Consider the following 56,733-nt stretch of genomic DNA (forward strand, 5'->3'; position numbering starts at 1 on the left):
CTTTCAAGCCTCGATAGAGGCAAACAACCATCAGCTACACCCCACCGCCCTGGGCATCCAGGGCACCAACCCCAGACACCTACAAACTTAGGGATATCGACCATGGACGACGCGAGACTGACACGGCTGGAACAACGAGTGCTCCGCCTGGAGGACGAGCTCGAGGTGACCCGGTTGATCGCCTCCTACGGCCCCTTCGCGGACACCGGCGCCGCCGACGCGGTGGCCGCCTTGTGGACCGAGGACGGCGAATACGACGTCGAAGGATGGCATATGCGCTCTCGCGCCGACGTGCACGCGATGGTCAGCTCCGATGCCCACCGGTCCCTGATCGCCGCCGGGTGCTCGCACTTCCTCGGCCCCGCGCACGTCGTCATCGACGGCGACAGTGCCGTCGCCGTGTGCGAATCCCTGCTGGTCCGCCATCAGGACGGCGTCTTTCGGGTTTGGCGTGCCGGAGCGAACCGCTTCGAACTGAGCCGCACGCCGCACGGCTGGCAGATCGTCCGCCGTACCACCCGAGCCCTCGACGGCACACCCGAGGCGCACCGGCTACTGCGCGCGACCATTCCGACCGGGGTTCCACATGATTGAGTTTTGAACAGCGCCCGGTTCGATCGCACTGTCCGCCGTCCGGCGGCTGATCAGGTGTGCTGGAATTGCCACTGCTGGGTGCGGCTGATCGGCGCGGATCGGGCGAGCCCGATCTCCTCAGTGCCGATGTCACCGTCGTGACCGGGCAGGTCGAGGACGAACTCGCAGGCGGCCCAGACAGCGATGCGGTAGCAGTCGGGGTGGGCTTCCTCGGCGGTGATCTGCCACCCCATCGGCGTCCCACTGCACTCGAGGTGGGCTCCCCCGCTCACCACGCCGTCGCCGAGTCCGAGCCTGGTGCCGGTGCGTCCGCTGCCGATGTACCAAATTCCTTCGCCGAATTCCGGCGCTCTGGACAACAGCCAATGCTGCCAGCCGTCCTCGACACCTGCCTCCGCCACCACCGTCACCTGATCAGCGCTATCGAGCGCCAGCACACAACCGGCGCCGACATTGACGATCCGATAGACACCTTCGCTCAAACCGGTCATGATCCGTCGTCCTCACCATCCGCTAGATCCCGAGGCCACGGCATTCCCACGAGCCTCGCATCAGAAGATCCCGTGCCTTTGGGCTACCCCGCCCATCGACCGAAGAATCACGTCGGTACGGGCGCGATCACAGCCGCCTGGATCCTCCGAACGAGACGGAGCCCCCTACTGCTCACCGCGAGCCGCGGTGGACGGTAATGGCTGACTACGATCGAGTCGTTTCGCTGTCCCGCGAGAAATTCGAACAATTGGGAGAGACGAAACGAAGTCGACCAAATCAGATTACGTCGACATCGCACGGATGGAGCGTGTCCCTCGATCTGAGAGAGGGCATACTCGCCGGCGACGAGTACCACCTCCAAAAAAGCGTCTGCGAATGCGGAAGACGCCTCACCATGTACGATTTCGTCTTGACGCCGGCCAATCGAAGTCTCTTATCGTGCCCACATTCGTCTGCAATAAGCCGGTGGTCAACGTAGCTCGGCCTATCCGGTGTTCCGCGTGCGCCAGGGTCTGCCCGCGCCCGTGGTATCGAATGCCGCAAAGTTACGGGTTGCCGACCACCTGCGTGATTGTTCAGCCGAAGGCGACACCCTCTCGTATATCGCGCCCGCTCGTCAGGTAGACGGCTGCTCGGTGTGCTCGATCCCGGCCATCAGTTCGGGCCCGACGCGGTTGCGTGCTGATTCGGGGGCGCCGCCGGACAACGACTCACCCTCACATCTACCGCTTGTGTCCGCTGTTCGCTGCAGCGGTGTAGCGGCGGGCCAGGTGGGCGAAAGCGGCGGTGAGTTCGCGCGGGCCGATGACCTCGATGTCAGCGTCGAACCCGCCGAGAGAGCTTGCGAGCGCGGGCCATGACCACGAGCCCAGGACGATTCGGCAGCGGTCGGGACCGAGCGCCTCGACCACTCCGTCGTGGAGGAACGGGGCGACCTCGGTGGCGGGCAGGTGCAGGATGACCGCGCCGCGGCAGGGCCATCCGCCGTTCGCGTCCGAACCGCGAAACCTGCTGCTCACGAAGGTGGCCACATCTTCCGCAGGGAGTTCGCGCGGAACGAAGCGGGGGCCGGTGGGGATGCGCGGGGTGATCCGGTCGGCTCGGAACGTCCGCCAGTCGTCACGGTCGAGGTCCCACGCCACGAGGTACCAGCGCCCTCCCCACGTGACGAGATGGTGGGGCTGCACTCGACGCGGCGGGTGCGCGGCGGCCTGCGGTGCGGACGCGCCGGTGTAGTCGAAACGCAGCACTTCGCGGGCCTTGATGGCGGCGCCGATCGCCGTGAGAACCTCTGTGCCGACCTCGCGTGCGGACCGGTCGGCGGGCGGTGCGACAGCGGTGATCCGAAGAGTGTCCATGCGGTGGCGTAGCCGCGCGGGCATGACCTGACGGATGGAGTTCAGCGCTCGCGCTGCGGATTCTTCGATACCGGCGCCGGCGGTGGTGGCGATCTGCAGTGCGACGGCCAGGGCGACGGCCTGCTCGTCGTCGAACAGCAGCGGCGGCAGTCGCGTACCCGCGCCGAGCCGGTATCCCCCGTCCGGGCCTTTGCTGGTGACGATCGGATAGCCGAGTTCGCGCAGCCGGTCCACGTCACGACGCACCGTGCGCGGGCTGACTTCCAGCCGCTGGGCCAGCAGCATTCCCGGCCAGTCCCGGCGCGCCTGAAGCAGGGACAGCAGTGCCAGCAGTCGCGCGGAAGTTTTCGGCATGTTTGTCATCCTGCCCGAAGTAGAGGACACAACCTGGCCACTACCCTTGCGAGGGTTGCTCACGTCAGCCATCGAGCCGAATCAGGAGCAACCATGTCCCTCACAACCACCACCCACCTGAACTTCCGCGGTGACGCCCGCGCCGCGCTGGCGTTCTACCAGTCCGTTTTCGGCGGCCACCTCGCCGTCGTCACCTACGAAGACGCCGGAGCCGTCCGTGACGAGTCCGAGGCCGACCAGATCATGTGGGGCCAGGTCCAGGCCGCCAACGGGTTCCACGTCATGGCCTACGACGTGCCCTCGTCGATGGACTACCACCCTGGAGAGAACGGGTTCTTCGTCTCCGTGCGCGGAGAGACCGTCGAGGAGGTGTCGGTCTACTGGGAGAAACTCACCGCGGGCGCGACCGTGGTGATTCCGATGGGCCCGGCGAGCTGGGCGCCCGCCTACGGGATGCTGCGGGACCGTTTCGGTGTGGTGTGGGTCATCGACGTCGTCAGCGAATACAACGGATAACTCGTTGCGTCATCGGGGCGCTCCCGCCCCGATGTCCATCCCCTTCCCGCCGGGCCACCTGGGCAATTCGCGTCGACGAATCTGCTTCTGCCACAGTATCGCCGCCGCATTCCACCAACTCATATAGAATTCCGACGTCTGGACGACAATATTCTCCGCGAGACGAAATTCTTCGCACTCTGACGAAGTAACGCTTTTCGGCGCGGATGAGCAGGGCTCCTGCGGCATGGTCCTCGGCAGTCGCGAGAGGAGTAAAATCGATTCGTTCGATGTCGATAAATCAAATATCGACGACAAATTATAGCCCGACGATGCGACCGGATGCCGAGTCGACCGACCGTCCCACGCCGACGAAGTGTCGACAGAACAGAGCAATCGAGGAGCCATCATGACAGTGGTCCAGAACTTCATCGACGGCAAGCTCGTCGACTCGGTCGGTGGTGCGACGATGGCACTGGTCGACCCCGCTACCGGCGATCGGTACGGTACCGCCCCGGTGTCGGACGAACAGGACATCGACAACGCGTACGCAGCGGCCGCCAGAGCGTTCCGCGACTGGAAGCGGACGACGCCGTCGCACCGCCAGAAGGCGCTGTTGGATTTCGCCGACGAGTTGGAGAATGCCGCCGACGCGCTTGTCGAGGCCGAGGGCCGCGACACCGGCAAGCCGAACCACATCACCTCGGCCGCGGAGATCCCCCCGATGCTGGACCAGACCCGATTCTTCGCGGGAGCGGCACGGGTACTCGAGGGCAAGTCGGCCTGCGAGTACCTGGCGGGCCATACATCCTGGATCCGCCGCGAGCCGATCGGCGTCATCGGACAGGTGACGCCGTGGAATTACCCGATGATGATGGCCATCTGGAAGTTCGTTCCCGCGATAGCGGCAGGCAATACCGTGGTGATCAAGCCGAGCGAAACCACTCCGGTGACGACGGTGATGCTGGCCGAATTGGCCTCTGCACACCTGCCGCCAGGTGTGCTCAACGTGGTAACCGGTGACCGGGCGACCGGTGCGGCGGTGGTCGCGCATCCGACTCCGAAGATGGTATCGATCACCGGTTCGGTGGCCGCGGGCCGTGCGGTCGCGGCGTCGGCCGGGGGCCACCTGAAGCGCACGCATTTGGAGTTGGGCGGCAAAGCGCCGGTCATCGTGTTCCCCGACGCCGATATCGCTGCTGCGGCCCAAGGTATCGCGGCCGCTGGCTATTTCAACGCCGGGCAGGATTGCACGGCGGCCACCCGTGTGCTCGGTCACGGGTCTGTGGCCGACGATCTGACCGCCGCGCTGGCCGAGCAGGCCCGCGGCGCGACAACCACTTTCGGCAAAGCCGCCGATGACGAGGATGCCTGGGTACCACCGGTCAACAATGCCGACCAACTACAGCGGGTACTCGGCTTCCTCGACGAGGTGCCCGATCACGCTTCGGTCGTGGCCGGTGGGCACCGGCAGGGCGACCACGGGTATTACGTCGAGCCGACGGTCGTCGGGGGGCTGTTGCAGGATGACCGGATGAGCCAGAACGAGATCTTCGGCCCGGTGATCACCGTGCAGTCGTTCACCGACGAAGACGAGGCGATCCGGTGGGCCAACGGCGTCGAATACGGGCTGGCCTCCTCGGTGTGGACCAAGGATGTGTCGAGGGCGCTCCGCGTGTCGGCCGCGCTGGACTTCGGCTCCGTGTGGATCAACACCCACACCGCGCTGATCGCCGAGATGCCGCACGGCGGGTTCAAGTCATCCGGACACGGCAAGGATCTGTCGATGTACGGGCTGGAAGACTACACCCGCGTCAAGCATGTGATGGCCAAGATCGACTGAAGCCCGACAACGATGACAGCACAGCCCCTCGCCGCCACCGGCAGCACCATGCACCAATTGCCGCGCGGCCATCACCTCCTCGTGTCGTCCAGGCCGGTCGGCGGCACAATCGCAACAGTGTAGGCAACGAATCCGGTGTGGTGAGCGAAGACGAAAGGGGCGCGGGTGCGCGCGACCGTAGAGCCCGGCGTCGAACTGGCGGTGCTGTGCGTGGTGATGGTGGCTCTGACTGCCGCCTGGTATCGGGTGGCGCGATTGGGACCGACTCCCGTGGCTCCGCGCGCCGCGATCCGCGGCGCCGCACAACTCGGCGTCGTCGCGCTGGTACTGGCCGCGGCACTGGCACATCTCTGGTCCGCGGTGCTCGTGCTGGCCGTCATGTTCGCCGCCGCGGTGGCGACCGCCGCGCAGCGGTCCTCGGCCGGCTGGTCGGGAATGTGGCTCACCGTCGCACTCGGGGCGGGCATCGGGGTGGTGGTGCCGCTGATGCTGATCAGCGGCGTAGTCCCACTCACCGGTGTGGCGTTGGTCCCGATCGGCGGAATCGTGCTGGGCGGGACGATGACCGCGACATCGCTCGCCGCCCGTCGAGCCCTCGACACGGTCGAACAACGGTGGGGTGAAGTGGAGGCGGCGATGAGTCTGGGCTTCACCGAACGCGAAGCACGACTCGAGGTCGTCCGCCCGAGCGCCGGTGATGCGCTGCTACCGGGCGTCGACCAGACCCGCACAGTCGGATTGGTCACTCTGCCCGGCGCGTTCATCGGTGTGCTGCTCGCCAGCGGCTCAGCCCTTCAGGCCGCCGCGGTACAGATGCTGGTTCTCACCGGCCTGCTGCTGGCCCAAGCATCCGCGGTCGCGGTGACCACCGAACTGGTCGCACGATCGAAGGTTCGCCGCACACGACGGTAACGACACGAAGGATCCGTACCAGCCGAAGGTGCCGCACCGACCCGCGCCGGTCACCCCCTGAGCGCTTTGCGCATCCGCTTGACCATCCGGACGGTGACGACCACCAGCACCGTCAACGTGGCGGTGAGCAGCACCGTGGACAACCACGCCATGGTGGGCACCGACAGCCGGTAGACCAACACGATCCGGGTCGCGGCCTCGACGACCAGTCCCACGCCCCACAATGCCGAGATGCGGACGTGGGTCCGGCGGGCGAGCGCATCGGTGCGGTAGGTGTGCTCGACGGCGGCCAGGTCGCCGGTCGCCATGACGCGGCGGGCGGCGTAGTAGGTCAGCGGCTTGCCGAAGAACAGGCCGACCAGGATTATGACGCCGATACCGGCGGTCACCCCAGATTGTTGCACCATGAGCGTGCGGGCGTCGCCACTGAGCAGCGACCCGATCAGTCCGATCACGAAGCCGCCCAGCACCATTCCGGCGAACAGGTCGATCCGGCGATTCCGCGCCACCTCGACGAGCACGGTCGCCGCAGAGGCCAGCGCACCGGCCAGCAGCGCCATGAAGTCGGAGTAGCCGAGCGCGTGCAGCACGAAGTAGGCCGCCATCGGCACCAGGATGTCGCGCGCCACGGGGGCGAACAGTTTTCGCAGGTCCGGACGCCCAGTGGCAGCCTGCGCGGCGGGGGAAACGGTCTCGTCGACGATCATGGTGGGCAACTCCTGTAAGAACGGGCCGGACAGGAATCGAATCTACGAACGCGAGAGCCGTGCGGGATCTGTCAACCGTCATCTCTCGGGCATGACAACTGTCATGCCGCTGTAGCCGCCCGAACGGCACACGACTCGGGCCCGCAGCCGTTCGACGTGGTCGACGTGGCGGAGTCGGCGTTCGGCGAGGACACTGAGGACGTAGCACCCAACTCGTCCCCAGGAGCACATGAGATGCCAACCAACGGGCCTTTCGGCATCGATCCGGAAGATTTCGAACGCGCACTGCGTGGGGCGGGCACCGAGCTCCGCGACCTGCTCGGGAAAGCAGGCGTATACCTGGATCGCGTAGATCACGCGACCGTCGGTTCACTGGCGTCGCTGCTCGGTCAGTTCGTCCAACCACAACAGCCACGTCCACCGCAACCCGAGGGCGAGACCACCGGTGAGACCGGCAGCGGGGTGTGGGTGATCTACAGAGTCGACGATATCGGCGAGGCCAAGGTCGAGCAGGTCTTTCCGAACGAACTCGAGGCCTTGCGCGCACATCGCGACAACATCGATGATCGCCGTCGGGTGCGGTTCCTGCCCTACGGGGTTCCGGCAAGTGTGTTGGATGCGCCCTGACGGCTGTGCAACCACCGGCTACCCCGATGCGATGGACGGTCGAGACATCCGGCTGGGGTGAAGCCCGGCGATTTCAACCGATGCTTTGACGGGTTGGCTCGATGAGCGCGATGAATCGCTGCTCTTGCCGCGGGTAGGGGTTGCCGGTGTATTTCGTCGAGATTTGGTCGACGATCTCCCAAGCGGCGGCGCCTTCGAGCCATGCGACGACCCTGCCGCGGATGACGACCGGCCGGAGCGGGTTGTCGACCGGTGTGAGGGAGAGTGCGATCCGGGGGTCGCGGCGCATGTTGCGAGTCTTGCGATAACCGGGGCCGGTGATGATCGCGATATGGTCGCCGTGGGTGCCGGTCCAGACGGGGACGGAGTGTGGTGCACCGTCGGGCAGGATGCTGGCGAGGTGTGCGATCGAGGTGCCTTCGAGCACGCGGCGCACTTCGGGGTCGAGCATGCTTGTCAACTCCTGGGCGTGACCAGCGGCCACGCTACGAGTACCACCTCACGAAGAAGGGACTCGAGCTGGTGGACCTGCTCATGGTCATGACCCGCTGGGGTGACAGATGGCTCTCGGGCCAGGAAGGCCCGCCCGTGCTCTACCGCCACCACGCGTGCGGCCGGATCAGCGACGTCGACCTGCGCTGCGCCCACTGCGGCGAGCCGATGCACGCCGAGGACATCGACACACTGCCGGGCCCCGGCGCAGCCGGATGACCCCGCCCGCTTGCGTTGCGTCCGGATACAACGGCGCCGGTACCGGTATTCCGGGCCTGGATCAATTGCCGGCCGAACACGCTTCCGATCATTCGGTCTACTCCGCCGTCCAGCGCATATACCGGCATCGAATGTGACGAAGACATATCACAGAACGTGATGCAGGTCATTGCGCCAGAAGGTGCGGTTGGGCATCGTCGTCCATTCGTTTCGGAAAGAACCTGGTTGGAGATGCCGAATGGCCGACCATAATTTTGCTTACGACCTCACGCTGGACGAGGCACGACGGCGCAGCGCCGTCTTGGCGGCGCTCGGAGACGACTGGGATCCGGTCGCGGTGCTCGCCGAGGAAGACCTCGCGTACACCATGCTGTACTCGAATCTCGACGATGAGCAGCAGCGAATCTACGAGGAACTCGTCCAAGCCGGGATCCTGCCGGATCGGGCGACACGCGATACTGCCCACTGATCCCACCGGCGAGCACGAACCGTGACCGGTGTTCGGCGTGTGCGACAGCCCGGCCGCCGGACGGATCGTCCCCGAGCCGGCATCCGGAACTGATCCAGAGCTGTCGCGCGGGACCAGGGACACGGCCGAGTGGTCGGAGTGCACCCGGATCGTAGGCGCCGGTCGTCCGCACCGTTATCGTTTCCTGAGGAGATCTTCGCCCGCCGGAATCCACGCCCGCGTGGGCCGGGACGCGAAACGGTATACCTTCAGCGGCGGGTCGCTGACCAGCGGAGGCAACAGGAAGGTTCGGACGTTTATGGCGATCGACGGTCTCGGACGGTACGGAGTATGGCGCGGCTACCAGGGATTCGCTCCCGCGGACGCCGCCGAACTCGAGGGACTCGGTTACAGCGCGCTGTGGCTCGGTGGGTCGCCGCCCGCCGACTTGCCGGTGGTCGAGTCGTTGCTCGAGGCGACGGAGACGCTGATCGTCGCCACCAGCATCGTGAATATCTGGACGGCACCGGCGAACACGGTCGCCGAATCGTTCCACCGGATCGAACAACGATTCCCCGGCCGCTTCCTGCTCGGTATCGGTGTGGGGCACCCGGAGGCCAACAAGCCGTATCAGAAACCGTACGACGCGCTGGTGGAGTACCTCGACGAGCTCGACAAGGCCGGGGTGCCGAAGGAGCGGATCGCACTGGCGGCCCTCGGGCCGAAGGTGCTCGAACTCTCGCGTGAGCGCACCGCCGGCGCGCTGCCGTATCTGGCTCCGCCAGAGCACACCGCGCGGGCGCGCCGGATCCTCGGCTCCGCACTACTGGTCGCGGAGCAGAAGCTCGTGCTCGACGACGATCCGCAGCGGGCGCGTGAAGTCGGCAGGCAGAGGGTGGACATGTATCTCGGCCTGCGCAATTACGTCTCGAACCTGCGGCGTCTCGGCTTCTCCGAGGACGATGTTGCCAAACCGGGCAGTGACCGTCTCATCGATGTGCTCACGGTGCACGGCACGCCCGTCGAGGTCACCGGGCAACTGGTCGAGCATCTGAAGGCTGGTGCCGATCACGTTGCGCTGCAAGCATTGGATGCGGACTATCTCGGCTCGCTACGCCAACTCGCGCCGCTGCTGACCGCGGCCGACTGAATCACCGTGCCGCGCCGCGGTCTCGTGAGGCGGCCATTCGCTGATCCACGTCGATCGACGGTTCGATGGGTGCGCACAGCGGTGTCGAGCACTGGCGGCCGATAGTATTCCGGCGTCGTCGTCCACCATCCTCCTGCCGGGGAGCCCACCGTGTCCCAACCGCCGAATCCCGCCCAGCACCCGGTCGTGGTGGACTTCCACACCCGCCGCCGCGACAACTGGCAACTACGCATCGCCGACTGGATCACCCGCTTTGCCGGATCGATGCCGTTCGTCTACCTCCACGCGGCCGGATTCGCCGCCTGGATGCTCCTCTGCGAGGAAAGCCCCTGGCCGACACTGACTCTCGTGGTATCCCTCGAAGCGATCTTCCTCTCGACGTTCGTGATGATCGGACAGAACCGGGCGGCCGAATTCCAGCAGCTCAAAGCCGATCACGACTTCGCCGAGGAAGAGCTCGAACTCAAGACCAACACCGAACTCACCCGCGCCATCCACGCCATGACCACCGAACTGCACCGACGCATCATCGAGGAAACACCCGACCAGGGAGAGCGATTGTGATCGCGGTCAACCGACCGGCTCGGCAGCGCGCTGCCACCGTCCCGCGATGCGAGGAGTCGCGTTGCGGCGGAAAGCGACTCCTACCGCGCACGCGGCATTTCCGACAGCGGACCGTTCTCGGGCGAGGCGCGGAATGCCTGGATCATGAGCGCGGCGAAGCGCCGCGAGGCCGCCACACGGGTCTGCGAGCCGGCCCGGATTCCTCGGTGTGCCATGAGCATGAGGCTCAGGTCGGCGACTGCGAAGTCGGGTCGCAGCTGCCCGGTCTTCTCGGCGCGGCGGGCCAGTTCCCCGACCGCCCGTAGCGCAGCGGCACGTTCGGCGGCGAAGTCGAATGCGTCGGGAAAGGTCGAGGTGAACGCCTCGGTGAAGCCGCGATTGTCGGCGTGCAGCGCACAGATGTTCTCGATGAACAAGCAGAAACCATGCCAGGGATCCGGGTCGGACAGCCCTTGCTCGACGAGGGCGCGGCAGGCGCGCATCTCACCGGCGAACGCGGCGGTGGCCAGGATCTCCTTGGTCGGAAAATGCCGGTACAGCGTCGCGGGCCCGACCCGGGCACGGCGGGCGATATCGCGCATCGGCACGGTCATTCCCTCGGCGGCGAACAGAGCGCGCGCGGCGTCGAGAATGCGTTCTCGGTTGTCCCTGGCATCCGAACGCAGAGTGTGAGGCAAACGGTCGGCCACCGCTCTCACTTTAGCTAAGCGGACGCCCGCGTCCGTTAGCGTCGGCTCCGGGGAGTGACGGGAGACGAGGAGAGCCAGTGAAAGCCATCGAGATCCGGACCTTCGGAAGCCCTGACGGATTGGCAGTGGCCGACATTCGCATCCCGTCGCCCGCCGCGGGACAGGTGCTCGTCACCACGGAGGCGATCGGCGTCGGTGGAGTGGACGCGGTGATCCGGCGCGGCACCCTCGGCAGTTACGGCTTCCGGGAAGGGCACATCCCCGGCAGTGAGGTCGCCGGCGTCGTGACCGGGGTCGGCGCGGGTGTCGACCGCTCATGGGTGGGGCGGCGGGTGTGGGCGTTCACCGGGGTCGGCGGCGGATATGTCGAACATGCCGTCGCAGCCGCCGAGCAGATCGTCGCGCTGCCCGAGCACCTGTCTCCGGCCGCGGCGGTCACCCTGGGCAGTTCTGGAGTCGTTGCGCACTTCGGTCTCGCTCACGCCCGCTTCGCCCCAGGCGAGTCGGTGCTGGTGCGCGGAGCGGCCGGGAGTATCGGAATCTCGGCCGTGCAGCTCGCCGCTCGCGCCGGCGCCGCCGCGGTCGCGGTCACGACCTCCTCGCAGGAGCGAGGCGATCGGCTCCGCGCCCTCGGCGCCACCCAGGTGTTGGACCGCGCCGGGACCGGTGGCGCGGACTACGACGTCATCATCGACATCGTCGCCGGCGCCGCCGTCCCGTCGTTCCTCGGCAAACTGGCGCCGAACGGCCGCATGGTGGTCGTGGGGATCGTCGCGGGTTATCCACCGGCCGATTTCGGTATGACGATGATGACGGCGTTCCAGAAGTCGCTCTCCTTCGCAACCTTCAGCGCCGACACCATCGACCACGCCGCCCAGCGAGCGATCCGCGCCGAGCAGTTCGCCGCCGCGGCTCGCGGGGAACTGGATGCGGTAGTGCACGACATGCTGCCGCTCGAGCAGGCCGCGCTGGCGCATCGGAAGATGGACGCCGGAGAGGTTTTCGGTCGCATCGTCCTGACGCCGTGAGCGGTCGCGTCGCCGGCGCCCGCGCTCGCCAGCCGTCTCGGGCCTCCGGTGGCAAGACGTCGACTGTCCGGGCACCATGCCACCGACAGCGCGGCGTTAGGGATCGGAATTCCACCCGACCGCGGGATGGGCGGCTCGACGCGTTCCGTCGGATTCACGGGCCGTATCGGTTCCAGAGGCGGCGTCGGTACTGCCATGGCCCCCTCATCCCCTGCCTTCCGCAGCGGACCCCTACGTTCGACAGCCGGAAGTGCCCGCGATCGCAATAACATCGTGCCGGTGGCAATTCGAGTTCGAGGGTGCGAGCGGTGAGGTAGCTTCTGTTCGACCTGCTGGGTCGAGCACAGGCGTGTCGACACGAGAAAAGTGCTCCTGAACTGGGAGTATCGGAGTTGCGCAGCACACTCGACACCGCATTCAGCCGACCGTGTGGATGTCGACCGCTCGACGTCCCGACGAACTCGCCCCGACCCACCGAAGGAAATCAGAGCGCCGTGACAGACATCAGCATCCAGACGCTCGACGAAACCATCGACGCGGTGCTCGAAATTCCGTCCGGCGAGGGACCTTGGCCTGGCGTGGTCGTCATCCACGACGCCCTCGGGCTTCGCGACCCGCACCGGAAGATCGCCCGTCGCATCGCCGACAACGGCTACCTGGCGATCGTGCCCAACCTGTACTCCCGCGGCGGGATGATCCGCTGTATGCGATCGATGTTCAACGATCTCATGGCCTATGAAGGCCGCACCTTCGACGACATCGCGGCGGCACGAAAATTCTTGGCAGAACGGTCCGACTGCACCGGGGCGCTCGGCATCGCCGGATTCTGCTCGGGCGGCGGGTTCGCCCTCGTAGCCTCTACGAAGGGCTTCGGCGCATCAGCGCCGTTCTATCCACCGCCCCTGCAGAGCAAGTACGCCGAAATCGTCGAGGGCGCGTGCCCCATAGTCGCCAGCTTCGGCCGACGCGATCCGATGAACCGGGGTAGCGGCCCGCGCCTCGAAGAAGTGTTGACCCAAAAGAAGATTCCACACGACATCAAGACCTACCCCGACGCGGGGCACAGCTTCGCCGACCGCACTCCCGTGCAGGCGGTGGCGCGCATCTTCGGGTTCGGCGAGAACGAGAAAGCCGCCGCGGATGCGTGGCAGAGGGTATTCACGTTCTTCGGCCAGCACCTGCGGTGACCGCGACGCTGCAAGCACACCTGCCCGCCGCGCTGTGTCGGCACACGGATTGGAGGAGACCGCGCGGGCGGTCGGCGCACAGAGTCAAAAGGGGATCCAACTGCCGTGGAAGCCGGTGGGGATTCGGACGGGCAGGTGGACTTCGGCGATGGGAGGGCTGTCGAGGTCGGCGGCGTCGAGAATCAGAAGGTAGCCGTTTCCGCGAATACGGTCGTGGGCGAAACTCATCAGGTATCCGTCGTTTTCGTCCGTCGCCTGGGGGCGCGGGACGAACACGGCCTCACCACAGGTATGGCCTTCCGGCAGTCGGTGGGTGCGCCGTGAGGCGCCGTCGGCGAAGTCGTAGCGGTAGATGCGGGAGTGGCTCGGTTCGGCTTCGAGCGAGAAGCTGACCAGGTAGCCGAAGCGGTGGTGGAGCCCGACCGTGCTGTCGGCGACGCGCGGATACTCGGCCACCGCGTCGTCCACCGGCTGTTCGGTGACGGTGCCCTCGGCAAGCCGCAGGCGCCACTGGTGCAGACGGGGCAGCCCGCCGCCGATATCGTCGCTGCCGGCCCGCCACAGTTCGGCCACCCGCGTGCCGGTGAGGGTGATGGCGCCGTCGTCCTCGAAGGCGTTGAGGGTGTGCCATACATAGCAGGGTTCGATGTCGAACCAGCGAACCGGGCCACCGGCGCGGGCCATCACCCCGAACCGGGCGTGATGTCCGTCGTCCCAGCGCCACGCTGCGGTGGCCTGGTCGAACACGACCGGCAGGTCCATGAAGACCACGTGGTGCCGGGTCACGGCGAAGTCGTGCATCATCGTGGCTTGCGGAAGTTCGATCGGCTGGGTCCGGAGCAGCTCGCCGGAGGGTGACACACGGTGGTAGGTCAGATACGGCGGCCGCAGTCGGTAACCGAAGAACAGCAACTCGCCGGATTCCGGACAGATCTTGGGGTGCGCGGTCATCGGCGTTCGCAGCGCGCCGTCGAAGGTGAACGGTCCGACGGTCTCCAGTTCCGGCGTGAGCTGGTAGGGGAAGCCGCCTTCCTCGAGCGCCAGCAGTCGGCCGGCGTGGCTGACGACGTGGGTGTTGGCCGTGGTGACCCGGTAATCCATCGTCGCGGTCGCCGGGTCGAAGCCGAGTTCGAAGCGCGATCGGCCCGGGTGGCGGTAGAGCGGGGTGCGCACGTAGCGGTTGCGATACCAGCGCGCGCGTCCTTCCGTCAAGGCGACCGCGTGGACCATGCCGTCGCCAGCGAAATAGTGCGGTGACCAACCGGTCCGCGGGTTGGGACCATTACGCACGAACATTCCGTTCAAGTCTGCGGGTATTTCTCCGATCACCTCCGCTGGTTCCACGGTGCATTCCTCGGTGACCGGCGCGTTGTTCCCGGCCAGATGCAGTGGCACCGCTGCGTGCGACGGCATTGTCATCGTCGGATCTCCCTTCCCTGGATCACCGTGCCAGGATGCCGAGACAATTCCCGAACAAACAGACTTGTTCTCGGCGGAGTCCTGAGCCGCTCACCGAACTCCCAGCTCAGCGCCGCGCAAAAAAATGCGCGACCCGATCACCGCCATCCGCGCCAGCAGCGGCCGTCGCGGACGGCGGCGGCCGACTCGTCGCTGGAATGACGAGCGGGACAGGCGCGGCGACCTGGGTTCCGTGTGAGAATCGGCTGGAGAACGGCCGGTCTCTTTCGGGACTCAGCGGCCGAACCCGCGGTGTCGCCGACACCGCTGCGCAGCGACACAGGTAGTCCGATGACCGAAACACATTCCGAGTGCACCCGCAGAGAGTCCTGGGAGCGGACGACCGGCATCCCCTTGATGGTGCTGGCCGTCGCGTTCCTCTGCGTCTATGCCTGGCAGGTACTCGATACCGGGGCATCGCCTCGTCTGGACGCCTGGCTTACCCGGGTCGACGTGCTGATCTGGGCGGCGTTCGCGCTGGATTTCGCCGTGCGGTTGGGGCTGTCCGGCAACCGGTTGCGGTTCCTGCGTACCCACCCGGTCGACCTGTTGATCGTGGTGTTGCCGCCGCTTCGCCCCCTGCGGCTGTTGCGGGCGGCCATGCTCGTGATCGGCACCCTGAACCGGAACACGACGACCAGAGCCAGGCTCGCGGTATTCGTCGGAACTAGTTCGCTACTGCTTCTGCTGCTGTGCAGTCTGGCTTTCTTCGACGCCGAGTACGGGGCGGCCGACAGCAAGATCCACAATTTCGGTGACGCGCTGTGGTGGTCGATGGTGTCGGTCACCACCGTCGGCTACGGCGATGTGTATCCGGTGACCACCGAAGGCCGTTTGATCTCGCTGATCCTGATGACCTTGGGCATCGGCCTGATCAGTTTCGCGATCGGCACCACCACCAGCTGGGTGATGGATCAGCTGAAGAGCGTCGAGGCGAATGTGGAGAGTACCGATCGGGAGATCACCGAACTCGTCGCAGAGATCAAAGCATTACGCGCCGAAGTGGCCGCTCTGCGCTCCACTGTGATCGAGCCGGATACCGTGCCGGCCGAATGACCGACGCACCACCAGCGGATGCGGGCCGGTGCGGGGCGGCCCCTACAAGTAGGGGCGCTCAGGGTCGTAACCGGGGGTGAGGTGGGGGCGATGAGCCAGGTGGAGTTCGTCGAGAGTGGAGGCCGGCGTGGGTCGAGCTATGAGAAGTGTTGCGGTGGCTGCCATTACGGCGGCAACGTGGATGTTCGGAATCGGTGCACCGGTAATGGCGCATGCCGAGCCGGACGGGGTGAGGCATTGCGCGGTCAGCAGTGGACGGTTACCCGAGACGGCGACCCCGGAGGAGGTCGGACTCGATTCGACCGCGCTGCGCCAGGCGGTGGCGCTCGCGTCGGATTCGACCCGCACGACGCTGCAGATCTTTCGGAACAATTGCCTGATCGCGACCGGACCGAACACCGTGCGGGCCGCCGGTGTGCCGTGGAATCTCTGGAGCAGCACCAAGAGTGTGGTTTCGATGGTAGCCGGGATCGCGGTCGACGAGCAGCGGCTGCGGCTCGATGACCCGATCGGCGCCTATCTGCCACCCGAACTCGGTGATGCCGGACATCGCGCGATCACGGTGCGGAATCTGCTCATCGAATCCAGCGGCATGCGGGTAGCGGTGGCCTCGGAGGGCATCACCGGGTTGGCGCAAATCGACCCGAATGTGGTGGCGCAGGCGCTGGCGATGCCGATCGATCAACAGCAGGGCACCGAGTGGCGCTACAGTCAGCGCGCTGTCGATCTGCTCGTGTACGTCATCCAGCGTGCGGTCGACGAGGACTTTCAGACGTACGCGCAACGAAAGCTCTTCGATCCGTTGGGAATTCCGCCGACCGACTACTTCTGGGGACGGGACCGCAGCGGAAACACCTACGGTTACGCGCATCTACTGCTGCCACCGGACGACTTCGCCAAGCTCGGACTACTGCTCACCAATCGCGGCCGGTGGGGCGGCCAGCAGATAATCTCCACGGATTATCTCGCGCAGGCAGGGCGGCCCGCACCGACGAACCCATGCTATGGCTTCCTGTTCGTGGTGAACGGGCCGGACTGTGGCAACTATTTTCCTGGACTGCCGCCGGATGCGATGCAGATGTCGGGAATGATGCGCCAGGACAATTTCGTGGTGCCGAGCCTCGGATTGGTGGTCAGTTGGACCGGTGTCACGGTTCCGGGCAGCGCGTTGAGCTTCCCGCACGATGTCCTGCGCGCGGTCGGCGCTGCCTTCCGGGAACCTCGCATACCCGCCGCGGCACCCTACGAACAGCAATCCGATGTCCAACTGTCCGATCCGATGATCTCGAACCCGGACGCGACACTCGCCGCACTCGGCATCGGCCCGATGGCCTACCCAGGTTGCAACCCGCTGTCCTGCCTGGGTAAACCCATGTCCGCGCCGTTCGCGAATTGGCCACCGGGTTGTTTCATACTCGGCTGCGTCGGCCCGCACCCGGCGACTCCTGGAATTCCGTAGCGGCACAACACGTCCCGGAGTCAGGTAGGACGAGGGATTCGACAATACATTCACCCTGCGTTTCCGCCACGACGAGACGCCCGACCAGCCGGGCGACGTCCCCGATGTGGTGAGACCGCCGGTAGTCCGTCTCCATGGCGATCATCCCGCCTCGGGCGCCGACCGCCGGCTGACGCGCTCGCCTCGAGCTGATATTTCCCGGCGGCCGATCCAGGGAGCCGAGCCGCCGCGACGCTGTCGCGCACCCTCCCCGGAAATTCATCAGCTACGCCCGGAAACGAGTAGTCGACTACTGGTGTCCGCCATCCAGCGTCCTGAAATTATCGCCAGGAGTTCGGCCGAGCGGCCGAAATGTCGGGGACGACAGCAGTATCAGCGCGGGCGGTGCGACCGGAGTCGTCGGCGCTTATCGGCCTGCGACCGACGCAGGTGAGTCCGCTCGGGTGACGAGCCGGGAGACGAAAACCCGTTCCAGCAGTTCGTACAGACAGTCGCGGTCCTGGTCACTGAGCCTGTTCAGGCCGTCCTGGGTGGCGCGCATTTTCGCGCGGATCGTGTCGGTTATCTGTTCGCCCTCGGGTGTGATGACGAGATTGGTGACGCGCCGGTCGGCTTCGCTGGCCTCTCGTCGCACGAGGCCACGCTTCTCCAGCCGGTTGATGATCCCGGTCACGTTGGAGGCGTCGCAGGCCAAGGTTTCGGCCAACGCGCGCATCGCGACGGGCCCTCGGCGCAGCACGGTCAGCGCCTTGCCCTGGCTCGCCGTCAGGTTCTCGCTCGCCGCCGCGACGGTGAAGTCGCCGTAGTAGACGCCGAGCGACACCGAGAGCAGCTCCATCAACTGGGCCGTGTCGACGCGGGGAGCTTCTGCCATGGCAACCAGCCTATCCGCAGAAACTTGACTATCTCAAATATTTACCCTTAGCGTGTGGCCATTGCTTGAAGTTCTCAACCATCGAAACCGTACCAACGAGGAGTACCCAGTGATCGTCACCGCGTCCGACGCCTCGCGCACAGCCGAGATCCTGTCCCGGCCCGTCGCGCTGAACGGCCTGACCGTCCCGAACCGCATCGTGATGGCGCCGATGACGCGCATGTTCTCCCCCGGCGGCGTGCCCGGTGACGATGTGCGGTCGTACTACGCCCGCCGTGCCGCCGCCGGCGTGGGCCTGATCATCACCGAGGGCACCTACGTCGGCCACGAGTCCGCCGGGCAGAGTGACCGTGTGCCGCGCTTCCACGGTGAAGAGCAGTTGGCGGGATGGGCGAAGGTCGCCGAGGACGTACACGCGGCAGGCGGCACGATCGTGCCGCAGCTGTGGCACATCGGCATGGTCCGCAACCAGGGGGACGCACCCTACCCCGATGCGCCCGCCGTCGGCCCCTCCGGTATTCGCGTCGACGGCACCGAGGGTCTCGGTAAGGCGATGACCCAGGGTGACCTGGACGACGTCATCGGCGCCTTCGCCGAGGCCGCGGCGGACGCCGAGCGCATCGGCTTCGACGGCGTCGAACTGCACGGCGCTCACGGCTATCTCCTCGACCAGTTCCTGTGGGCGCGAACGAACCGCCGTGACGATGCCTACGGCGGCGGCACCGTGGCCCGTACAAAGTTCGCCGCCGAGATCGTGGCCGCTGTTCGCGCGGCCGTCTCGCCCGGCTTCCCGGTGATCTTCCGTTACTCGCAGTGGAAGCAGGAGGCCTACGATGCACGGCTCGCCGAGACGCCGCAGGAGTTGGAAGCGATCCTGGCTCCGCTCGCCGCAGCCGGCGTAGACGCCTTCCACGCCTCCACCCGTCGCTACTGGCTCCCGGAGTTCGACGGCTCTGACCTGAACCTGGCAGGCTGGACCAAGAAGCTCACCGGCAAGCCCACCATCACCGTCGGCTCGGTCGGCCTCGACGGCGACTTCCTCCGTGCCTTCACCGGCGAGGGCGCCGAACTCGGTAGCCTCGACAACCTCCTCGATCGCCTGGAGCGCGAAGAATTCGACTTGGTCGCCGTCGGTCGCGCCCTGCTCCAGGACCCGGAGTGGGCGTCCAAGGTCCTGGCGGGGCGGATCGACGAGCTGAAGCCGTACGACGCGGCGGCACTGAAGACGCTGCGGTAAGCGAGTTCCCCTTTGTGGTAAGGATTCTCGCTGGCGCGAGCCGCAGCAGCATCGTTCGGGATACCGGATCGACGACGACGGCCCGCACTGGGACGACCGCGGTTGTACCTGGTGGGCGCTGAAGTGGTTCGGCGACGGCCGGGCAGTGCTGGTCGGAGAGGACGAATCGAGCGAGGTCAGGGGTACGAGCCGCGATCGATCTGCTGGCCGGAGCGCCGGAATGGTTGCCGCGGCACTACCTGCGGGACCTGGTCGCCGACTACGTGATCGGCTGTATCTACCTGCCGGGAGACCGTCACCACCGTAATCGTATCTGATGCAGTCATCAGATACGATTACGATGACAGTCGCCAACGGAAGAGGGATCCATGTCCGCCGAGCCCGTGGTGCGCAATCGCATCGACCGCCGCCGGCAACGTACCCGCAACGCACTGCTGGGCGCAGCACGGAAGTTCCTGGCGGAAGGACGTTCGGCGGTGAGCATCCAAGAGATCACCGACGCCGCCGACGTGGGATTCGGCTCGTTCTACAACCACTTCACCTCCAAGGAAGAGCTGTTCGACGAAGCCGTCCGCTCGGTGTTGCAGGTCTACAGCGAGATGCGCGACGAGATCGTGAAGCTGTACGACGATCCGGCCGAGGTATTCGCGGTGAGTTTCCGGATGACCGGCCGTCTCCAGCGGCAGGCGCCGGAGATAGTGCGGGTGCTGCTGAATTCCGGCATGCCGGTGCTGCTTCGGGACGAGGGCCTGGCCCCGCGTGCCCGCCGCGACATCATCGCCGCCCAGGAGGCGGGCCGGTTCGAGCCGATGGACCCGGACATGGCCGTCATGGCCGCGGGCGGCGCACTGCTGGGCCTGCTGCAACTCCTGGACGCCCAACCCGGGGCCGATGCGGGCGCGCTGACCGACGAGATGACCTTCCATGTGCTGCGCATGTTCGGCATGAACAAACGTTCGGCACAAAAGCTCGTCTCCCACCCCCTGCCCCCGCAGCCGCAGCTGGAGCTAGTTCCTGACCCATAGTTGCCGGTGGCATCGCCATGCTCGGAGGGGCGCACGTCTACCCGATCGACCGGTCGGTCGTGGTGAGAAGCGCCCGAGGGACGAAACCGCTGCCCCCGATGGTCGCCTGCTTCAGTTGCCGAGAGAGTCACCGGCCGCGTCGAGGCGTCCACCCCGTGCGGCCAACACGGCCGCGGGAATAATGGCGATCAGCGCGGCTCCCAGCACCCAGGTGAAAGTGGTCGCGAAGGCCTCCGCCTGCTCCGAGTGCTGGATCCCGCTGTCTCTCAGCCCCTGCTGCAGGATCACCACGAACACGGCCGTGCCGATGGACCCGCCGATGCGCTGCATGATGTTGAGTTGGGGTGTGGCGTCCGCCATCTGAGCCGGGCCGAGGTTGCGCAGCGCCACCGTCATGGCGGGTGTCGCGGCCAGTCCGATGCCGAGCCCACGCACGATCATCGCGGCGGCCAGCAGCCAGTACGGCGTGTCGCCGGTAACGAACAGGAACGGCACCGTGGCGACGACACCGATCACCGCGCCGATCACGCTGGTGAGCCCGCCGAGCCGCTCGACCATGGGTGCCGACAGCCCCATGGCTACGGCCGCGCCCAGCCCTTGCGGGGCCAGCAACATTCCGGTGTGCGCGGCATCCTGATCTCGGATCACTTGAAAATACAGAGGAAGCAGCACCATCGCCCCAAAGGTCACCGCGCCCAGCACCAGCGTCGTGACCGCACCCGCACCGAACAGCGGATCCCGCCACAGCCGCAGATCGAGAACAGGATGCGCGGATCGCATCGCGTGCACGACGAAAAGGCCGATGACGGCGACCCCGGCCAGGACCGGAACCAGCACCTGCGGATCGGTGACACTCCGGACTCCGGCGCGAGCCAGTCCGAAAGTGACGCCCACTGTCCCGAGTGAAATCATCATCAGTCCAACGACATCCAACGGACCTGCGGCTTCGGCCGGCTCGTCGGGCTGGAGCAGTCGCCACGCCAGCACCAGACCCAGCACGCCGAATGGCACGTTGATCAGGAAGATCCACTGCCAGCCCGCGTATTGCAACAACAGCCCGCCGAGGGTCGGCCCGATGACGGGTGTGAGCACCATCGGCAGTCCCGCCGCCACCATGGCTCGCGCCATGCCGCGCTGCCCAGCGCTGGTGATCAGGATCAACTGCCCGACGGGAATCATCAGTCCCGCGCCGAATCCCTGCGCGACGCGGGCGACGATCAGGGCACCCACGGAGTCCGCGAGTCCGCAGGCGATCGAGGCGACGGTGAACAGGCCGAGCGTGCTCATATAGAGCCGCTTGGGCCCGACCTTGCGGGCAGCCCAGCCGCTGGCGGGCAGCACCGCCACCTGCACAAGGAGATAGGCCGTGACGACCCACTGGATGGCGTCCAGCGACGCATCCAGGGCCGTAGCCAGGGAGTGCAGAGCGACATTGACGATCGTGGCGTCGAGGAAGGCGAGCACCGCGCCGACCAATACGACGACCACGGCCCGACGTGCCTGCGGGCTCAGCCCGGTGGTCACGCTGTCGGAAATGTTGAAAGCAGTCACCTTCGCAGTGTCATCCATACGGCTAACTCTGTCAACCAGTTGGATGATAATCCATCCGACTGGTTGAACCAGTCACCCGAACCGGTAACCTGATCGCATGGCCAAAGCCCGCGGCACGGATCCGACGTCCGAAGTCCCGCCCCGCCGTCCGCGCCGCGCCCCCAGCGCCGACGAACGCCGCCGCGACGCGGAGCGCTCCCGTCAGGCTCTGCTGGATGCGGCCCTGGATGAGTTCTCCGCAAAGGGCTTCGACGGTGCGCGGATCCAAGACATCGCCGCTCGCGCGGGGGTGAACAAACAGCTCATCGCCTACTACTTCGGCGGCAAGGAAAACCTTTATCAAGAGATTCAACGGAACTGGCCGGAGGCCGAGGCCGAGCGTGCCGATCCGGCACTTCCCCTCGACGAGACCGCCGCCCGCTACCTCACCGCCGCGCTGGCGGACCCACGCCCGGCCCGCCTGGTTATCTGGCGCGGGTTGACCGGGGGCGGCACCGAATCCGACTACATCGACGACGCCACGGTCATCGACACAGATCTGGCCAACCTCCGCCGAGCAAAGGAGCGCGGCCAGATAGCCCCCGAGCTGGATCCCGCGTTCGTCCGCATGGCCGTCATGAGCATGGTCCTGGCGCCCCTGATGCTTCCCGAGGCCGCCCTGCGAGCCACCGGAAAGACTCCCGGCTCACCGGAATTCGAGGAGTACTACCGCACCCAACTCCGCGCCCTTATCCGCCGCCTCGGCACTGCCGAATCACCGGAAGGGGCCTGATCCGGACTCTTCCCAGGGGCGGCGACGCTCGGGTCGGCGAAAGTGATTACGAACGCGCTGACCGCACGGAGAACACAGACGAGCATTGAGACATACATCCCGTTGCCCGGCACGGCATTCTTATGCCCTGCGCTCATGGAGTCGACCCGCTGCCGGCGCTGTGACCTGCGTCGGAATGTCCTGCGATGGCAGAACGAGCGCGTGACTTCACCGGTGCAGGTAGTCCGCTCGACTTTCCATTGCGCGAAGCGGCATTTTATGTCCTCTCCGGCAGGCCAATAGCGTCGGATTCATGGATTGGAATTTTCAGTCGGCGGAAGAACTCGCGGCCGCCTTGCATGCTGGTGAAGTGACCTCGGTGGAACTGACCGACGAGGCGATCGCCCGTATCGAGCGCGACGACAAGGCGATCAACGCGATCTGCGTACCGGATTTCGATAATGCGCGGGCCGCCGCATGCGCTGCCGACCAGGCGCGCGCCCGGGGCGAGGACCGGCCGCTGCTCGGTATTCCGGTGACGGTCAAGGAGTGCTACAACATCGCCGGGCTGCCCACGACCTGGGGCATGCCGCAGTACAAGGATCATGTGCCTGCCGAGGACGCGGTACAGGTGTCGCGGCTGAGGGCCGCCGGCGCGGTGCTGCTCGGAAAGACCAATGTGCCGTTGATGCTGCGAGATATCCAAAGCTTCAACGAGATCTATGGAACCACCAACAACCCGTGGGACCACAGCCGCACGTCGGGTGGGTCGTCCGGCGGTTCGGCGGCGGCCCTGGCGTCCGGATTCGGCGCGCTGTCCATCGGCTCCGATCTCGCAGGCTCGCTGCGCACCCCCGCGCATTTCTGCGGCATCTACGCGCACAAGCCGACACTCGGACTGGTGGCGTCCCGCGGTATGGTCGCGCCGCCCGCGCCGGCATTGCCGGTCGATCTCGATCTCGCTGTTGTCGGTCCGATGGCGCGCACCGCCCGCGACCTCACGCTGCTGCTCGACGTGATGGCCGGACCGGACCCGCTGACCCACGGCGTCGCCTACGACGTCGCACTGCCGCCCGCGCGCCACGAACGGCTGGCCGACTTCCGTATCCTGATCATCGAGGACCATCCGCTCATTCCGACCGGCTCGGCGGTGCGGGCGGGCGTGAACCGGGTCGCCGAGGCGCTCGTCGAGGAGGGCGCCCGCGTCGAACGGCACAGCCCGCTGCTGCCTGATCCGACCGAAGCCGCGACGCTTTATATGCAGCTGATGCTGTCGAACGCCGCCGCGGGTCTTCCCCTCCACGTGTACCAACAGCTGCAGGCCCAAGCCGCCGCGCTGAGCGCGGACGACCGGAGTCTCGACGCGGCGCGGCTGCGCGGCATGGTGCTCAGCCACCGCGACTGGGTCGAGGCGAACAACCGTCGCGAACTCCACCGCCACGGCTGGCGGCAGCTCTTCGCCGAGTTCGATGCCGTAGTGTGCCCCGTCACGCCCACTCCCGCCTTCCCGCACGACCACAACGGAGGCCTGGAGAACCGGCACATCGACATCGACGGCGTCGGATACCCGTACTTCGACCAGCTCGTCTGGGCCGGTATGGCCACCATGCCCGGCCTGCCCGCCACCGCCATCCCCGCGGGCCGGTCGCCCGAGGGGCTGCCGGTGGGAGTGCAGCTCATCGGTCCGCTGTTCGAGGACCGCACCCCGCTGCGGCTGGCCGAACTGCTCGAGCAGAAGATCGGCGGCTTCCAGTCGCCGAACTAGGGTGCACCACCGGGTGCCGGTCGAGCGGAGGACGAAAATCCCGCGAGATCACACCCAGATGGTTGCGAGCCAAACGGTCACGACTGCCATGAGAAGAAGGGTGATGTTGAGGGCGACTTTGTGGTCTGCGCCGGTCAGATGGACCGGGATCGCACCGAGTTGCAGGAGTACGAACCCGATGGCCGCGGCAACGGCGAGCCCGGGCGTCAGTCCGGTCAGAGGTGGAAGGATCAGCCCGAGTGCGCCGAGTACTTCGAGTGCGCCGACGGTCCGGATCACGCATAGTGGTATGCGGTCCACCCAGGACATCATGGGCCGGAGTTGATCCCGGCTTCGGACGATCTTCAGTCCGCCTGCGTAGAGGTAGAAGAGGGCGAGCAGGCCGGCAGTGATCCAGAACGCGATGTTCACGATTCCATCCAAAGGTGGCATGTGCGGGCCGAGGCGAAAACACCCCGGCCCACTTGGGGTTCAGGCGAAGTCGGTGGCAGGCTCGGTGGCGTAGTGGCTCATCACCTCGATGTTCACCTGCGGTGTCAGTTCCCGGCTGTCGGCGACCATGGCCTGGAGGTCGCGGAAGTACTGCACGTACAGGTCGGGGGTGAAGGTGCTGAGCATGACGGCTGGTCGATCGGTGATGTTGGCGAAGGTGTGCGGGGCGCCGGGCGGGACCATCACCAGCGTGCCCGCTGTCACGTCATGGTCGGTGTCGCCGACGGTGAACCGCAGCGTGCCGGAGATGATGTAGAACCCTTCGTCGTGCTGGGCGTGCCGATGCTGCGGTGGTCCGGGAGTGTGTGGGGGAATGACGGATTCGGCCAGCCCGAGGCGGTGCCCGGTGTTGCTGCCATCCTCGAGGACACGCATTCGCGTGGCGCCCAGGACGATCAGCTCTCCCTCGCCGGGGCCCACCACTGAAACAATTGTGCCGGGGTTGTTCTCGTTGTCGGACATGTTCCGATTGCACCGCCGAGATGTCGCGGGTGTCCAAGACCTGTTCTGCGCTGCCGATACCGGACGGGTATCGTGCCAGCGTGGAGCTGCGTACGCTGCGCTACTTCGTAGCTGTTGCCGAGGAACGCCATTTCGGTCGCGCCGCCGCCCGTCTGCACATGAGCCAGCCGCCGCTGAGCCGCGCCATCCGGCAACTGGAGTCGGAAGTCGGTGCGGCCCTGTTCGACAGGTCGCCCACCGGTGTAGGTCTGACCCGGGTCGGGGTGGTGCTGCTCGACGAGGCGCGCGCTCTGCTCGATCAGGCCGAGCGCGCCACCGTGCGGCTCGCCGCCGCGGCCGGAACCGCGAACCTCACCGTCGGCATCCTGGGGGATGGCACCGACCCCGGCGTCACCAAACTCGCCGCGGCCTACCGCCACAAGCATCCCGAGGTCGACATCCGCATCCGCGACACCGATCTCACCGACCCCACCTGCGGACTGCGGGCGGGCCTGGTCGACGTCGCCGTGACCCGCGCCCCCTTCGACGACACCGCCCTGACCGTGCGTGAACTGCGTGCCGACCCGGTCGGGGCGGTCTTGCGCGCCGACGATCCACTGGCCCGCCGCGACCACCTGACGCTGGCCGACCTGGCCGGCCGCCGCTGGTTCCAGTTCCCCGACGGCACCGACCCCACCTGGCAGACCTATTGGAACGGAGGACAGACACGCGAAGGTCCGGTAGTGCGGGTCGTTCAGGAATGTGTACAGGCCGTGCTCTGGAACGGCACCGTCGGCATCACCCCGCTCGGGCACAAAGTGCCCGAGGGACTGGGCGCCGTCCCCCTGATCGACATGGCACCGAGCAGGGTGGTGGTTGCCTGGAACGAGGCCGACACCAACCCCCTGATCCGATCGTTCGTGCAGATAGCCACGCTCGCATACCTCGATCCCCCACCTCGGCCGTGAAGGCGACTCGGTCCACGAGCCCGCCGACCAGGTCGTTCCACTGTATTTCAGCCGCCACCCCGACGCTCTGGCAGCGTGGCATCCGGCGGGTGATCTACTCCACCAACGCGTCAACTCGTTCGATGCCCGCTTCCGGCGCACGATCCGTGTTACGGCAGTCAGGCGGTTCGGCTCGGTCAGGGATGGACCTTCGGCCCTGCCGCCAGGTGGTCCCGAAGACGATGATGTGGAGAAAAGAGGGGGTCCGGCTATGAGCCGGACATCGAGCTGAGCCGCGGGAACGGAGCGGAACCGCAGTAGCTGTCCAGGCCACGAGTAAGGGAGGTGAGGTCATGGCCGAGACCCCTCTGTTGGAACGGGTGACCGCTTCGGACCTGTTCCTGCTGCTCTGGGACGACTACGGCTGGTGCACCGACATCGGCGGGCTCGCCATCCTCGACGGCACAAGCCTGCTCGACGTGGACGGCAGCGTCCGACTCGACGCGGTCCGGCGATACCTCGAGCCGAGAATGCACTCGGTGCCTCGCTTCAGGCAGCTGCTGTGCCGGCCTCGGCTCGGGCTGGGCTGGCCGCTGTGGATCGACGCGCCCTATTTCGACCTCGCTGAGCACCTCCACGTCCGTGCGCTTGCCGCGCCTGGCGACCAGGACCAGTTGCTCCAGATATGCCAGCAACTGGCCCGGCGACCGTTCGATCCCACCCGGCCGCTGTGGGAGCTGTGGCTGCTGCCCGGCCTGCCGGACCAACGAGTCGGCGCGTTCTTGAAGCTGCATCACGTCCTCGCCGATGGCCCGGCCGCGATGGCCGCCTTCGGGGCGCTGCTCGACCGGACCGCCGACGCGCCCGTCGAGGGTGCACCGCCGTGGACGCCTACACCCACCCCGTCCACCGGTGAACTGCTCCGCGACAACCTGCGACGCCGCCGACACGAGCTACGGCTCGGGTGGTCGGCCCTCGCCCATCCGAGCAGAACATTGCGCCTTGCGCGCCGTGCGTTGCCGGCCTGGCGGGAGGTGCTTACAGAAAGGCCTGCCCCACGAACCAGCCTCAACCACCCCGTAGGCCCCGAGCGCCGACTGGCCATCGTCCGCGGCCGCCTCGACGCCATCAAACTTGTCGCCCACGCCCAGCACGCCACAGTCAACGACGTAGTGCTCACCGCGGTTGCCGGTGGCCTGCGCCAGCTGCTGACAAGCCGCGGCGAGGATGTCCACGGGCTCGTCCAGCGCGCGATGGTGACCATCTCCCACCACGAAGCGCGGCCCGGGGAAGCGCAAGGCAACACGCCCGGATGGATGATGGTGCCGCTGCCGGTCGGTGAGCCGGACTCGTTGTGCCGGCTCACGTCGATCGCCGCGCAGACAAGCGCACGGAGGGACAAGCCTCGCCCCGAGGCGGGCAGCGGGATCTTCAGATTCGTTGCCGGTCAGCGCATCTGGTACCGGCTGTTTCCGCGGCAGCGGTCAGTGAACCTGGTCGTGAGCAACGTCCCGGGTCCGCCGATGCGGCTGTACCTCGCCGGCGCACCGCTGCTGGAGGTGTTTCCCGTGCTGCCGCCCATGGGCAACCTGACACTTGTCGTCGCCGCCCTGTCGTACGCCGGTCAGCTCAACTTCACAGCCGCCGCGGACCGGGACAGCTGCCCGGACGTGGAGGTGTTCGCCCGCGGGGTGCGCGGTGCACTCGATGACCTCGTGCAACCGATCCTGGGGTCTGAGACGGCTGGTGGGGCCGGTGCAAGGGAGTCGGTACCGACGCCTGAGGCACCGGTTACGCCGCGTCGGTCACCGCGGTGATAGATCCCGGCGCCAGCGGCGGGAAGCAGGCGCGGTGCAGAACGCCCCTTCTGGCCGTGGCAGAACTCTAAACACTGGATCTATTGTCGGACGATCCAATGGACGGTCGGTGCTCAGCGCACGAATTGTCGACGCATGCGGGTCGCGGCCATCGACCCGCCCGACTGGTCAGAGACCGAGACCTGCACGGGTCCGCATACGGAGAAGGCCGGGGCGAGCGATGCTCGACCGATCCGAGTGTCACCCCGGCGACGATGATGACGCCGCCGAAGACTTGCGCCAGCCGGACCGTCTCCGCATTGATCACCACGGCACCGAGCACACCGAACACCGGCACCAGGTTGAGGATGTTCACCGCGACGCTCGAGGCCATCCGGCGTAGGCCGTAGTTGTAGAGCAGGAATGCGCCGACGGAACATGCCACGGCCAGATATGCGAGCAGCGCCGAGGCCGTGGCGTCGGGTACCCGCCAATGCTTCGACTCCGGTAGCGAGGCGAACAGGAAGCCGGCGGCGCCGGCCATGGTCTGGTAGTAGGTGAGGGTCACCGCGTCCTGCCCGTGCCCCGCATACTTGCCCAGCATGTTGTACCCGGCCCACACCAGTCCGCCGAGCAACAGCAGAATGTCGCCGGACCAGCGACCGCCGCCTCCCACGTCCGCCCCGTTGTGAACGACGAGGAAAGCCCCCAGGGCAGCCAGCAGCACACCGCCGACCCGGAGCGGCGGCATTCTGCTCCGAAAGACCACCAGCTCCAAAAGCATGGCCATCAATGGGTAGGTGGCCACGATCAAAGAGGCGTCGGAGGCCGTCGACAGCTCGACGCCGATGTTCTCCAGCACGAAGTAGGCCGTAATTCCAAGCAGCCCACTGAGGTAGATCAACCGCCGCCGACGGGCATCCGGCCTGACAGTCGGGTTGCGGCGCAGGAGCATGATGATCCTGAGCAGTACCGCGGCGAGCGTGAAACGGATGGCCCCGATGCTCAGCGGGCCGACGTCCGCCAGCACCAGCTTGGTTACCGCGTACGAGCTGCTCCACAACAGCGCGGCCATTACGACCGAACAGATCGCCAAGACTTCGGCCTGTCGCTCAGCCACTTCCCATGCCCCTTACCGTCCGAAAACTCGTGACCTCTGTTCGGCCGCTTCATCAGAGGCGAACCATGAACGGAGATATGGCGATCAAGGTAGCAATCAGCAGGGCATCCTGGCAGGATGTCCGAATTAGATTCGGAGTTTCAGCAGAGAGACAGAATATGGATGAACTAGATTCGGCATTACTTCGGCTTCTGCAGTTGGACGGTCGGCGCACCAACCGGGACATGGCCCAGGAGTTGGGCATCGCACCCTCGACCTGCTTGGAGCGGATTCGCTCCCTCCGTGAGCGCGGCGTGCTGCTGGGATACCACGCCGAGGTAGACCTCCCCTCGCTCGGCCGGGGGCTGCAGGCGATCATCGCCGTACGGATACGACCGCCGACGCGTGCGGTCATCGAACAGTTCCAAGCCTTCGTAACGCGAATGCCCGAGGTGATCGAAATCTTCACGCTCACAGGCACCGACGACTTCCTCCTTCATGTGGCCGTTCGCGACACCGACCATCTCCACTCGGTGGTCCTGGACAAGCTGACCGAGCGAAAGGAACTCGCAGACGTACGCACCTCAGTGGTCTACGGACACCTACGGAAGAACGTCGTCGAGCCGATTTGAAGCCTCCCGCTCGACGAGCAGGCTCGCGCCTCAGGAATCGGATGATGTCAGTGCAAGCGGTAGATCGCGAGAGCGGGTGGTGTGAGTACTTGCGTATGCGGCGAGTGTGAACATGGCCGCGAGTGCTGACCATCGCGTGGCGACGGCGCCCACTGTGGACAACAGATAGCCCGCCCCCAGCGCGCCGAGCGCGACCGCGCCGCCGCAGAACAGTGCCATCGTCGCGACCGCGCGACCGAGCGTCTGTTCGGGGATCACATCGAGCCGGGATACCGTCAACGCGACGTTGCTGACGACCCCCACGCCGCCGATGCCACACCAACACGCGGCCAGCACAAACGGATCGGCGCTGAGCGCCATTGGAACGAGCAGCGCCGTCCATGCCCACAGCGCGCCCCGATAGACATTCTGCGAAGGGAAGCGAGTGGTGAGCCGTGATGCCGCGGCGGCGCCGAGTACTCCGCCGACGCCCGCGGCGCCGAGCACCACGCCGACGGTCCACGCGGGACTGCCGCCGTTCTTCAGTTCCACCAATATCAGCAGCAAGACGAGCTGAATGACAATATTCGACAGTCCGATCATTGCCGTCGACGTCCGCAGGAAAGGTTCGGTCCAAACGACACGGAAGCCGTCGGCGATCGTACGCCGGACCGAATGACGCTCGGGCTCGGCGGCTTTCCGCGGTGCTGTCGAGTCCGGACGGATCAGCAACAGTGCGACGAGGCAGTAGAGATACGACACGGCGTCGGCGATGAACGGCAGCCAGCGGGCCACGCCGTAGACCGCCGCACCTGCTGCTCGTCCGGCCAGGATGGCGATCGGTTGCTCGGCCTCGAGGAACGAGAACGCGGCGGGTCGCTGTGCGTGCGACACCACGTCGCGGATCGCGCCCAGCTCACTGAGGCCGACGAAGACGTAGACACTGCCCTCGATGAACGCGGTGACACCGACTATCAGCGCGAGGCTCGACATCTCGGCAGCGACCGCTGCGGCCGCCAGGCAGGCCGCGATCAACCCGGTGATCTGGCATATCACCAGGGTTCGGATCCGGTTGAAATAGTCCGCGACGATGCCGGCCGCGATCTGGAAGATCAGACTCGGCAGGTTCAACGCGAAACCGACCCATCCCGCCGCGGCGGGCGAGCCGGTCACCGCGAGAACCAGCATCGGGTAGGCGATTCGGACGCCGTGGAAGCCCACGAGCGATGTCGCGTTTCCGGACCACAGCAGCAGGAAGTTCCGGTTGGTGTGGATTCCCGATCTACCCATGAGTGCGCGGATACCTCGACAACCACCGCACCAGATCGACGATCTCGACACCTTCGGCATCCGCCAGCAGTACCTGGTACAGGTGGGCGGCGACCTCGGCCCTGTCATCGAGAACGCTGAAGTCATCGTCCGGGTGGAGCTTCGGCAACGCCAGCGCCAAGCCCGCCCACAACTGTGGCCGGAGCGGGTCGACGCGCAGCTCCTCGGTGTACAGCGCGACCGCCGCGGCCAGGTCCCCCGCAAGATAGGCGCGGTCGCCGCGCGGCTGCTCGGGGATCGACAGAGCTTCGGCCGCGGCGTGGTCCAGCAGCTTCAGCTGCGCTGGAAGGTGCAGGCGGCGATGGTCGTTCGGCACGGCGCTCTGGTCCACCAGACCCGCGGGCGGCAGGCCGTCGGGCCGCGGCGCCTGCGCGATCCAGCACACGGCCAACTCGGCGATGCCGGCGATGTCCGGTGTCAGGTTCCGCACCTGCCAGAACGTCCGATGCGCTATCGCCACCTCGGACGCGGCGACCCTGACCGCCGGGGGCACGTCCTCCTCTCCCCAGGGGCGCATTTCAGCGCTGAGCGCGTTCAGGAATCGCGAACCCGCCTCCGTGAGGAGACTCGAGGTCGATGCCTGCGCGACGGCACCTTCCACCTGTAGACGCCACAATTCGAAATCGACATTCGCCTGCATCGATCGGTGGCAGTCGGCGTGACGATGTATTCGCCAGAAGTCGGTGACTCCGAAGAATGCGTAGATCCCGTGCAGCAGCCCCATGATCGGACGCGGGTCGTCTCGCCACGGCGCGTAGAAGCGGCACACCGGATCGGGATCGAACAGCACGATCTGATCGGTCAGCAGCGTGAACTTGGTGTGCTGGACCTCATGGATCAGCGTCAGCGCCAGCTGGCATGGGTCCGCGGGGGCCGTGGTGTAGACACAGCCGACTCCGTTGAATGCGGTGTGGCTCGTGCTCGCCGCGAGTGGTTGTGCACTCAGCGGCGCCAAAGACTGCAAGCAACTGCGCATCGGCTCGAGGTACCGATCGAAGTCTCGGCGCAGCAGTGCCCAGGCCGCCGCGAAATCCTGTTGCCACGTGCGGGCTTGGGCGGTCGTGAGCCGGGGCGGCTGCTGACCCTCCAGCAAGTGCCGGAACGGGTCCAGGTCGTCCAGGAACACCTCCCGTTCCGCATCCGCCCCCCGCAATCGCCGCAGCGGCAGCCAGGCGGGATCGGACTCGTCATCCCGGGACGGGACGAGAACCGTGTTGGTTCCCCGAGTGAAGCGCAGTGCGCCGTCCCGTGTCCAGTGCAGTTCAGCCTCGACGGCGACGAGAGCGGTAACGACAGGCATCGCCGGGATCGGCGGGGCGCCGGGAGCTACACGCGCGTCGCGGCCGGGATCGCGCAACTGACGGCGGACGAGAACCGGCACCTGTTCGCCGGCCTGCTCTGCACCATCGATGTGGCCAACGACCCGGTGCGCACCTACGAAGCGCTGCTGGCCTGTCGACCCCCGGCGGTCGACTTTCTCCTCCCGCACGGCACCTGGACGACGCCACCACCGGCGCGGACCGCCGACCACACCGCTACCCCCTACGCCGACTGGCTCATCTCGGTGTTCGATCGCTGGTTCCGGGCGCCGGAGCTGGAGACCCGGGTCAGGATCTTCGACGACATCATCGACCTGCTGCTGGGCGGCTCCGTGACATCGGAGTTACTCGGGCTTGCCCCCATCCAGCTGGCCGTGATCGAAACCGACGGCACTCTGGAACAGGTCGACGAGTTGAAGTCGGCTTTCGCGGGGGCCACCAAGTTGCGCACCGCGAACGTGGGCAATCCGCTCGACCTCGCACTGCTGGAACCCGCGATCGTCGCTCGTCAGATCGGCGCGGATGCCCTGAGTGAAACCTGCCGGGCATGTTCGATCCACAACGTCTGCGGCGGCGGGCATTACGTGCACCGGTATCGCGCCGATAACGGCTTCCGCAATCCCTCCGTGTACTGCGCGGACCTGACGAAGCTGATCCACCACATCGGAGCACGGGTCCGCACCGACCTCGCCGCCGCCGCCGATCACTGACGACAGGAGTGCAACCATGTCCGCCCCGACCATCGGTATCGACCATGCAGCGGCCGAGCTGTTCACCGGTCACGGCACGGAGGCAGCCGTCGTCCGGATGACTTCGGACATGCTGACCGTACGACTGGTACTACTGCGATCGCTCATCACCGAAGTCACCGCTCACCACCCGGAAATCGACGACGCCGCCGGCCTTTCCGATGCCTATCGGGTCCTGACCGAGCTGGAGGAGTCGCATCCGGGCGCGGTCGAGGCACTGCTGGTCTACCCGCACACCGGGGTGTGGCTCGGCCGCGTGCTCCAGCGCTTGCGCAACGCCTCGGACGATCGGGAACCAACTCCGTTGTGGGCCGACTGCGGCTACCTCGGCTGGTTGGCGGCGGCCGCCGTGGTCACCAATCTGCCCAGCGGATCGATGCGGGTTGTCGTACGCAACGGTGAAGTCATGCTGCCCGGGATCGGGATGGCGCGGGTTGGATCCGCAGGTGACTACGGCCACTGCAAGCTGAACTGGGTGGATGGCGCGATACGCATCGTCGCTGACGGCAGCGGCCCGATCTCGGTGGCGTCGCCTGCGGACGAGTCCGACCCGGCGTGGCTGCCGCTGCGGCGGTTGCACGGCGGGAACGGCGAACCGGAGGTCGTCCTCGATGATCTCGACCCGTTCCGCGACCTGCCCTCGGGTACGGCACCGCGGCTCACGGCCGACGAATTCCGCACTTGGCGAGAGGATTTCGCGCAGGCCTGGCACCTGCTACACCGAGACTTCCCCGGCTATCTGACGCCGATGCGTGCCTGCCTGCGGCTACTGACGCCGCTCACCGCGCGACCGGTGGCGGCCACCGTCGGCCACACCGCCTTCAGCGGGACCGGCTGTGTGTACACCACAGCCCCCAAGGACTCTTGTGAAATGGCGGTGTCGCTGATTCACGAGATCCAGCACAGCAAACTCGCCATGCTCGCCGATCAGGTGCTGATAGTGGATCCCGACCCGACGTGTCGCTTCTACGCGCCGTGGCGCGATGATCCACGGCCGATCCTCGGTCTGCTGCACGGGATCTACGCCTTTTTCGGGGTCACCGACTTCTGGCGGGTACACCGGCACGCCGACTGCCATCGATCGATGCGGGCGCACATCGAATTCGAGCGCTGGCGTACACAACTGGCGACCGCTATGGAGGAGGCATCCGGTTCGGGCCTGCTGACCGAGCGGGGAGAGGAGCTCATGAGCGCGCTGACCGCGGGCGTCCGGCCGTGGGCCGACGAGGACGTGCCGGCGGAGGCGCGCGACGCGGTGGCCGAGATTCTGGTGGCGCATCGTACTTCTTGGCAGGTGCGCAATCGTACATCCGACGACGCCGAGCTGGCCGAGCTGGCGGAGCTGTGGGTCGCGCGAGCGGAACGTCCGGCGAAACTGCCGTCCATACGGTACGTGGATCAGGAGACGATCCCGGATCGCCACCGCGATCTGCATATTCCCGTGCGGCCCAGATTGCACGACCCGGCCGCCGCTTCGAGCGTCACGCCCGCTGATCTGCCCCGCGGCACTCGCGCCTACCTGGCCGGCGAGCCGGCCGAGGCCATCGAGTTGTACGCCCTGGAGCTGCGCGGCGACCCGCTGCACCCGCAGCTCTGGGCTGGTCTGGCCTTGAGCCTGCCGGAACTGTTCCCCGACAACGACTTCGGCGTTCTCAACGATCGGGCCGAGGTGGCGGCGCGCCTGTACCAGCGGCTGCTGTCCGACGGCACCGAGACCGACGTCGTCGAGCTGGTGCGGTGGTTGTCCGACGCCCACGCACCGATATCTGAAACCAGGAATCGAGAGCATACAATGGAACCGACATCGGTGGCACTGGGGCTGCCCACAGTGCGGAAGTCATGGCCCGGAACGGGACTCGACGTGGCCGAATTACAGCGCAACGGATTCGAGCCGCTTCCGTTTACGGACTTTCTCCTCAAGATTCACAGCCGATGCAATCTGGCGTGCGATTACTGCTACATCTACGAAATGGCCGATCAGAGTTGGCGGGAGCAACCGAAGGCGATGCGCCGGGAGGTTTTCGACGACGCCCTCCGAACAATCGCCGACCATGTTCGCAGGTTCGGCCCACCCGCGGTGAGTCTCGTCTTCTTCGGCGGCGAACCGCTCATGGCGGGTCATGCCGATCTCGAGTATTTCGCATCGCACGCGCGGGCGGCGCTGGAGCCGATTACCGCCGTCACCCTCACTCTGCAGACCAACGGCGTGCTGCTCGACGATGAGTTCCTGAGGATCTGCGACGACTGGGACATCAGCATCACCGTCAGCCTCGACGGTGATGAGCACAGTCACGACCGCCATCGCCGGGACCGCCGCGGCGCGGGGAGCTACTCCCGGGTCGCTGCCGCCCTCGAGAAATTGACGGTCGGCGATCGGCGGCATCTGCTCAGCGGCCTGCTCTGCGTCATCGACCTCGCAAACGACCCCTTGCAGGCCTATGAAGGCTTGCTCGCGTTTCAGCCCCCGGCAGTCAATTTCGAGTTTCCATTGGGCAATTGGACGACGCCGCCCCCCGGGTTCTCCGCAGATCCCGGAGCGACGCCCTATGCGGACTGGCTGATCACGATCTTCGACCGCTGGTATGGCGCGCCGCAACTGGACACGCGGATCCGAATGTTCGAGAACATCATGGACCTGATACTGGGCGGGACCGTGGAATCGGAGGTATGGGGCCTCGGCCCCATACGCATAGCGGTGATCGAAACCGACGGGAGTGTAGCGCAGATCGATGACTTGAAGGCGACCTTCTCGGGTGCGACCAAACTGCCGTCCGGCCGACGCAATCCGCTCGACCAGGCCATGCTGGAACCCGAGATAGTGGCGCGCCAGATCGGCGTGGACGCGCTCAGCGACACCTGCCGCGCCTGCTCGATACACAGCGTGTGTGGTGGCGGTCACTACGTCACGCGATACCGTGCGGGCGACGGCTTCCGTAATCCCTCGGTGTATTGCGCCGACCTGACCAAATTGATTCGCCACATCGAATCGCGAATGCGCGCCGACGTCGCCGCGGCACTCCACGGGTGACCACTGCCAGGGCGCATGGATCGTCGTCGGAGGCTGGGTGCGAGCGCCGCGCAGACCTTGCCGAACGTTTGGAAACCGCGCGGTCACGCCTACGGATACGCCCATCCGCTGGTCCCGCCGAACAATTTCGCAAAGCTCGGCCCCATCGGTCGCGGGTTCGTATCGACACTGTGCCGCAAGCGAAGCGGAACATCGAGCCAGTTCGCCCTGGTCCGCTACGGTGGCCCGCGCAGAGAGAACCGTGGAAGTGGGTTCGGCAGGTCGGCGAGGCACCCGCACTGCGGATGCGGGCTGCAGGCCTTCGGTTCCCACTGCATCCTGTGCCAAGGGCTGGGCATTCCGGGCAGCAACGGGTGGTCGAGCGTGCATTCCGGGACAAGATCGCCCAAGGTGATCTTCCGACGGAATGCGCTGTTGCGGTTGGCGTTCCACCGGTCGCCGGGACATGATGGTTCCGTGATGCTGGCGGGATGTCGCCGTATTCGTGGTTCCTCCGTCGGGCCGGTTCCTGTCGTTCGCCGAGCGGGAGGAGATCTGGCCGGTCACCTGCTGGTCGGTCACCTCGGCCGCGACGCTCAGCTCGGACGTGTCCGCGGAACACTCGGCGCGAACCGCGGGAGCGCCGCGCACAGAGCAGGCAGGTTTCCCCGGCAGCTCTGCACGATGCCGTCCGGCCGGACCAGCAGCGCGCTCACGTGGCCGCGGCGAATCCAGCGGTACAGATCCGTGTGGGGCTCGGGGCGCAGCACGACACCGCCGCGTTGTTTCACGATCGCCTGATCACCTGGCGATAATTCGGCCGTGGTGATGATGGCGTATCGCCCTATAACGACGTCGTCCACGCGCCGCCCATCGACCAAGCGGTCGTTCGGGACGAGCCGGCCGGACAGACCTCTACGCGTCCGCGGCGCCTCCACCAGCGAGGAACGGCGGAGGGGCGGGGACTCTCCGCTGGTGACCATGCCGGTGAGGCCGGGCACGACGCGCAGTCGCGGTGCGATGAGGTTACGCAGGCGGTTACCCATTTCTCCGCCTTCGGTCATCGTCAGGCCGGTGAACTTGGCCAGCCTTATCATGGCCCGTGCGTGTGGTCTTCGCTCGGCTTCGTAGGTATCGAGCACCCCCTCGGGCAGCTCACCGCGCAGCACTCCGGCCAGCTTCCAGCTGAGATTGGCGGCATCACGCAAACCCGCACCCATCCCCTGCCCGATGAATGGCGGGGTCAGATGGGCGGCGTCCCCGAGCAGGAACACTCGCCCACTGCGCCACCGGTCGGCGAGCTGAGCACGAAAGGTGTACTCGGCGACCCGCACCAGTTCGGATCGCTCGTAGGCTGCTTCGTCGAGCCACGGGGCGAGCAACGGCCGAAGCTGGAGGAGATCCCGATAGTCGGTCGCGGTCTCAGCCGGGTGCAACCGGAATTCCCACCGGTATCGGGTCCTTCCGATGCGCATGAAGGTGGCCGCTCGCGACGGATCGCAGATCTGTTGTACGCCCTCCCAATGACCCAGGTCGGCCGTCGTCGCAATGTCGACCACCAGCCACCGCTGGTCGAATCGCAGATCCTGCATGCGTCCGCCGATCGCACCGCGCACCAGACTGTTCGCCCCGTCGCAACCCAGGACGTACCGCGCTCGAACGGACTCGGCCCGCCCGGTGGTCCTGTCGTCGAATTCCACTTCGACGCAGCCGATTCTCTCCGTAACAGCGGTGACCTCGGCGCCGCCCCGCAGTGTCACGCCCGGGTAGAGACTCAGGTTGGTGCGCAGGATCGCTTCCAGTTCCGGCTGGTCGAACAGGTTCGCCTCCGGATGGCCGTTGCGGCCACCGGCCGGGTCGCGATCGAACTGCGCCAGTACCCGATGATTCGGATCCACCAAGCGCAGCCCCAGCGCGGGCCGGGAAATGGCGTCGAATTCGTCGCCGATGCCCAATCGTTCCACGATCCGCCTGATCTCCCCGTCGAGGTGGACCGCCCGCGGCTGCGGGTATACCCCCTCCCAGCGCTCCAGCAGCAGCGACTCGACGCCGTACTGCGCCAACAGCGTGGCCGCGGTAAGGCCGGCCGGACCCGCGCCGACGATCACAACCGGAATCCGGGGCCAGAGAAGTTGCTCGGCCGAGGTCTCGAGGGTCGAATTGTCGGTCATCGGGCGTACCGCACGACCGTGCGCTGGCGGCCCAGGTCGATCGCTCCGTCGTCGGTGCCGATCACGGCCTCGACGGTGTCGCCATCCTTCAGATACTTCGGATTCTTGGCCTGTCCCTGGAAGAACATCTTCCATTTGACCTTTGGCGGCAGCAACGAACCGATGATCTCCACCGCCTTGGGCGGGGCGCTGATCGCGGTGCCGACAGGGGTACCGGTGAGCAAGAGGTCCCCCGCGTCCATCCGCTGGAAGCGGGTCAGCGCGCGCAGGGTCTCGACTGGCAGGTAGATCATGTCCGCGACCGTCATGTCCTGTCGCACGTGACCATTGACCGACAGTCGCAGCCGCAGATCCCCGAACCGCTTCAGCTCATCGTGGTCCAGCAGAACCAGCGCCGGGCCGACAGGGGTGAACGTCGGGTACGACTTCGCCTCGTAGAACTGGGTTTTCGGCAATTGGACGTCGCGCGCCGAGATGTCGTTCGTGACGACAAGGCCCGCGACGTAATCCGCGAGGTTCTCCGCCGTGATGTCGGATCCGACCGGCATTTCGCGTCTGAATACGAGGCCGATCTCCACTTCGTAGTCGAGAAGTTGGACATGGGCGGGCCGGATGACGTCGTCATGAGGTCCGCTGATCGATCCGGACGACTTGCGGAAGAACGTCAGCGGCACCGTCTCGGGGTCCATGCCGGAGTCCTTCACATGGGACGCGAAGTTGGTCATCTGCGCTACCACGCGGCACGGTGCGGTCACCGGCGAGATCAACTCGAGGCTCTCCACAGCGATGCCTTCCGAGCTGACGGCCGCCGCGGCGATCGCGGAACGATCGTCCAGCAGCTCTCGCGTGGTCCTCGCCGCGGTGTCGATACGCGCGGCACCCGCGGGTGTCTGCACCCACCAGGCGTCGGCGGTACGTAATACGGATGTGCTCATGAGTTGGCCACTTTCAGTAGGCCGCGCAGGCGGCGTAGATCGAATTCGTTGTCCTCGCGCAGCGCGTGGGCGATCGCGCATAGTTCACGCAGAGATTCGCCTCCCGGCTTGATGCCGAGGAAGTCTTTGGTAGCCGGCGGGCCCCACTGCGCCAGGCCGGAAGCCGTCATCGGGGCCCAGCCGGGCTCGAGGCTGCAGTCGAACATGTCCCCGTCACTGAAATGTTCGACCATGAAGCCGTCGGGGTCACGCCAATAGTCGAAGATCTGACTGCCCTCGATATGGCGGCCGATCCCCCACGACCGGCGGTAGCCCTGCTCACGCAGATACTCGCCGCCCGCGGCGAGCGCGTCCAGATCCGCCACTTGATACGCGGAGTGCACATACCGGTTGGACGGTCCCAGCGTCAGTGCGAGCGTGTGATGATCAGCCGGAACCGAACCCCGGTCGCAGCGAATGAAGCTCATGACCGGCCCGCGCTCACGCTGACCCGGGTAGTAGAGGAAATCGCTGACAATCAGACCCAGCGTCGCCAGATACCAATCGAGGGTTTCCCGGTACTTCGTTGTTTGTAAAACGACATGACCGAGCCGTCGCACACGCGCGGGCGCCCGTGGCGGTCGCTGGGTGGCGTTCACTCGGACAACCTCGTGCCCGAGATTGAACATATGCGGCTGCTGCGCCGGCAAGGCCGCCAGCTCATGCATGTCGGCGACCACCCGTACCCGCAGCCGGCTCGGGTCGGTGAGATCGACGGTCATTCCCCCCAGCGACTCCGGCAGCAGCACCGGTCGAGCGCCGGTCGCGTCGGCCAGCCGCAGTAGGTCGGCGGGATCAGCCGCACGGTAGGCCGGACCGACGAATCGCGTGCGATCCCCGCGGCGGATGAGCACGCAGGGCGAGCCCGGATCGGTTCCGCGCAGCCGCACCTCGTCGGCCGTCCGCATCGCGGTGGCGAAGCCGAAGGCGTGCGCGAAGGTTTCCGCTCTGTCCAAGTCGGGCTTCTCGAACTCCAGCCAGGCGAGATCCAGCACTTTGACCACCGGATTGCGCGCACGACCGGGATGCTCGCCGGCCAACGCACCCCGCTCGCTGTGCAGACCGCTGTGCACACCGTGATGGCCGCTCATCGACCACTCCCTTCCGAATACTGACGATATCGTCACTCATGAACAGGCACTCAGTCAAGAGGATCTGACATTTTCGTCAGTATTGACCCGGAATGCTCCGATGGCGGGCGAGTACGTAAGGAGGTCATCGATGGCCGAACGGGCCGGTGCCGCGAATTATGTCGTCGCCGAGTCGTCGAGCCCGCGGCGATCGAGTCCACACCGAGCGCGTGCAGAACGCGCTCTCGAATGGCTCGCGGCACCAGGTACCCGAGCCGGACGCCGATCTGTTGATCGGCGGGTGCCCACACCTCGACCCGGTTACGCCGTACGGCGGTCACGATGGCGCGGGCACAATCGTCGGGATCGATCACACCCAGCAGTCGCGAGGATCGGCGGGTGCCATCGATCATCCGCGTTCGAACCTGTCCGGGTTGGACGACGCTGAAGCGCACACCGCTGTCCCGGTACGAGCCGCAGCGCCTTGGTCAGGCCGACAACTCCGAACTTGGTCGCTGTGTGCACGGCACTGCCGGGCTGTGGCACGCGCCCGGCAGCTGAGGCGACGTCGACCAGATGCCCGCTGCGGCGCGGCAGCATGCGTTTCAGTGCCAGGCGTGAGCCGATGATCGGCCAAGCCGGCGAGCGATGCAGTTGGCCGTCGCCGAAACACTCGCATCGGCACCGTGGGTATCGCGTTTCCCGGTAATGCGTCGTCTTGATGGCCAGCCGGACCAAAGTGTGCCGTGAGGCCGTACGGTTGCGGATTGCCACCGGGCGGCGTTCGGCCTCGTAGGCCTGCAGCAGGCGAGGATCACCCCACCCCTGTACGACGACGCGAGCATCCGGCCGAGTCCGACCGCGTCGCCGACGCCGGTGTTCATTCCAAATCACCGCGCCTCATCGGGAGAGCGGCGGAAGAATCGGAAGCTGTGCCGGATATCGTTGCGTCGACCGATGAAGTCGAACCTGCTGAGCGGGAAGACTATTGGCATCATGTGCTGGGTGACACCTTCGCGCCGGTGAACCTGGAGGAGTGGGATCATTACCCGGAGCCCATGGCAAGGCTGGGAGGAACGGTCCGCGGGCGATTGTTTTTCGCCGAGCTAACGGCGAGCCCGCACATTCACCGGCGAACCCCCCGCTGCATCCAGCAGTCGGACGCGGCGTTCTTCCAGATCGCAGTCCTCACCGATGGTGCGGCGTCGCTGGAACAAGACGGGCGCACCGCTGAACTCACCCCGGGCGATTTCGTCGTCTACGAGAACTCGCGGCCGTTCACCTGGACATTCACGCGCCCGTGGTCGGTGTCGGTGCTGTCGGTGCCCTCGGAAGCAGTGCTGCTCAGCGACAGCGAGCGCCGCACCGTCAGCGGGCGCGTGTTGTCGGGACGGCACGGGCTGTCCGGGGTTGTCGGCAGATTCGTGTTGGATCTGATTCGGCACGGCGAAGGCGTGGCGCAATCACAGTCGGAGGAGATCCTGGCTCGCACCACGGATCTGGCGATCTGCCTGCTGACCGAACCCGATCAGGCGCGGCATGCCGATGCCGTGCAGCGGAGCCTGATGACGCGCATCAAAGCCTACATCGAGCAGAATCTGCGGGATTCGGCATTGTCTCCGGCCGAAATTGCTGCGGCAGTGCATATTTCGACTCGTTACCTGCACAAGCTGTTCCAAGTGGAGAACGAATCGGTCGCGCTTTACATGCGCCGACGCCGCCTCGCGCGAGTGCGCACGGACCTGCTCGATCGCCGGTTGGCGCGGGTGAGCATCGCGACGCTGGCGCACCGCAACGGATTCGGCGATATCAGCGGGTTCAACCGGGCCTTCCGCGCCACCTACGGAATCAGCCCCGGCGAGCTGCGCGGAAGTCACCCGGAGCGCCGCTGACGCTCGGGCGCACTCCCACTTGTCGACGACGGTGATGCGCGCTCGTCCGCATCGTGTGCACGGTCGTCCGCGCCGCAACAGTCCAGGGTCACTGAGGATGTGAGCGGCAGTTCCGGGTGCGCGAATCCCGCCACCCTGCCAATGAGGGAGGTTGCCATGAGCAAACCGACAATCGTGCTGGTCCACGGCGGATTCGTCGACGGCGGCGGATGGCGCAATGTCTACGACGAACTCACCCGCGACGGATTCACCGTGCGCGTGGTCCAGAACGCGACCAAATCGCTGGCCGACGACGCCGCGACCACCCGCCAGATCCTCGACGGCGTCGAGGGCGACGCAGTCCTGGTCGGGCACTCATACGGCGGCGCGGTCATCACCGAGGCCGGCACCCACGAGAAGGTCGCCGCCCTGGTCTACATCACCGCTTTCGCCCCCGACAAGGACGAATCGGTCAACACCCTGCTGTCAGGTTTCCCGCAGGACGGCCCGCAGCCGCCGATCCTGCCGCCGGTCGAGGGATACCTGTTCCTGGACCGGGCCGAGTTCCATACTTCCTTCGCCGGTGACCTGCCCGAACAGGACGCCGCGTTCCTGGCCGATTCCCAGGTCCCCTGGGGTGTGGAGGCGCTCGGCGGGACCATCAGCGAACCCGCCTGGCGCAACAAGCCCAGCTGGTACCTGCACGTCACCGAGGACAACATGATCCCGCCCGCCGCGCAGCTGTCGATGGCCGAACGCATCGGCGCCACCGTCGCCCAAACCCCGGGCAGCCACGCTATCTACCTCTCCCGCCCGGAAGTCGTGGCCAACCTCGTCCGCACCGCCGCCGACGCGGTCCAACCCTCACACCACGCGGGTGGCTTGCTCCTCGAGTAGGGTGCGACCGCCAGCTCACCTCCGCGCCAGCCGATCTGTGAAGCGGGTCTGGAATATCTGGGCAGCGTCGACGTCATCGGGCACGAGAATGCGCTCGGCGGTCACTACCGCCCCGTGGTAGGGAGCACGGGGATCGGTGACAACATGCCGCGAGTCGTTGCGGAGAGCAAGACCGGTGCGAACGAAGTCGTCGAGGGCGAACTGTCCTGGTCCGGCAATCTCCACGACCCCGTCGACGGGCTGGCCGAGCGAGGTGCGGCTCACCCCCTCGGCAACATCGTCGGCCGCCATCGGTTGGACAATAGCGGGTGGAAGGCGAACCGAGTGCCCCTCCGCCTCGAGCTTGGATGTCAACCTTGGAACCGATCAGCGAGCCGCGCATTCGGGCTGTTGTCGTTTCGGCTTGCGGCCATCGGATCGGCGAGTCGACCCGTCCAACACAGTTGCTGTGCGGTAACTTCTGGCGTCATACCTGCGGCGGTAGAGGCGAAACGGCCGGTAATCGGTCGGTGTGAGCGGGTGGGCACCGGCGGGCAAAGACCGGACGCCGACAGCAATGTGCGCACGGGTCTGCTCCATCGAAAAGAGAGGCCCGGAGCCTATTCGCCGACGAGCATGGCCGACGCCGGCATTGTTTCTGTCCAGAACGCCCCGAGTTGGTCGGGCGCCGAGAGCCGAAGGTTCGCTCATGCCACACTCCATGCGCGCGCTCGTAGCCGGAAAAATCGGCGAGCCAACTGACGTCCTGCGGCTGGAGTCACGGCCCGTTCCCACGCCGGAAGCCGGTCAGGCGTTGATCCGCGTGCAAGCGACACCTGTCCACGCCAGCGATCTGCACATGCTGCGTGGCCGCTACGGTTTCGCCCCCGAGTTTCCCACCGTGGTGGGTATGGAATGCGTGGGCCGAATCGAGGCTCTGGGCCCGGATACCGAGGGGCTGCAGATCGGCGAACGCGTGGTGACCGTCGGTGTGACCGGCACGTGGCAGGAATACCTTGTCACCGATACGCGAAGGCTTCTGCCGGTCCCCGACCATCTGAGCGATTCCAGTGCCTGCCAGCTCGCGGTCAATCCGTTGACCGCGCTGCTACTGGTGACTCACGAACTCGACGTACGGCCGGGTGAATGGATGTTGCAGACGGCCGCTGGCTCCACCGTCGGCCGGCTCGTCATTCAACTGGCCGGACATCTGGGTATTCGGACGATCAACGTCGTGCGGAGACGCGATGCCGTCGAGGAGATCAAGACGCTCGGTGGCGAGGAGGTCATCTGCACCGCGGATGAGGATCTATTGCAGCGTGTCGCCGAAATCGCAGGACCGGCCGGCGTGCGCAAGGCCATCGACTGTGTCGCGGGCGAGGTAGGTGCCCAGGTATCCCAGGCATTGGCCCCCGGCGGAGAGGTCGTGGTCTACGGCGCACTCTCCACCCACCGCCAAGCCGACCCGGCAGCGCTGACGATCCCGCTGCTGGCACGCTCGATCATCTACGAAACCAAAGTGGTCCGTGGCTTCTGGCTCTACCACTGGTTTCGCGCTACCGCACCACAGGATGCGCTGCACGCGCTCTCCCGGGTTCGCAGTCTGGTCGCTGAGGAAGTGCTGCACATCCCCCGAGGCCGGCCGTTCCCGCTCGAACACTTCACCGAAGCCGTCTCGCTCGCCGAAACACCCGCACATGGCGCCAAACCCCTCCTCGTCTTCGAACGAGGCCGGGGCGACGGCGTCGGGTAAGACGCCATCTGAACAGACACGCCCACCTGCTCTGGCCTGGATGCGAGGTCGGTCGCCCGGAGCTCGGGCGCCGCGACCGCTGTGAAGTGCTACGTTGTCCGTGCAGTCTCGTGAAACCGCCGCGCGTCGACGACGCTCGGCGCGTCGTACACCACCGGGCACCTCTCTGGTCAGGAGGCAACGCGGGAGTACCTACACGGTCGGCTACGTCGTCGGCAGTCTTTCCAGGGAATCCGCCAACCGGATCCTGTCCAAGGCCCTGATCCGGCTGGCGCCAATCCAGTTGTCGTTCACCGAGATTCCGATCAAGGATCTGCCGCTGTACAACCGCGACTACGACGTCGACTACCCGCCGGAGGGCCACGCACTCGAGGCGGCCATCCGTTGTCGACGCTGTGCTGTTCGTGACGCCGGAATACAACCGCTCGATCCCGGGCGCGCTGAAGAACGCCATCGACTGGGCCAGCCGCCCATGGGGCGACAACTCGTTCGCGCTCGAGCCGTCCGCCGTCATCGGCGCCTCGCCGGGCAAGCTCGGCACCGCGCTCGCTCAGCTCAGTCTGCGCAGCGTGCTCGGCTATTGCAATTCCCCGCAGATGAATTCCCCTGAGGCCTACATCCAATTCCACCCGGACGTCTTCACCCCTGATGGCGATGTCCTCGACGACTCGACGAAGCGATTTCTCACCCGGTTCATGGCGGATTTCGCCACTTTCATCACCCGCGTGCACAGCGTGGTCCCCCAACTCGGCTACCCGATCTGCCCGGCCCGTGGCACGTGGGTCGCCTCCGCCGGCGCCGAATCGCCACAGTGTCCGCGAACTCCGTCAGCGTCGTCACCAGTTCGCGGGCGAGTGCCGGACTCGCCATCGCCGGAACGGAGGCGTAGTGGCCAGATCGAACGGTGCCGTCGGACCGGCGCTTGAAAACGGTCAGCCGCGGTACAGGTTGGCCGTCAGCACCGTCGCCGCCGTAGTCTCGGTGACGATGGTGTAGAGCTCGACGATGACGCCGTCCTCGGTACGAGCGATATCCATGCCGCTGATCACCGGAGGTCGGTCGACGGGGCCGTACTGGAAGCCGAGGTGGCCGATGTCGTCGAGTTCCGACACCGGACCGAAGGGCCGGAAGGTCCAGTCCGGGTTTTCGGCACGCAACTCCTCGGCCCGGCGTTCGAGTTCCTTGCGTCCGCGCAGAATTCGGTCCGGTTCGTGCCAGACCACGTGCTCGGCATAGGTCTCGGCGATGGCTGCGGCCCGGCGAGCCGGGTCTGGTTCGTTGAAGACGTCCAGAAGATTGCGTCGCATAAGGTCGGCGGGGGACCTGGTCATCGCGATTCCTTTCCGTTCACGCGGGTGGCTGTAGCTCGCGTGCACCTGGGTAGGAGTCTCGGCGGATCCGCTGCCATGCAGTCCGATCCGGCCGCGCAGGAGCTGCGGGCGGGTACATTTCGTATTCACGCTCGTCCCAGGGGTCGCCTGCGGCCACGCGCGCGCCTGCGAACTTCTCGAGCTCGGCCAGCGGCGCGCCGGTCTGCGCTGAAGTCAGAGCCTGAAACTGTCTCGCGAGCACAGCGTTCGGGCCATTGTCGTTTCGTCTTCCGGGTCATACCGGTCGAAGCTGAGCACCCTCGTGGTGTTGTGGGCCACGCGGCCCATAGTCGAGGTCTGCTCCTCTGTTGCTGCTGGCGGTGACCGGGGCGGGAGAATCGAGGGGATCCATGATGGATTCGATGAAGATCAGCGTGTCGTTGGGTGCGGATAGGGCGTCGCGCAGGTCCGCCGGAGTTCTAACGGTGTACGACCGTGCGGTGGTGTCGGGGCGGAGCACTTTCGGCAGGTCCGCGTACGCCCAGGTGGCGATGTCGTTGTAGGACTCGGTTTTGCCGAGGTAGCCACGCTCGATGGTGTATCCGCCGTTGTTGATCAGGAAAATCACCGGCTTGTGGTCGTACCGCAGGATGGTCGACAGTTCCTGCGCGGTCTGCTGGAACGAGCCATCGCCGACGAACAGCAGATGGCGTCGATCCGGTGCCGCAGTCAGCGTGCCGAGCAGAGCAGCGACCGAGTAGCCGATCGAACCCCAGTTGACCGACCCGACGAAGGTGCAGCCTCGCGGGAGTTGAAGGCCGAAGAGGGCGTATGACGTGCCGTTATCGACGAGTAGCACGTCCCCGGGGTGGATGTAGTCCTGGATGGCCTGCCAGTACATAGCCTGTGTCAGGTTGGCAGAGCCGTCGGCGTGAACGCGTGGTGCGGCTTCCGCGGGTCGGCTTGTGGCGCGATTGGTGACGTGCGGCACCGCGTCGATGATGCCGCCGAGAACTTCCTGGAGCGTTACCGCCTGGTAGTTGTCACTGCCGACGTCGACCGAGTGTCCCCGCAGGTGGATCGTGTCGGCGGGCAGTGCGGCGGTGAAGTCGCCCGTGGTCACTTCGATCGGTCGGTAGCCGATGCACAGCAGGCAGTCGCTGTTCTCCACCGCGTCGAGTGTGTATGGCGCACTTGCCTTGCCGTTGTAGACGCCGACGTAGTGAGGGAACGTCTCGTCGATCACCGCCTTGGCCGTGCTGCTCACCGCGACCGGAAGTCGCATCTTCGCGGCCAGTGCCATCACGTCGGCTGCGACGCCGAACCGGTCGGCGTCCAGATCCACCAGAATCGCCGGTGACCTGGCGTCGGACAAGTGGCGCGTGACGGCGGTGACGCACGACTGCAACCGTTCGGGGTCACTGGACGGTTGTCCGAGGGCCAGCGGCTCGGACGGGGCCTCGATATCGAGGTAGGCGATATCGGACGGCACTTCCACGTACACCGGCAGTTTCTCCCGCCATGCGGTGAGAATCAGCCGGTCGATCTCGACAGCCGCGTTGCAGGGGGTCAGCCTGGCCTGCGCGGCGGTCACCTGCGCGTAAGCACCGAGGAAGCGATCCCACGTCCCGTCGCCCATCGTGTGATGCATCCCCAATCCGCGATCGATGGACCTGAGCGGAATCGACCCGCAGATACAGACCACCGGAACGTGCTCGGCATAGCAGCCGGCGACCCCGTTGATCGCACTCATCGCGCCTACGGCGTTCGTCACGAGCAGCGCGCCCATGCCATTGAGCCGCGCGTAGCCATCCGCCGCGTGGGACGCGGCCAGCTCACCGCAAGTGCCGACCCAACGCATGGTGCCGCCGTCCTCGAGCTGCTGGAGCAACTCGAGGTTGTAGTCGCCGGGGACGCCGAACAGGTGGCTTATCCCGGCCTCCGCCAGACGGCGAAGCAGAAAATCGCCGATCGTCATTCGCCGTGCCTCGCGCGTAGACACCATGTGCTCCTCCGAATCGACATCGGGTCACGGTGACGCCATCGTTTCGAACGGGCCGCCGACCGAACATGAACTCATCCACAAGCACGCAGTGCGTGCATTCCTCCGCAAACGAACGCAGTATGTGGCGGTCGAAATAGCCTCTGCAAGGTCCTCGCAGTTCTAGGTACGGATGCCGGTGGTTCGCGGGTGGATCGAACACCCCTCCTAATAATCGCAGATCGCGTAGTGTTCGGCGAGGGATTCACTATGCACCTGACGTGTACACCCCGGTTCGCCACGGGAACGCACTACACAGGACATCAACCCGTTTACCTCATGCCAAGAGTTCCGAAGGAGCGGGGAGCGTCGGAATGTTCGACACTCCCCGCGAATGGGGTAATGCCGCTGAGCGCGTGATCGTCGGCAGTCGGGAGTGTCGGCGCGTCGCGCCTATTCGTGCGCTACGAATGCCGGGGTTCTGTGAACGCGCCGTTACCGCATTGTCCAAGTGGCTTTCCGCAACCGGGGCTGCCGGTCGATATAGTTGCACGGGTCATAGGTCTTACATCGTGGGCGCGTGTCGGCGAGCCGGCTCGCTACCGGATTCCACGGGAGGCGCGGCGTGACATCGACATACCTGGGGAAGCCGTACTATCCAGCGTGGCTGGACAATCTCGCCGACGATGTAACCGGGGAGGGCGCGGCGTGGGACGGCGCCATACAAGGCGCGCATGCCGTCCATGAAGTCGTGGTCGCCGCCCGTGAAATATATGAGTTTCAAGATTTCCACTACGCCGGGCCATGCGGCGAGAACAGTTTCCTCGAGGACTACACCTCATCGGTCCGCGGCGTGCCGATTCACGTCATTGTTCCGGTCACCTTCGACGCCGCCGGAAAGGCCCAGCGCCTCGTGGTGAACCGCCGGCCACGTAGCTCGGTGCTGCTGTCGTCCCGTGTGATGCTCGAGCGGTTCGCCGGCACTCCCCTGGCCGAGCATTGGGAAAACACACCGTGAGGAGCGAGCATGAGTGCGCGCTTGTACTTGATCACCGGGGCGGGTGGTGGCACCGGTGGCGTGAGCAGGCAGGTAATCGAGCGATTGCGGGAACGGGGGGAGCGCGTTCGCGCGTTGGTGCACCACGACGACGCCCGAGCCGAGCCGCTGCGTGCGCTGGGCGCTGAAGTCGTCGTCGGCGATTTGACCGAGCCACGAGATGTGCTCGACGCGATGAACGGTGCTGATCGCATGTTCTTTTCGATGGGGGTTTCGCCGGGCTACCTGCAGGCGACGGTGGTCGTCTGCGACGCCGCATTGGCATACGGCCAGCTCGAGGTGGTCGTGAACATGTCTCAGATGACCGTCTCTCAAATGACGCTGACCAGTGTGGGCGAGTCTCGCCAACATCGGTTGCATTATCTCGCCGAGCACGTCGTGAACTGGTCGGGTGTGCCGGCCGTGCACATCAGGCCGACGGTGTTTCTGGACAATCCGATCTTCACCGGATCGCTGCGCGAGCGAAACGTACTGGCCCTCCCCTTCGGAACGGGTCGAACGTCACCGATAGCGACCAGCGACGTGGCACGCACGGTTACGGCAGTACTCGCAGATCCCGCTCACCGCATCGGCGACGTCTACGAATTGACCGGTCCGCAGAGTTTGGACATCGATGGCCTGGCCGCCGAGTACACCCTGGGACTACACCGGCCGATCCGCGGCACCGACATTCCCCAGGAAACCTGGGTCGAGCAGGTCCTCGAGCCCCGAGGTCTGCCCGCGCACGTCGAGCAGCACCTGGCCACCATGGCACTGCTGCATCGCGCTGGGCGCTACGACCGAGCCACCGACGACGTCGAGAAGATCACAGGACATCCGCCAACCACGGTTGGGCGGTACATCGCCGAACACACGGAAATGTTCTCGTAGTGCTCGTCAGGTGCGGGGTCGTGCGGACGGGGCGGCGACCACGTTCACGGCCCCAGGGTTCATGGGGGCTCGGTGATGGTTGCACAGAAGTGGCGGAAAACCGCGTCTTCGGACGCACAAACCGAGCTGGCGATGGGAGAAACGTATGGATCTACATCTGTCGGGCAAGGTCGCCGTGGTGACCGGCGCCAGCAAAGGTATCGGGCTCGCGATCAGCCAGGCGCTGGTGGACGCCGGTGCTTACGTCGTGGCCGGATCACGCAGCCGAGGAGCCGGTCTCGGGGCGCTGGTGGATGCCGGGCAAGTGACTTTTGTATCCGCCGATTTGTCGCTGCCCGGCGGCGCGGATGACCTGATCGCGGCTGCGGCGGATCACGGTGGCATCGATATATTGGTCAACAACGTCGGCGCGGTCACTGTCCAACCGGGCGGCATCGCGCGCGTTACCGACGACCAGTGGCAGGCGTCCTGGGATCTCAATGTGATGGGGACTGTGCGGCCGACCCGCGCCGCGCTACCACAGATGTATCGCCGTGGCGGTGGATCGATCGTCATTGTCGGATCGGTCAACGCGTACTATCCGGACCCCGGCATCTACGACTACTGCGCCACCAAGGCCGCCGTCACCAATTTCAGCAAGGCATTGTCGAAGGAATTGGGGCCGAAGAATATTCGCGTCAACTCCATCAGCCCCGGGCCCGTGACGACAGGGCTGTGGCTGGACGAAGGTGGGGTGGCCGACACGATCGCCGACGCCGGCGGTCAGACTCCGGAACAGGTGCGGTCCGCGACAGCCGGTGCTGCCGCCACGGGCCGGTTCACCACTCCGGATGAGGTTGCCGACCTGGTCGTATTCCTGGCCAGCGACCGGTCCGCGAACATCACCGGATCCGATCTGAGGATCGACGGCGGCTTCGTGACCACGATTTGAGACCGACCAGTCACACACGACCCGCTCCGCGGCAGGGATCGACCGCGGACTCGAGGTTCTCCCGTATTGTTGGGGGACGAACTATCAGGTTCCAGCCGGAACCGGGTGATGGTAGCTGGCTTCGAACTCGGCGGGTGAGCGCCAGCCCAGTTTTTCTGGATGCACTGGCCGTTGTACCAGCCATCGATATAGGCGAACAGGGCGTTCTCTGCCTCGTCACGGGTCCGCCAGGCCCGGCGATAGACCAACTCTGTCTTCAATGTGGAGAAGAAATTCTCCATCAGAGCATTGTCATAGCTGTCGCCGACCGAGCCCATCGACTGCGCGATCCTGATCAGTCCCCGATAACGCGACCACCCGGGAGTAGAGCCCGGGTTGTTTCGTCGTTTCATTCGATCCCACAGCCCACCGGGTGGTGGGTGTGGGTGCAGTCCGCAGCGTACTCGGCCGGTGTCCGGTATCCCAGGGCTGAATGCCGGTGCCGCAGGTTGTGCTCGGTCTTGAAGTCACCGATGACCACGCGGGCCTCGAGCAGGGAGGTCCAGTGGTTGCGGTTGAGGCACTCGGTGCGCAACCGGCGGTAGAACGACTCGATGTAGCCGTTGTTCCACGGCGTGCCGGGCGGAATGTAGGTGATCCCGACCCGGTCGGCGCAGAACCGTTGCAGCGCTGTGGATATCATTTCCGCGCCGTTGTCGCACCGCAGCACCCACGGCGTACCCCGCAGAGTGAACACCCGGGCGAGTTCGGTGACGAGTTTCTCTCCGGTGATGGAGCGTTCCACCAGATGCAGCAGCGACTCGCGGGTGTGTTCATCGACCATCGAGGCGACTTCACCGCCCGACCATCGACGGTGGAGTCGAACTGGAAATCCAACGCCCACACCGTCATCGGTGCATCCGCAGCGACCGCCGACACCGACGAGGACCCGAGACGTTTTCGTCGGTGATGCACTCTCACCTGCAGGCCCTCCTGCTTCCACAACCGATGCACCCGTTTGCGGTTGACCCGATGACCCTCGTCGAACCGCAACGCCGCCCACGCCCGACGGAACCCGTGACACGGGTTCTTTCGAGCGTATTCGCGCAGCCATGCCCTGGCACCGGCGTCGGGATCGTCCGGGGTTTGATCGAGTCGCAGTCGCCGGAAGGTGGACCGATGCACCCCGACGACCTTGCAAGCGAACCGCTCCGACATGCCCTTGACCTGCACAAGCATGCCCACCGCTCGCCGCTTGGCCGCCGGGCCTAGAAGTTTCCCCGAGCGATCTCCCGCAACGCGTCCTTCTCCAACTCGGCATCAGCCAGCAACCGCTTCAACCTGGCGTTCTGCTCCCGCAACTCCTTGAGCTCTTTGGCGGCGACGGTGTCCATCCCACCGTACTGACGACGCCAGTTATACAACGTGGCTGAAGATACTTGCAGGTCAGCAGCGATTTCCTCACCCGAAGCACCCGCGGCGGCCAACTCGTCGGCACGACGCAGCTTCCGCACGATCTCTTCCGCGGAATGCCGTTTCCGTCCAGCCATGGTTCTCAGTGTCCCCTTCCAGCCCCTCACCGGGGCCAACGGGACTCTAGTTCCAGATGGTCTCATTCACCGGGGACAGGCCAATCCCGTTGTCGGCCAGCCGGTTAGCGAACCGAATCGCTGTGTAGGTCGAGCCCCTATCGCTGTGGTGAATCAACTCACCGTCGCGGACGTCCCGACTCCAGATCGCGAATTCCAGCGCACCGAGTACCAGTTCGGTGTCGCAGCGATCCGAGGTCTTCCAGCCCACGATCCGGTTGGAGAACGCATCCCGCACCGCCGCGAGCCAGAACACGCCCTGACCACACAGGATGCGGGTCGCACCGCCACCCACAACCGGTTCGGTGAAGATCCGCTCGACCAAATCCGGTGCAGGCGCCGCCCGCGGATCGGCTCGCGTGGAAGCCATGCGCCACCGTTTCCGCAGGAACGCCCCCTGCAAACCCGCGCCACGCATCACCCGCTCCACCCGTTTCCGGCCGACCGAGACCCCGCGCCGGGCCAGCATCGCGTGCACCCGAGGAGACCCGTAGGTGCCGCCGGAACTGGTACGGATATCGATGATCTCAGCCAGCAACGCTTCGTCAGCGACCTGCCGCGCCGAGGGTTGTTGCAGGCATTTGCACCACCAGTAATAGGTCGACGAGGCGATACCGAGCACCCGCAATACGAGCTCGACCGGGTGCTGGCTGTCCTTGACGAACCGCACGATCACCTCCGGGTCTGGCCGAGCTGAGGCGAAATACGCACTCGCAGACCGAAGGATGTCGTTAACCCGCTCCAACTCGGCCACCTGCTTGCGCAGCCGCTTGTTCTCTTCGACCAGATCGGTCGCCGCCGGTTGCGGTCGCTGACCGGTATCGGCCTGGCGGATCCAGTTCCGCAGCGCCTCGTGATGCACCCGCAACTGCTGAGCGAGCTTGCGGATCGTCGGCTTCGGGTCCGACTCCAGATACAGCCGGACCGCCCGGGCCTTCAACTCGTCCGGATACTTCTTCGGTGCTGCCACACAGGGACTCCTTCCTGGCCCCATGCTCAGAGCCCTCCACGAACCGGGGGAACCTCAGACCGTAGCCCGTGTCTCACCGGAGCCTGCCGCAGCGGCAATACAGGAACGCACTGATCCTTAACACGCCTGAGTGCCATGCGACAGGCATGGCAGGCTGTATCCCGGTTCTTCCCTCCGTCGCAACTCGGTGCGCTAGACGTAGAACCGAAAGGTCAACGTGACCTCACCTGAGGAGTTGGTGCACGCGTTGAGAAGGCTGTAAAACCGCGTGCGGAATTCCAGCCGACCTCCGACTCACCCCTATATCAAGTTAATGCATACCTATGCGCTTGTCATGGTTTTGGATGTATTCCACGAAATTTGATTGACTCATAGTATACGCACGGAGATCGATGTCGTGCGGGATTTTGGGAACCCTCCCCAATCGATACTCCGCAGCAGCGGCTAGAAAGGTTCTGATTACCGCATCGGATCCATTTTTTCTCTGCGGAGCCTGATAGAGCTTGTATGCTACGTCTGCCCACGTCTCGACGGTGAAAAAACCGGGCTTAGCGAGATGTTCGAAGCAATCTCGAAGTATCCGCGTTCGGTCCGCCTCAAGCCCAACTTTCGTAAGCACTTCCTCAGGCTTCGGTAACGCCGGTAGGCTATCGGAGGGGCGCCCTTGCAGGGCTAGCTCTTGCCGTATATCACGATATTCTTCTTCTGCAGCTTTGCCCTTGAGGATCTGATTTCCGTCCACTATCGACCCATCGGATAGACGCAGCTTATTTTGAAGCATATCTCCGGTGATGCCCTCGGCATCAAATCGCGCTAACGCTCGCTCACCAGCCTCACGGTAGGTCTCAGTACAGGGTGTCGGACGCCCACCGACCCACCGCTCTGTTCGAGAATCCCACTTCGCCCCGTCCCGTTGGAGGTGTGGCCCGAACTTGTTGACGTTCCGGCCGTCGTCCGTCATCGGGGCTTTCAATTTTACGCTTGCGTTTGCGCCCAGACCCCTAACATTGGACCTCTGTTCTATTAGAGCCCAGAACTCTGCTTCCCAGTCATGTCGCGTCAAGGGTCTACCCAGAGAGCGTAGACGGCCAACCATCGAGTTGGCGGTATCAGCATGCCACCTGGCGAATTCTCTCAGTTCAGCCAGCATCTCTACAACGTTTTCATTGTAGGGCATGGCCCATCGTTGCAGACGGCCCGGCAGCGGAAAATCCCTTTCGTTGATGCGACCAGGTCGAGATTTTCCCACGACAGAGGCGCCCGCAGCTAATGGTGAGTGTCCGTCCTGTGCGCCGCGACTGAGACGGTGTGCATTTACCCTATCCATGATGAGCGTTTCATTACCAGACCGTTTGACGCGAATTGCCATCATTCGAAGAGTAGAGGCATCGTCGATTACCGCTACTGGAAGGCTATGAGGACCATAGAGGAGGTCATTCGTGATCTCTTTGAAGATTCGGACGATCCTGTTCGCCACACTGAACCCTTCCGCGTCCTACTAATACACATAAGTTGACTCCGCCAATGACCAGCTTCATGGACATCCGCGCGTCATAGGTTGGCCAATCATCTCCCTCTATATTCAACCTATTATAGCTGAATTTTACGATCGGCGATGCCTATGCTCAGCGGACTAGACGATAGCGACTGCGTGCTCATGCGGCATCCGTGTCACCTGGATTGTCCGTAGCCCTGAGTGTGCGTAGGTTCGATCACGGGCCACATTGACAGCCGAATCACTCGGACGGAGATCCGCCATCAACACCGCGCAGTTATCGTCGAGTGCACGATAAGAGTCAATCATCGGGTATTGCGCATCCAAGTCGGAACGAGTTGCGCAGCAAGTGAATCACACACATTTGCATGATCGTGCCCCGGTCGTCAACTTCTTCGCGGTCAGCGACAACACGATCTCATCGACCCCCGACAACCGCCGCTGACGTTTCCTGACGATCTTCGGTTCGAACGTCGAGCTGGTGTCACGCGGCACATCGATCTCGACCGGACCGATCTCGGTGACCACCGTCTACGAGCGGTCCCGTTGCGAGAGTTCGGTGTTCCACGCCCGGCTGGGTCGTGTTTCTCGTAGCCGACATGCTCGGTCATCACCGCTTCCAACGCGGTCTCGAGCACAGTCTTGGTCAGCTGGTTGAGCAACCCGCCCGGGCCGACCAGGTCGATACCCTGTTCCTTGGCCTGCTTCAGCAGCTGCTCGGCCAGCTTCTTGGTATCCGCCACGTCCTTCTTCGCCACGGCATCGAGTATCTCCGACACTGCTCGATCCTTCCCGCCGAACCATCAGGTCCGACCAGTCGGACCAAGGCCAAATCCGCCGTTATTCCGACAGTCCCGCGCGCGGCGGCCCGCCACCTACCTCGGGTGCCAGAGACGACGACCTGCTCCCAGTATCGACGTGCGATGGCTCATTCGTCGCCCGGGGGCGAATCGCGCAGCGGCCGGTGTGTTCCGCGTCTTTGGTGGTGATGGCCACCGGGGCAACGACAGTCGCTCTCCAGCCGATCGTGTCAGCGACACCACTAGTGCCGCCTTCTGGTTGCTTCCCGTCCCAGGCTGGCTGCTGAAACGTAGATCTCGCCCACTTATCAGGGGTCAGAAGTTGATCGGCGGTTGAGCTCAGTATGCTTTATACAACCTGAGTCGCGTAGCTGATAGCCGGTGCGTGTCGGCAGCATCCGCTAGTGATGCTGAACCCACGGATGGCATCGACTGGTTAGATGACGGTCGGGAGTTACCGGAGCGGCGGTCGGAGAGGATCTTCTTTGGTAGGGCGGCCACTTTGGGCGGAGGAGCTCGTCCAGCGAGCGACGGCACTCGTACGAGGTCTCACCCACCTATCCGGGCGACCCCTCGAAGGGCTCGCCCACGAGACGTGGGCTATTAGCGAGCTATACGGTCGGAAAGACCATGAGATGGCCAGAAATCTGTCCGCACTCAGTAAAGACGGCTCGGGTGAAGGATTCGGTGGGGATAACGCCATAGGGGCGGTGCCCGCCCGGCTCATAGAGGCTGGGTTGAAACCCGGCGTTGCCAATATCGTCTCTTATTCTCCTGCATTTTTGGAAGTAGCCGACAAGTTCGAGCGCGCGGGAGGCAAGTTTCGCTACGATCACGAGCATGACCATACTTACTTTGACGACGAGAGGAACGAGATTGTGTTCGGTCGTTCACCCGCGAGAAGCGATACT

Annotated in this window: 52 protein-coding genes and 3 pseudogenes (1 of these 55 only partly in view); 30 read left to right on the plus strand and 25 right to left on the minus strand. The window is 65.6% G+C overall.

The features are described 5' to 3' along the window. Positions 1-102 precede the first annotated feature (102 nt). Positions 103-594 (plus strand): nuclear transport factor 2 family protein, encoded by a 492-nt coding sequence (locus ACWEH3_RS27640; RefSeq protein ID WP_450021727.1) that lies wholly within the window; start codon positions 103-105, stop codon positions 592-594. A 50-nt stretch (positions 595-644) separates the two neighbouring features. On the opposite strand, the gene ACWEH3_RS27645 is transcribed toward ACWEH3_RS27640, so the two are convergent. Next, complete coding sequence (locus ACWEH3_RS27645) at positions 645-1,085, minus strand: RICIN domain-containing protein (RefSeq protein ID WP_450021729.1); 441 nt, start codon at positions 1,083-1,085, stop codon at positions 645-647. A gap of 723 nt (positions 1,086-1,808) precedes the next feature. Then, the gene (locus tag ACWEH3_RS27650; protein WP_450021731.1) at positions 1,809-2,798 is read right to left on the minus strand and encodes a helix-turn-helix transcriptional regulator; all 990 of its coding nucleotides are present in this window, start codon (positions 2,796-2,798) and stop codon (positions 1,809-1,811) included. Between the two features lie 93 nt (positions 2,799-2,891). Here ACWEH3_RS27650 and ACWEH3_RS27655 point away from each other — a divergent pair, with 93 nt between their 5' ends. The 3 genes from ACWEH3_RS27655 to ACWEH3_RS27665 all read left to right on the plus strand — a co-directional run bounded on the left by ACWEH3_RS27655 (position 2,892) and on the right by ACWEH3_RS27665 (position 6,048). Further along, complete coding sequence (locus ACWEH3_RS27655) at positions 2,892-3,314, plus strand: VOC family protein (RefSeq protein ID WP_450021733.1); 423 nt, start codon at positions 2,892-2,894, stop codon at positions 3,312-3,314. Between the two features lie 388 nt (positions 3,315-3,702). Further along, complete coding sequence (locus ACWEH3_RS27660) at positions 3,703-5,136, plus strand: aminobutyraldehyde dehydrogenase (protein ID WP_450021735.1); 1,434 nt, start codon at positions 3,703-3,705, stop codon at positions 5,134-5,136. Between the two features lie 165 nt (positions 5,137-5,301). Then, positions 5,302-6,048: an ABC transporter permease gene (locus ACWEH3_RS27665; protein WP_450021737.1), complete on the plus strand. Its 747-nt coding sequence runs from the start codon at positions 5,302-5,304 to the stop codon at positions 6,046-6,048. A gap of 50 nt (positions 6,049-6,098) precedes the next feature. Here the strand turns inward: ACWEH3_RS27665 and ACWEH3_RS27670 are convergent, their stop codons facing one another. Further along, entirely contained in the window at positions 6,099-6,755 is a 657-nt protein-coding gene (locus tag ACWEH3_RS27670) for a VC0807 family protein (protein ID WP_450021739.1), read from the minus strand. 234 nt (positions 6,756-6,989) lie between these two features. Between ACWEH3_RS27670 and ACWEH3_RS27675 the strand changes: the two genes are divergently transcribed. Further along, positions 6,990-7,382: a hypothetical protein gene (locus ACWEH3_RS27675; RefSeq protein ID WP_450021741.1), complete on the plus strand. Its 393-nt coding sequence runs from the start codon at positions 6,990-6,992 to the stop codon at positions 7,380-7,382. Positions 7,383-7,455: 73 nt separating this feature from the next. On the opposite strand, the gene ACWEH3_RS27680 is transcribed toward ACWEH3_RS27675, so the two are convergent. Continuing rightward, positions 7,456-7,833: a PPOX class F420-dependent oxidoreductase gene (locus ACWEH3_RS27680; protein WP_450021743.1), complete on the minus strand. Its 378-nt coding sequence runs from the start codon at positions 7,831-7,833 to the stop codon at positions 7,456-7,458. A 2-nt stretch (positions 7,834-7,835) separates the two neighbouring features. Between ACWEH3_RS27680 and ACWEH3_RS27685 the strand changes: the two genes are divergently transcribed. The 4 genes from ACWEH3_RS27685 to ACWEH3_RS27700 all read left to right on the plus strand — a co-directional run bounded on the left by ACWEH3_RS27685 (position 7,836) and on the right by ACWEH3_RS27700 (position 10,255). Further along, complete coding sequence (locus ACWEH3_RS27685; protein WP_450021745.1) at positions 7,836-8,093, plus strand: winged helix-turn-helix transcriptional regulator; 258 nt, start codon at positions 7,836-7,838, stop codon at positions 8,091-8,093. A 238-nt stretch (positions 8,094-8,331) separates the two neighbouring features. Beyond that, a complete protein-coding gene (locus ACWEH3_RS27690) occupies positions 8,332-8,562 on the plus strand; it encodes a DUF6400 family protein (RefSeq protein ID WP_450021747.1) in 231 nt (76 codons plus the stop codon). Positions 8,563-8,860: 298 nt separating this feature from the next. Next, positions 8,861-9,691 carry an LLM class F420-dependent oxidoreductase gene (locus tag ACWEH3_RS27695; RefSeq protein ID WP_450021749.1) on the plus strand — a complete coding sequence of 277 codons (831 nt, stop codon included), beginning with the start codon at positions 8,861-8,863 and terminating at the stop codon, positions 9,689-9,691. A gap of 150 nt (positions 9,692-9,841) precedes the next feature. Further along, the gene (locus ACWEH3_RS27700; protein ID WP_450021751.1) at positions 9,842-10,255 is read left to right on the plus strand and encodes a DUF1003 domain-containing protein; all 414 of its coding nucleotides are present in this window, start codon (positions 9,842-9,844) and stop codon (positions 10,253-10,255) included. Positions 10,256-10,335: 80 nt separating this feature from the next. Here the strand turns inward: ACWEH3_RS27700 and ACWEH3_RS27705 are convergent, their stop codons facing one another. Further along, positions 10,336-10,944 carry a TetR/AcrR family transcriptional regulator gene (locus ACWEH3_RS27705; protein WP_450021753.1) on the minus strand — a complete coding sequence of 203 codons (609 nt, stop codon included), beginning with the start codon at positions 10,942-10,944 and terminating at the stop codon, positions 10,336-10,338. 77 nt (positions 10,945-11,021) lie between these two features. On the opposite strand from ACWEH3_RS27705, the gene ACWEH3_RS27710 reads away from it, so the two are divergent. Both ACWEH3_RS27710 and ACWEH3_RS27715 read left to right on the plus strand, forming a co-directional pair. Next, on the plus strand, positions 11,022-11,972 hold the full coding sequence (locus ACWEH3_RS27710; protein ID WP_450021755.1) for a zinc-binding dehydrogenase: 951 nt from the start codon (positions 11,022-11,024) through the stop codon (positions 11,970-11,972). 494 nt (positions 11,973-12,466) lie between these two features. Next, a complete protein-coding gene (locus ACWEH3_RS27715; RefSeq protein WP_450021757.1) occupies positions 12,467-13,159 on the plus strand; it encodes a dienelactone hydrolase family protein in 693 nt (230 codons plus the stop codon). Between the two features lie 84 nt (positions 13,160-13,243). Here the strand turns inward: ACWEH3_RS27715 and ACWEH3_RS27720 are convergent, their stop codons facing one another. After that, positions 13,244-14,578: a carotenoid oxygenase family protein gene (locus ACWEH3_RS27720; RefSeq protein WP_450021759.1), complete on the minus strand. Its 1,335-nt coding sequence runs from the start codon at positions 14,576-14,578 to the stop codon at positions 13,244-13,246. Positions 14,579-14,908: 330 nt separating this feature from the next. On the opposite strand from ACWEH3_RS27720, the gene ACWEH3_RS27725 reads away from it, so the two are divergent. Further along, positions 14,909-15,673 (plus strand): potassium channel family protein, encoded by a 765-nt coding sequence (locus ACWEH3_RS27725; RefSeq protein WP_450021761.1) that lies wholly within the window; start codon positions 14,909-14,911, stop codon positions 15,671-15,673. 205 nt (positions 15,674-15,878) lie between these two features. Further along, positions 15,879-17,132 carry a serine hydrolase domain-containing protein gene (locus ACWEH3_RS27730; protein WP_450021763.1) on the plus strand — a complete coding sequence of 418 codons (1,254 nt, stop codon included), beginning with the start codon at positions 15,879-15,881 and terminating at the stop codon, positions 17,130-17,132. Positions 17,133-17,538: 406 nt separating this feature from the next. Here the strand turns inward: ACWEH3_RS27730 and ACWEH3_RS27735 are convergent, their stop codons facing one another. Next, a complete protein-coding gene (locus tag ACWEH3_RS27735; protein ID WP_355074309.1) occupies positions 17,539-18,006 on the minus strand; it encodes a MarR family winged helix-turn-helix transcriptional regulator in 468 nt (155 codons plus the stop codon). A 109-nt stretch (positions 18,007-18,115) separates the two neighbouring features. Between ACWEH3_RS27735 and ACWEH3_RS27740 the strand changes: the two genes are divergently transcribed. Next, positions 18,116-19,243: an NADH:flavin oxidoreductase gene (locus ACWEH3_RS27740; protein ID WP_450021765.1), complete on the plus strand. Its 1,128-nt coding sequence runs from the start codon at positions 18,116-18,118 to the stop codon at positions 19,241-19,243. A 368-nt stretch (positions 19,244-19,611) separates the two neighbouring features. Further along, positions 19,612-20,268 carry a TetR/AcrR family transcriptional regulator gene (locus ACWEH3_RS27745; RefSeq protein WP_450021767.1) on the plus strand — a complete coding sequence of 219 codons (657 nt, stop codon included), beginning with the start codon at positions 19,612-19,614 and terminating at the stop codon, positions 20,266-20,268. Positions 20,269-20,379: 111 nt separating this feature from the next. Here ACWEH3_RS27745 and ACWEH3_RS27750 read toward each other — a convergent pair whose 3' ends face one another. After that, the gene (locus ACWEH3_RS27750) at positions 20,380-21,819 is read right to left on the minus strand and encodes a DHA2 family efflux MFS transporter permease subunit (RefSeq protein ID WP_450021769.1); all 1,440 of its coding nucleotides are present in this window, start codon (positions 21,817-21,819) and stop codon (positions 20,380-20,382) included. Between the two features lie 97 nt (positions 21,820-21,916). On the opposite strand from ACWEH3_RS27750, the gene ACWEH3_RS27755 reads away from it, so the two are divergent. Further along, positions 21,917-22,591, plus strand: coding sequence for a TetR/AcrR family transcriptional regulator (locus ACWEH3_RS27755; RefSeq protein ID WP_450021771.1), 675 nt, complete (start codon positions 21,917-21,919; stop codon positions 22,589-22,591). Between the two features lie 292 nt (positions 22,592-22,883). Then, entirely contained in the window at positions 22,884-24,335 is a 1,452-nt protein-coding gene (locus ACWEH3_RS27760; protein WP_450021773.1) for an amidase, read from the plus strand. A gap of 48 nt (positions 24,336-24,383) precedes the next feature. Here ACWEH3_RS27760 and ACWEH3_RS27765 read toward each other — a convergent pair whose 3' ends face one another. Beyond that, the gene (locus ACWEH3_RS27765) at positions 24,384-24,746 is read right to left on the minus strand and encodes a DoxX family protein (RefSeq protein ID WP_450021775.1); all 363 of its coding nucleotides are present in this window, start codon (positions 24,744-24,746) and stop codon (positions 24,384-24,386) included. A gap of 60 nt (positions 24,747-24,806) precedes the next feature. After that, a complete protein-coding gene (locus tag ACWEH3_RS27770) occupies positions 24,807-25,289 on the minus strand; it encodes a cupin domain-containing protein (RefSeq protein WP_450021777.1) in 483 nt (160 codons plus the stop codon). A gap of 80 nt (positions 25,290-25,369) precedes the next feature. Here ACWEH3_RS27770 and ACWEH3_RS27775 point away from each other — a divergent pair, with 80 nt between their 5' ends. Together ACWEH3_RS27775 and ACWEH3_RS27780 are read left to right on the plus strand one after the other, a co-directional pair. Beyond that, on the plus strand, positions 25,370-26,236 hold the full coding sequence (locus tag ACWEH3_RS27775; RefSeq protein WP_450021779.1) for a LysR substrate-binding domain-containing protein: 867 nt from the start codon (positions 25,370-25,372) through the stop codon (positions 26,234-26,236). A 332-nt stretch (positions 26,237-26,568) separates the two neighbouring features. Next, positions 26,569-28,032 (plus strand): wax ester/triacylglycerol synthase family O-acyltransferase, encoded by a 1,464-nt coding sequence (locus ACWEH3_RS27780; protein ID WP_450021781.1) that lies wholly within the window; start codon positions 26,569-26,571, stop codon positions 28,030-28,032. Positions 28,033-28,099: 67 nt separating this feature from the next. Here the strand turns inward: ACWEH3_RS27780 and ACWEH3_RS27785 are convergent, their stop codons facing one another. Further along, entirely contained in the window at positions 28,100-29,131 is a 1,032-nt protein-coding gene (locus tag ACWEH3_RS27785; protein ID WP_450021783.1) for a DMT family transporter, read from the minus strand. Between the two features lie 77 nt (positions 29,132-29,208). On the opposite strand from ACWEH3_RS27785, the gene ACWEH3_RS27790 reads away from it, so the two are divergent. Beyond that, entirely contained in the window at positions 29,209-29,742 is a 534-nt protein-coding gene (locus ACWEH3_RS27790) for an Lrp/AsnC family transcriptional regulator (protein WP_452358411.1), read from the plus strand. A gap of 30 nt (positions 29,743-29,772) precedes the next feature. Here the strand turns inward: ACWEH3_RS27790 and ACWEH3_RS27795 are convergent, their stop codons facing one another. After that, complete coding sequence (locus tag ACWEH3_RS27795; RefSeq protein WP_450021785.1) at positions 29,773-31,011, minus strand: MFS transporter; 1,239 nt, start codon at positions 31,009-31,011, stop codon at positions 29,773-29,775. After that, positions 31,004-32,350: an aKG-HExxH-type peptide beta-hydroxylase gene (locus ACWEH3_RS27800; RefSeq protein WP_450021787.1), complete on the minus strand. Its 1,347-nt coding sequence runs from the start codon at positions 32,348-32,350 to the stop codon at positions 31,004-31,006. The genes ACWEH3_RS27795 and ACWEH3_RS27800 overlap by 8 nt, the downstream gene beginning before the upstream one ends. Here ACWEH3_RS27800 and ACWEH3_RS27805 point away from each other — a divergent pair. Both ACWEH3_RS27805 and ACWEH3_RS27810 read left to right on the plus strand, forming a co-directional pair. Further along, positions 32,306-33,079, plus strand: a complete 774-nt coding sequence (locus tag ACWEH3_RS27805) for a hypothetical protein (protein WP_450021789.1) — start codon at positions 32,306-32,308, stop codon at positions 33,077-33,079. The genes ACWEH3_RS27800 and ACWEH3_RS27805 overlap by 45 nt on opposite strands. A 16-nt stretch (positions 33,080-33,095) precedes the next feature. Next, entirely contained in the window at positions 33,096-36,146 is a 3,051-nt protein-coding gene (locus ACWEH3_RS27810) for an FxsB family cyclophane-forming radical SAM/SPASM peptide maturase (protein ID WP_450021791.1), read from the plus strand. A gap of 575 nt (positions 36,147-36,721) precedes the next feature. On the opposite strand, the gene mhpA is transcribed toward ACWEH3_RS27810, so the two are convergent. The 4 genes from mhpA to ACWEH3_RS27830 all read right to left on the minus strand — a co-directional run bounded on the left by mhpA (position 36,722) and on the right by ACWEH3_RS27830 (position 41,114). Then, positions 36,722-38,296 carry a bifunctional 3-(3-hydroxy-phenyl)propionate/3-hydroxycinnamic acid hydroxylase MhpA gene (gene mhpA / locus ACWEH3_RS27815; RefSeq protein ID WP_450021793.1) on the minus strand — a complete coding sequence of 525 codons (1,575 nt, stop codon included), beginning with the start codon at positions 38,294-38,296 and terminating at the stop codon, positions 36,722-36,724. Beyond that, positions 38,293-39,231: a fumarylacetoacetate hydrolase family protein gene (locus tag ACWEH3_RS27820; protein WP_450021795.1), complete on the minus strand. Its 939-nt coding sequence runs from the start codon at positions 39,229-39,231 to the stop codon at positions 38,293-38,295. Before ACWEH3_RS27820 ends, mhpA begins: the two co-directional genes overlap by 4 nt. Further along, complete coding sequence (locus ACWEH3_RS27825) at positions 39,228-40,361, minus strand: VOC family protein (protein ID WP_450021797.1); 1,134 nt, start codon at positions 40,359-40,361, stop codon at positions 39,228-39,230. The genes ACWEH3_RS27820 and ACWEH3_RS27825 overlap by 4 nt, the downstream gene beginning before the upstream one ends. Before the next feature lie 300 nt (positions 40,362-40,661). Beyond that, a complete protein-coding gene (locus ACWEH3_RS27830; RefSeq protein ID WP_450021799.1) occupies positions 40,662-41,114 on the minus strand; it encodes an SDR family NAD(P)-dependent oxidoreductase in 453 nt (150 codons plus the stop codon). On the opposite strand from ACWEH3_RS27830, the gene ACWEH3_RS27835 reads away from it, so the two are divergent. Beyond that, the gene (locus tag ACWEH3_RS27835; protein WP_450021801.1) at positions 41,108-42,232 is read left to right on the plus strand and encodes an AraC-like ligand-binding domain-containing protein; all 1,125 of its coding nucleotides are present in this window, start codon (positions 41,108-41,110) and stop codon (positions 42,230-42,232) included. The two genes, ACWEH3_RS27830 and ACWEH3_RS27835, sit on opposite strands and share 7 nt — an antisense overlap. Before the next feature lie 156 nt (positions 42,233-42,388). Continuing rightward, a complete protein-coding gene (locus ACWEH3_RS27840) occupies positions 42,389-43,108 on the plus strand; it encodes an alpha/beta fold hydrolase (protein ID WP_450021803.1) in 720 nt (239 codons plus the stop codon). Positions 43,109-43,123: 15 nt separating this feature from the next. Here ACWEH3_RS27840 and ACWEH3_RS27845 read toward each other — a convergent pair whose 3' ends face one another. Beyond that, on the minus strand, positions 43,124-43,399 hold the full coding sequence (locus ACWEH3_RS27845; RefSeq protein WP_450021805.1) for a hypothetical protein: 276 nt from the start codon (positions 43,397-43,399) through the stop codon (positions 43,124-43,126). A gap of 397 nt (positions 43,400-43,796) precedes the next feature. Here ACWEH3_RS27845 and ACWEH3_RS27850 point away from each other — a divergent pair, with 397 nt between their 5' ends. Further along, positions 43,797-44,840, plus strand: a complete 1,044-nt coding sequence (locus tag ACWEH3_RS27850; protein ID WP_450021807.1) for a zinc-dependent alcohol dehydrogenase family protein — start codon at positions 43,797-43,799, stop codon at positions 44,838-44,840. Positions 44,841-45,235: 395 nt separating this feature from the next. After that, positions 45,236-45,766 carry an NADPH-dependent FMN reductase gene (locus ACWEH3_RS27855; RefSeq protein WP_450021809.1) on the plus strand — a complete coding sequence of 177 codons (531 nt, stop codon included), beginning with the start codon at positions 45,236-45,238 and terminating at the stop codon, positions 45,764-45,766. 6 nt (positions 45,767-45,772) lie between these two features. Here ACWEH3_RS27855 and ACWEH3_RS27860 read toward each other — a convergent pair whose 3' ends face one another. After that, entirely contained in the window at positions 45,773-46,171 is a 399-nt protein-coding gene (locus ACWEH3_RS27860; protein ID WP_450021811.1) for a nuclear transport factor 2 family protein, read from the minus strand. Between the two features lie 274 nt (positions 46,172-46,445). After that, positions 46,446-48,128, minus strand: a complete 1,683-nt coding sequence (locus ACWEH3_RS27865) for an alpha-keto acid decarboxylase family protein (protein WP_450021813.1) — start codon at positions 48,126-48,128, stop codon at positions 46,446-46,448. A 628-nt stretch (positions 48,129-48,756) separates the two neighbouring features. Here ACWEH3_RS27865 and ACWEH3_RS27870 point away from each other — a divergent pair. The 3 genes from ACWEH3_RS27870 (at position 48,757) to ACWEH3_RS27880 (ending at position 50,989) form a co-directional block, all read left to right on the plus strand. Further along, on the plus strand, positions 48,757-49,149 hold the full coding sequence (locus tag ACWEH3_RS27870) for a hypothetical protein (RefSeq protein ID WP_450021815.1): 393 nt from the start codon (positions 48,757-48,759) through the stop codon (positions 49,147-49,149). A 9-nt stretch (positions 49,150-49,158) separates the two neighbouring features. Next, positions 49,159-50,058 (plus strand): NAD(P)H-binding protein, encoded by a 900-nt coding sequence (locus ACWEH3_RS27875; RefSeq protein ID WP_450021817.1) that lies wholly within the window; start codon positions 49,159-49,161, stop codon positions 50,056-50,058. A gap of 145 nt (positions 50,059-50,203) precedes the next feature. After that, a complete protein-coding gene (locus tag ACWEH3_RS27880) occupies positions 50,204-50,989 on the plus strand; it encodes an SDR family NAD(P)-dependent oxidoreductase (RefSeq protein WP_450021819.1) in 786 nt (261 codons plus the stop codon). Positions 50,990-51,153: 164 nt separating this feature from the next. On the opposite strand, the pseudogene ACWEH3_RS27885 reads toward ACWEH3_RS27880, so the two are convergent. The 5 genes and pseudogenes from ACWEH3_RS27885 to ACWEH3_RS27905 all read right to left on the minus strand — a co-directional run. Next, positions 51,154-51,381, minus strand: a pseudogene (locus ACWEH3_RS27885) (IS3 family transposase); the annotation flags it as partial. Further along, positions 51,378-52,518 (minus strand): annotated as a pseudogene (locus ACWEH3_RS27890) (IS3 family transposase). The pseudogenes ACWEH3_RS27890 and ACWEH3_RS27885, both read right to left, overlap by 4 nt. Before the next feature lie 46 nt (positions 52,519-52,564). Beyond that, positions 52,565-53,551 carry an IS3 family transposase gene (locus ACWEH3_RS27895; protein WP_450021821.1) on the minus strand — a complete coding sequence of 329 codons (987 nt, stop codon included), beginning with the start codon at positions 53,549-53,551 and terminating at the stop codon, positions 52,565-52,567. A gap of 286 nt (positions 53,552-53,837) precedes the next feature. After that, complete coding sequence (locus ACWEH3_RS27900; RefSeq protein WP_450021823.1) at positions 53,838-54,704, minus strand: hypothetical protein; 867 nt, start codon at positions 54,702-54,704, stop codon at positions 53,838-53,840. A gap of 696 nt (positions 54,705-55,400) precedes the next feature. Next, a pseudogene (locus ACWEH3_RS27905) lies at positions 55,401-55,801 on the minus strand (transposase); the annotation flags it as partial. A 656-nt stretch (positions 55,802-56,457) separates the two neighbouring features. On the opposite strand from ACWEH3_RS27905, the gene ACWEH3_RS27910 reads away from it, so the two are divergent. Beyond that, a protein-coding gene (locus tag ACWEH3_RS27910; protein WP_450021825.1) for a hypothetical protein crosses the window boundary here: on the plus strand, positions 56,458-56,733 show its 5' end (the start). Its footprint extends 417 nt past the window's final position; 276 of the gene's 693 nt are visible here — the first part of the coding sequence; its start codon is at positions 56,458-56,460; the stop codon falls past the right edge of the window.

Source organism: Nocardia sp. NPDC004718 (assembly GCF_053601535.1).

What these genes read in the sequence shown, in the direction of transcription:
- ACWEH3_RS27730 (WP_450021763.1), top strand. Translation starts at nt 15,879, where the DNA reads ATGGCGCATGCCGAGCCGGACGGGGTGAGGCATTGCGCGGTCAGCAGT.
- ACWEH3_RS27655 (WP_450021733.1), top strand. Translation starts at nt 2,892, where the DNA reads ATGTCCCTCACAACCACCACCCACCTGAACTTCCGCGGTGACGCCCGC.
- ACWEH3_RS27760 (WP_450021773.1), top strand. Translation starts at nt 22,884, where the DNA reads ATGGATTGGAATTTTCAGTCGGCGGAAGAACTCGCGGCCGCCTTGCAT.
- ACWEH3_RS27800 (WP_450021787.1), bottom strand. Translation starts at nt 32,350, where the DNA reads ATGCCTGTCGTTACCGCTCTCGTCGCCGTCGAGGCTGAACTGCACTGG.
- ACWEH3_RS27755 (WP_450021771.1), top strand. Translation starts at nt 21,917, where the DNA reads ATGGCCAAAGCCCGCGGCACGGATCCGACGTCCGAAGTCCCGCCCCGC.
- ACWEH3_RS27680 (WP_450021743.1), bottom strand. Translation starts at nt 7,833, where the DNA reads ATGCTCGACCCCGAAGTGCGCCGCGTGCTCGAAGGCACCTCGATCGCA.
- ACWEH3_RS27900 (WP_450021823.1), bottom strand. Translation starts at nt 54,704, where the DNA reads ATGCCCTACAATGAAAACGTTGTAGAGATGCTGGCTGAACTGAGAGAA.
- ACWEH3_RS27735 (WP_355074309.1), bottom strand. Translation starts at nt 18,006, where the DNA reads ATGGCAGAAGCTCCCCGCGTCGACACGGCCCAGTTGATGGAGCTGCTC.
- ACWEH3_RS27690 (WP_450021747.1), top strand. Translation starts at nt 8,332, where the DNA reads ATGGCCGACCATAATTTTGCTTACGACCTCACGCTGGACGAGGCACGA.
- ACWEH3_RS27780 (WP_450021781.1), top strand. Translation starts at nt 26,569, where the DNA reads ATGGCCGAGACCCCTCTGTTGGAACGGGTGACCGCTTCGGACCTGTTC.
- ACWEH3_RS27845 (WP_450021805.1), bottom strand. Translation starts at nt 43,399, where the DNA reads ATGGCGGCCGACGATGTTGCCGAGGGGGTGAGCCGCACCTCGCTCGGC.
- ACWEH3_RS27820 (WP_450021795.1), bottom strand. Translation starts at nt 39,231, where the DNA reads ATGAGCACATCCGTATTACGTACCGCCGACGCCTGGTGGGTGCAGACA.
- ACWEH3_RS27640 (WP_450021727.1), top strand. Translation starts at nt 103, where the DNA reads ATGGACGACGCGAGACTGACACGGCTGGAACAACGAGTGCTCCGCCTG.
- ACWEH3_RS27675 (WP_450021741.1), top strand. Translation starts at nt 6,990, where the DNA reads ATGCCAACCAACGGGCCTTTCGGCATCGATCCGGAAGATTTCGAACGC.
- ACWEH3_RS27840 (WP_450021803.1), top strand. Translation starts at nt 42,389, where the DNA reads ATGAGCAAACCGACAATCGTGCTGGTCCACGGCGGATTCGTCGACGGC.
- ACWEH3_RS27790 (WP_452358411.1), top strand. Translation starts at nt 29,209, where the DNA reads ATGGCGATCAAGGTAGCAATCAGCAGGGCATCCTGGCAGGATGTCCGA.
- ACWEH3_RS27880 (WP_450021819.1), top strand. Translation starts at nt 50,204, where the DNA reads ATGGATCTACATCTGTCGGGCAAGGTCGCCGTGGTGACCGGCGCCAGC.
- ACWEH3_RS27770 (WP_450021777.1), bottom strand. Translation starts at nt 25,289, where the DNA reads ATGTCCGACAACGAGAACAACCCCGGCACAATTGTTTCAGTGGTGGGC.
- ACWEH3_RS27670 (WP_450021739.1), bottom strand. Translation starts at nt 6,755, where the DNA reads ATGATCGTCGACGAGACCGTTTCCCCCGCCGCGCAGGCTGCCACTGGG.
- ACWEH3_RS27645 (WP_450021729.1), bottom strand. Translation starts at nt 1,085, where the DNA reads ATGACCGGTTTGAGCGAAGGTGTCTATCGGATCGTCAATGTCGGCGCC.
- ACWEH3_RS27810 (WP_450021791.1), top strand. Translation starts at nt 33,096, where the DNA reads ATGTCCGCCCCGACCATCGGTATCGACCATGCAGCGGCCGAGCTGTTC.
- mhpA (WP_450021793.1), bottom strand. Translation starts at nt 38,296, where the DNA reads ATGACCGACAATTCGACCCTCGAGACCTCGGCCGAGCAACTTCTCTGG.
- ACWEH3_RS27875 (WP_450021817.1), top strand. Translation starts at nt 49,159, where the DNA reads ATGAGTGCGCGCTTGTACTTGATCACCGGGGCGGGTGGTGGCACCGGT.
- ACWEH3_RS27865 (WP_450021813.1), bottom strand. Translation starts at nt 48,128, where the DNA reads ATGACGATCGGCGATTTTCTGCTTCGCCGTCTGGCGGAGGCCGGGATA.
- ACWEH3_RS27825 (WP_450021797.1), bottom strand. Translation starts at nt 40,361, where the DNA reads ATGAGCGGCCATCACGGTGTGCACAGCGGTCTGCACAGCGAGCGGGGT.
- ACWEH3_RS27720 (WP_450021759.1), bottom strand. Translation starts at nt 14,578, where the DNA reads ATGACAATGCCGTCGCACGCAGCGGTGCCACTGCATCTGGCCGGGAAC.
- ACWEH3_RS27660 (WP_450021735.1), top strand. Translation starts at nt 3,703, where the DNA reads ATGACAGTGGTCCAGAACTTCATCGACGGCAAGCTCGTCGACTCGGTC.
- ACWEH3_RS27895 (WP_450021821.1), bottom strand. Translation starts at nt 53,551, where the DNA reads ATGGGGCCAGGAAGGAGTCCCTGTGTGGCAGCACCGAAGAAGTATCCG.
- ACWEH3_RS27860 (WP_450021811.1), bottom strand. Translation starts at nt 46,171, where the DNA reads ATGACCAGGTCCCCCGCCGACCTTATGCGACGCAATCTTCTGGACGTC.
- ACWEH3_RS27745 (WP_450021767.1), top strand. Translation starts at nt 19,612, where the DNA reads ATGTCCGCCGAGCCCGTGGTGCGCAATCGCATCGACCGCCGCCGGCAA.
- ACWEH3_RS27695 (WP_450021749.1), top strand. Translation starts at nt 8,861, where the DNA reads ATGGCGATCGACGGTCTCGGACGGTACGGAGTATGGCGCGGCTACCAG.
- ACWEH3_RS27650 (WP_450021731.1), bottom strand. Translation starts at nt 2,798, where the DNA reads ATGCCGAAAACTTCCGCGCGACTGCTGGCACTGCTGTCCCTGCTTCAG.
- ACWEH3_RS27795 (WP_450021785.1), bottom strand. Translation starts at nt 31,011, where the DNA reads ATGGGTAGATCGGGAATCCACACCAACCGGAACTTCCTGCTGCTGTGG.
- ACWEH3_RS27850 (WP_450021807.1), top strand. Translation starts at nt 43,797, where the DNA reads ATGCCACACTCCATGCGCGCGCTCGTAGCCGGAAAAATCGGCGAGCCA.
- ACWEH3_RS27725 (WP_450021761.1), top strand. Translation starts at nt 14,909, where the DNA reads ATGACCGAAACACATTCCGAGTGCACCCGCAGAGAGTCCTGGGAGCGG.